The organism is Kocuria subflava (assembly GCF_012163155.1).
Lineage (GTDB): Bacteria > Actinomycetota > Actinomycetes > Actinomycetales > Micrococcaceae > Kocuria > Kocuria subflava.
Map to the genome: position 1 here is coordinate 1 of NZ_JAAVUN010000019.1, position 54,144 is coordinate 54,144.

Annotated in this window: 45 protein-coding genes and 1 pseudogene; 25 read left to right on the top strand and 21 right to left on the bottom strand. The window is 65.3% G+C overall.

Features of this window, described 5'->3' with window-relative positions; translation table 11 throughout:
* Positions 1–119 precede the first annotated feature (119 nt).
* Positions 120–413, top strand: coding sequence for a glutaredoxin family protein (locus GTW58_RS09790; RefSeq protein ID WP_119932885.1), 294 nt, complete (start codon positions 120–122; stop codon positions 411–413).
* Positions 414–471: 58 nt separating this feature from the next.
* Here the strand turns inward: GTW58_RS09790 and GTW58_RS09795 are convergent, their stop codons facing one another.
* Positions 472–936 (bottom strand): hotdog fold domain-containing protein, encoded by a 465-nt coding sequence (locus GTW58_RS09795; protein WP_119932886.1) that lies wholly within the window; start codon positions 934–936, stop codon positions 472–474.
* Between the two features lie 81 nt (positions 937–1,017).
* On the opposite strand from GTW58_RS09795, the gene GTW58_RS09800 reads away from it, so the two are divergent.
* The 5 genes from GTW58_RS09800 (at position 1,018) to ccsB (ending at position 6,425) form a co-directional block, all read left to right on the top strand.
* Entirely contained in the window at positions 1,018–1,707 is a 690-nt protein-coding gene (locus GTW58_RS09800) for a histidine phosphatase family protein (protein WP_047689200.1), read from the top strand.
* Between the two features lie 108 nt (positions 1,708–1,815).
* On the top strand, positions 1,816–2,451 hold the full coding sequence (locus GTW58_RS09805) for a TlpA family protein disulfide reductase (RefSeq protein WP_119932887.1): 636 nt from the start codon (positions 1,816–1,818) through the stop codon (positions 2,449–2,451).
* Between the two features lie 41 nt (positions 2,452–2,492).
* Entirely contained in the window at positions 2,493–3,209 is a 717-nt protein-coding gene (locus GTW58_RS09810; RefSeq protein ID WP_119932888.1) for a cytochrome c biogenesis CcdA family protein, read from the top strand.
* Positions 3,210–3,555: 346 nt separating this feature from the next.
* On the top strand, positions 3,556–5,205 hold the full coding sequence (gene resB / locus GTW58_RS09815; RefSeq protein WP_232818020.1) for a cytochrome c biogenesis protein ResB: 1,650 nt from the start codon (positions 3,556–3,558) through the stop codon (positions 5,203–5,205).
* 50 nt (positions 5,206–5,255) lie between these two features.
* Entirely contained in the window at positions 5,256–6,425 is a 1,170-nt protein-coding gene (gene ccsB / locus GTW58_RS09820) for a c-type cytochrome biogenesis protein CcsB (RefSeq protein ID WP_232818021.1), read from the top strand.
* A gap of 87 nt (positions 6,426–6,512) precedes the next feature.
* Here the strand turns inward: ccsB and GTW58_RS09825 are convergent, their stop codons facing one another.
* Together GTW58_RS09825 and GTW58_RS09830 are read right to left on the bottom strand one after the other, a co-directional pair.
* Complete coding sequence (locus tag GTW58_RS09825) at positions 6,513–7,016, bottom strand: PLD nuclease N-terminal domain-containing protein (protein WP_119932831.1); 504 nt, start codon at positions 7,014–7,016, stop codon at positions 6,513–6,515.
* A 16-nt stretch (positions 7,017–7,032) separates the two neighbouring features.
* Positions 7,033–7,998, bottom strand: coding sequence for a sulfite exporter TauE/SafE family protein (locus GTW58_RS09830; RefSeq protein ID WP_119932832.1), 966 nt, complete (start codon positions 7,996–7,998; stop codon positions 7,033–7,035).
* 135 nt (positions 7,999–8,133) lie between these two features.
* On the opposite strand from GTW58_RS09830, the gene GTW58_RS09835 reads away from it, so the two are divergent.
* Together GTW58_RS09835 and GTW58_RS09840 are read left to right on the top strand one after the other, a co-directional pair.
* Positions 8,134–8,622, top strand: coding sequence for an RrF2 family transcriptional regulator (locus GTW58_RS09835; protein ID WP_119932833.1), 489 nt, complete (start codon positions 8,134–8,136; stop codon positions 8,620–8,622).
* A gap of 154 nt (positions 8,623–8,776) precedes the next feature.
* Positions 8,777–9,091 carry a DUF4229 domain-containing protein gene (locus tag GTW58_RS09840; protein ID WP_047689208.1) on the top strand — a complete coding sequence of 105 codons (315 nt, stop codon included), beginning with the start codon at positions 8,777–8,779 and terminating at the stop codon, positions 9,089–9,091.
* A gap of 54 nt (positions 9,092–9,145) precedes the next feature.
* Here GTW58_RS09840 and GTW58_RS09845 read toward each other — a convergent pair whose 3' ends face one another.
* The 4 genes from GTW58_RS09845 to GTW58_RS15005 all read right to left on the bottom strand — a co-directional run bounded on the left by GTW58_RS09845 (position 9,146) and on the right by GTW58_RS15005 (position 13,628).
* On the bottom strand, positions 9,146–10,027 hold the full coding sequence (locus tag GTW58_RS09845; RefSeq protein WP_119932834.1) for a 1,4-dihydroxy-2-naphthoate polyprenyltransferase: 882 nt from the start codon (positions 10,025–10,027) through the stop codon (positions 9,146–9,148).
* Positions 10,028–10,137: 110 nt separating this feature from the next.
* Complete coding sequence (locus GTW58_RS09850) at positions 10,138–11,478, bottom strand: AMP-binding protein (protein ID WP_119932835.1); 1,341 nt, start codon at positions 11,476–11,478, stop codon at positions 10,138–10,140.
* Between the two features lies 1 nt (position 11,479).
* Entirely contained in the window at positions 11,480–12,475 is a 996-nt protein-coding gene (locus tag GTW58_RS09855) for a 1,4-dihydroxy-2-naphthoyl-CoA synthase (RefSeq protein ID WP_232818022.1), read from the bottom strand.
* Positions 12,476–12,896: 421 nt separating this feature from the next.
* On the bottom strand, positions 12,897–13,628 hold the full coding sequence (locus GTW58_RS15005) for an HNH endonuclease signature motif containing protein (RefSeq protein WP_342453307.1): 732 nt from the start codon (positions 13,626–13,628) through the stop codon (positions 12,897–12,899).
* Here GTW58_RS15005 and GTW58_RS14655 point away from each other — a divergent pair.
* Entirely contained in the window at positions 13,595–13,741 is a 147-nt protein-coding gene (locus GTW58_RS14655) for a hypothetical protein (RefSeq protein WP_232818024.1), read from the top strand. The genes GTW58_RS15005 and GTW58_RS14655 overlap by 34 nt on opposite strands.
* Before the next feature lie 40 nt (positions 13,742–13,781).
* Here the strand turns inward: GTW58_RS14655 and GTW58_RS15130 are convergent.
* Positions 13,782–15,167, bottom strand: a pseudogene (locus GTW58_RS15130) (DUF222 domain-containing protein); the annotation flags it as partial.
* A gap of 158 nt (positions 15,168–15,325) precedes the next feature.
* On the opposite strand from GTW58_RS15130, the gene GTW58_RS09865 reads away from it, so the two are divergent.
* The gene (locus tag GTW58_RS09865) at positions 15,326–16,117 is read left to right on the top strand and encodes a DEAD/DEAH box helicase (protein WP_119932838.1); all 792 of its coding nucleotides are present in this window, start codon (positions 15,326–15,328) and stop codon (positions 16,115–16,117) included.
* On the opposite strand, the gene GTW58_RS09870 is transcribed toward GTW58_RS09865, so the two are convergent.
* A complete protein-coding gene (locus GTW58_RS09870; protein WP_119932890.1) occupies positions 16,080–17,330 on the bottom strand; it encodes an IS256 family transposase in 1,251 nt (416 codons plus the stop codon). The genes GTW58_RS09865 and GTW58_RS09870 overlap by 38 nt on opposite strands.
* Positions 17,331–17,459: 129 nt before the next feature.
* Here GTW58_RS09870 and GTW58_RS09875 point away from each other — a divergent pair, with 129 nt between their 5' ends.
* The 3 genes from GTW58_RS09875 to GTW58_RS09885 all read left to right on the top strand — a co-directional run bounded on the left by GTW58_RS09875 (position 17,460) and on the right by GTW58_RS09885 (position 21,973).
* Positions 17,460–19,460 (top strand): ATP-dependent RNA helicase, encoded by a 2,001-nt coding sequence (locus GTW58_RS09875; RefSeq protein WP_232818025.1) that lies wholly within the window; start codon positions 17,460–17,462, stop codon positions 19,458–19,460.
* 374 nt (positions 19,461–19,834) lie between these two features.
* Positions 19,835–20,788 carry an HpcH/HpaI aldolase/citrate lyase family protein gene (locus GTW58_RS09880; protein ID WP_370448271.1) on the top strand — a complete coding sequence of 318 codons (954 nt, stop codon included), beginning with the start codon at positions 19,835–19,837 and terminating at the stop codon, positions 20,786–20,788.
* Positions 20,789–20,965: 177 nt separating this feature from the next.
* Positions 20,966–21,973, top strand: a complete 1,008-nt coding sequence (locus GTW58_RS09885) for an L-lactate dehydrogenase (RefSeq protein WP_081993571.1) — start codon at positions 20,966–20,968, stop codon at positions 21,971–21,973.
* Between the two features lie 189 nt (positions 21,974–22,162).
* On the opposite strand, the gene putP is transcribed toward GTW58_RS09885, so the two are convergent.
* Positions 22,163–23,860 carry a sodium/proline symporter PutP gene (putP, locus tag GTW58_RS09890; protein WP_119932840.1) on the bottom strand — a complete coding sequence of 566 codons (1,698 nt, stop codon included), beginning with the start codon at positions 23,858–23,860 and terminating at the stop codon, positions 22,163–22,165.
* Between the two features lie 54 nt (positions 23,861–23,914).
* Positions 23,915–24,862, bottom strand: coding sequence for a tRNA glutamyl-Q(34) synthetase GluQRS (gluQRS, locus tag GTW58_RS09895; protein ID WP_119932892.1), 948 nt, complete (start codon positions 24,860–24,862; stop codon positions 23,915–23,917).
* A gap of 184 nt (positions 24,863–25,046) precedes the next feature.
* Between gluQRS and GTW58_RS09900 the strand changes: the two genes are divergently transcribed.
* Positions 25,047–25,925 carry an MBL fold metallo-hydrolase gene (locus GTW58_RS09900; RefSeq protein WP_119932841.1) on the top strand — a complete coding sequence of 293 codons (879 nt, stop codon included), beginning with the start codon at positions 25,047–25,049 and terminating at the stop codon, positions 25,923–25,925.
* Here the strand turns inward: GTW58_RS09900 and GTW58_RS15010 are convergent.
* A complete protein-coding gene (locus GTW58_RS15010) occupies positions 25,864–27,195 on the bottom strand; it encodes a phosphatase PAP2 family protein (RefSeq protein ID WP_119932842.1) in 1,332 nt (443 codons plus the stop codon). The genes GTW58_RS09900 and GTW58_RS15010 overlap by 62 nt on opposite strands.
* Positions 27,196–27,359: 164 nt before the next feature.
* Here GTW58_RS15010 and GTW58_RS09910 point away from each other — a divergent pair, with 164 nt between their 5' ends.
* The 3 genes from GTW58_RS09910 (at position 27,360) to menD (ending at position 32,816) form a co-directional block, all read left to right on the top strand.
* Positions 27,360–28,388 (top strand): o-succinylbenzoate synthase, encoded by a 1,029-nt coding sequence (locus GTW58_RS09910; RefSeq protein WP_119932843.1) that lies wholly within the window; start codon positions 27,360–27,362, stop codon positions 28,386–28,388.
* A gap of 212 nt (positions 28,389–28,600) precedes the next feature.
* Positions 28,601–30,856, top strand: coding sequence for a PhoX family protein (locus GTW58_RS09915; RefSeq protein WP_119932844.1), 2,256 nt, complete (start codon positions 28,601–28,603; stop codon positions 30,854–30,856).
* A gap of 37 nt (positions 30,857–30,893) precedes the next feature.
* Complete coding sequence (gene menD, locus GTW58_RS09920; RefSeq protein WP_209436500.1) at positions 30,894–32,816, top strand: 2-succinyl-5-enolpyruvyl-6-hydroxy-3-cyclohexene-1-carboxylic-acid synthase; 1,923 nt, start codon at positions 30,894–30,896, stop codon at positions 32,814–32,816.
* 160 nt (positions 32,817–32,976) lie between these two features.
* Here menD and GTW58_RS09925 read toward each other — a convergent pair whose 3' ends face one another.
* The 6 genes from GTW58_RS09925 to GTW58_RS09950 all read right to left on the bottom strand — a co-directional run bounded on the left by GTW58_RS09925 (position 32,977) and on the right by GTW58_RS09950 (position 39,268).
* Positions 32,977–34,269, bottom strand: a complete 1,293-nt coding sequence (locus tag GTW58_RS09925) for an MFS transporter (protein WP_168023506.1) — start codon at positions 34,267–34,269, stop codon at positions 32,977–32,979.
* Between the two features lie 157 nt (positions 34,270–34,426).
* Positions 34,427–35,230 carry an amino acid ABC transporter ATP-binding protein gene (locus GTW58_RS09930; RefSeq protein WP_369792971.1) on the bottom strand — a complete coding sequence of 268 codons (804 nt, stop codon included), beginning with the start codon at positions 35,228–35,230 and terminating at the stop codon, positions 34,427–34,429.
* Positions 35,231–35,233: 3 nt separating this feature from the next.
* Complete coding sequence (locus GTW58_RS09935) at positions 35,234–36,031, bottom strand: amino acid ABC transporter permease (RefSeq protein WP_119932846.1); 798 nt, start codon at positions 36,029–36,031, stop codon at positions 35,234–35,236.
* Positions 36,032–36,085: 54 nt separating this feature from the next.
* Positions 36,086–36,883 (bottom strand): ABC transporter substrate-binding protein, encoded by a 798-nt coding sequence (locus tag GTW58_RS09940; RefSeq protein ID WP_119932847.1) that lies wholly within the window; start codon positions 36,881–36,883, stop codon positions 36,086–36,088.
* Entirely contained in the window at positions 36,880–37,659 is a 780-nt protein-coding gene (locus GTW58_RS09945) for an ABC transporter substrate-binding protein (protein ID WP_047690046.1), read from the bottom strand. The genes GTW58_RS09940 and GTW58_RS09945 overlap by 4 nt, the downstream gene beginning before the upstream one ends.
* Positions 37,660–37,855: 196 nt before the next feature.
* Entirely contained in the window at positions 37,856–39,268 is a 1,413-nt protein-coding gene (locus GTW58_RS09950; protein WP_119932848.1) for an isochorismate synthase, read from the bottom strand.
* A gap of 87 nt (positions 39,269–39,355) precedes the next feature.
* Between GTW58_RS09950 and GTW58_RS09955 the strand changes: the two genes are divergently transcribed.
* From GTW58_RS09955 to GTW58_RS09975, 5 genes are all read left to right on the top strand, one after another.
* Positions 39,356–40,087, top strand: coding sequence for a demethylmenaquinone methyltransferase (locus GTW58_RS09955; RefSeq protein WP_119932849.1), 732 nt, complete (start codon positions 39,356–39,358; stop codon positions 40,085–40,087).
* The gene (locus tag GTW58_RS09960) at positions 40,084–41,361 is read left to right on the top strand and encodes an NAD(P)/FAD-dependent oxidoreductase (RefSeq protein WP_119932850.1); all 1,278 of its coding nucleotides are present in this window, start codon (positions 40,084–40,086) and stop codon (positions 41,359–41,361) included. Before GTW58_RS09955 ends, GTW58_RS09960 begins: the two co-directional genes overlap by 4 nt.
* A gap of 11 nt (positions 41,362–41,372) precedes the next feature.
* The gene (locus tag GTW58_RS09965) at positions 41,373–42,476 is read left to right on the top strand and encodes a polyprenyl synthetase family protein (protein WP_370448272.1); all 1,104 of its coding nucleotides are present in this window, start codon (positions 41,373–41,375) and stop codon (positions 42,474–42,476) included.
* Between the two features lie 124 nt (positions 42,477–42,600).
* Complete coding sequence (locus GTW58_RS09970; RefSeq protein WP_168023507.1) at positions 42,601–44,328, top strand: sodium-dependent transporter; 1,728 nt, start codon at positions 42,601–42,603, stop codon at positions 44,326–44,328.
* Positions 44,325–44,438, top strand: a complete 114-nt coding sequence (locus GTW58_RS09975; protein ID WP_119932851.1) for a methionine/alanine import family NSS transporter small subunit — start codon at positions 44,325–44,327, stop codon at positions 44,436–44,438. Before GTW58_RS09970 ends, GTW58_RS09975 begins: the two co-directional genes overlap by 4 nt.
* A gap of 189 nt (positions 44,439–44,627) precedes the next feature.
* On the opposite strand, the gene GTW58_RS15015 is transcribed toward GTW58_RS09975, so the two are convergent.
* Positions 44,628–45,131 (bottom strand): EamA family transporter, encoded by a 504-nt coding sequence (locus GTW58_RS15015; protein WP_342453308.1) that lies wholly within the window; start codon positions 45,129–45,131, stop codon positions 44,628–44,630.
* 249 nt (positions 45,132–45,380) lie between these two features.
* Complete coding sequence (locus GTW58_RS09985) at positions 45,381–46,934, bottom strand: DUF6882 domain-containing protein (RefSeq protein ID WP_119932852.1); 1,554 nt, start codon at positions 46,932–46,934, stop codon at positions 45,381–45,383.
* A gap of 69 nt (positions 46,935–47,003) precedes the next feature.
* Here GTW58_RS09985 and GTW58_RS09990 point away from each other — a divergent pair, with 69 nt between their 5' ends.
* Complete coding sequence (locus tag GTW58_RS09990; protein ID WP_119932853.1) at positions 47,004–48,515, top strand: SseB family protein; 1,512 nt, start codon at positions 47,004–47,006, stop codon at positions 48,513–48,515.
* 112 nt (positions 48,516–48,627) lie between these two features.
* On the opposite strand, the gene GTW58_RS09995 is transcribed toward GTW58_RS09990, so the two are convergent.
* A complete protein-coding gene (locus GTW58_RS09995; RefSeq protein ID WP_119932854.1) occupies positions 48,628–50,166 on the bottom strand; it encodes a catalase in 1,539 nt (512 codons plus the stop codon).
* Positions 50,167–50,500: 334 nt separating this feature from the next.
* On the opposite strand from GTW58_RS09995, the gene GTW58_RS10000 reads away from it, so the two are divergent.
* Positions 50,501–52,936, top strand: coding sequence for a sigma-70 family RNA polymerase sigma factor (locus tag GTW58_RS10000; RefSeq protein ID WP_119932855.1), 2,436 nt, complete (start codon positions 50,501–50,503; stop codon positions 52,934–52,936).
* A 176-nt stretch (positions 52,937–53,112) separates the two neighbouring features.
* Complete coding sequence (gene htpX / locus GTW58_RS10005) at positions 53,113–54,003, top strand: zinc metalloprotease HtpX (protein WP_119932856.1); 891 nt, start codon at positions 53,113–53,115, stop codon at positions 54,001–54,003.
* Positions 54,004–54,144 lie beyond the last annotated feature (141 nt).

A 54,144-nucleotide genomic window follows, 5' to 3' on the forward strand; every position in this document is an offset into this window, starting at 1 on the left:
CGGCACCGCCAGCGAGATCCTCACCGCCACCGGCACCGAATGGCCAACACACTAAATTGGCACGACTCGGGTCAGATGGTGATCTCACGGGGGCGGGACCTCTGGTTAGGATGCTGGGCATGAACTTACCTGCGGATGCTGCGCCCTCATCCATTGGCTCGGTCCCCGTTGAGGTCATCACGACGCCGGGCTGTCACCTGTGCATTGACGGCTTGGCTGTGGTGGAACGTGTGGCGGGGGAGCACGGTGTGGACTGGGCGGAGCTGCCGCTGTCCAGCGTTCCGGAAGGCCCAGAGCGCGATCGCTGGTCCGTGGAAGTTCCCGTGCTGCTGATTGACGGTGTGCAACGGGATTTCTGGCAGATTGATCCGCGCAGGCTCACGCGGCTGCTGCGTGAACGCAACCAAGGCTGAAGCCACGGCGGCTCACACAACCACGGTTGCGTGAGCCGCCGGGCGTCCGCACACGGGATCACGCGCGCGGCTTGTCCGACACGTAGAGCGTGATGGTTCCCTCCACCACCACAACGCCATCGGTGCGCATGGCTTTGACCGTGACGGGTACGTCTCCGCCGGCTTCCCAGTGCGCGGGATCCGATTCGGCAACGCACAGCAGGTCCGTGTGGGCCTTGGCGGGGTAGGTCAGTTCCATACCCCGTGGAATCCAGCGTTTGGTCTCCGGCACGGTGGCCTCCGCCAGAAGACCCATGGCCGCCTCCAACCCGTTGGCCACTGCAATCACGTGAAACGTGCCGATGTGGTTCTGCACTGCCCGGCGTTTGCGGATGCTGAGCTCGGCATGGTTGGGCCGGACCTCACGCACCTGCGGACGCACCGTCCAGAAGTACGGGGCGAACTGGGCGAAAGCCACACTGAAGATCTTTGTGCCCAGGGGCTTGGAACTCAAGCGCTGATACTTCCTGTACGTCTCTGTCATGTGATCCACGATACGTCCCTGGAGGGGCCCGGCCCTGACGCGGATTCGGGCAGGGCGGCGAGGTCTGGGAGAATGACCCTCATGTCTTCACTCAACGCGCCGTCCTCGGCAACCGTGCACCTGTTGCGCCACGGACAGGTTCACAATCCGGATCGCATTGTCTACGGACGTCTGCCGGATTTTCACCTCTCCGATCTTGGGCACCAGATGGCTGAAGTTGCCGGTCAGGCCCTGGCGCAGCGGCGTGAGCAGGGTGCCAAGTTGGTGTATCTGGCGGCCTCACCCCTGACGCGGACGTTGGAAACTGCGGCTCCGGTCTCCCGTGAGCTGGAGTTGGAGATCCACCCGGATGAACGACTGATCGAGCCCAAGAACCACTTTGAGGGCTTGCACGTCAACGGCAGCCAGCTGGCCCGGGTGGCCCACTGGCCGTACATGGTCAACCCCCTGCGCCCTTCCTGGGGTGAGACCTACCGCAGCCAGGTGGCGCGCATGGCGGAAGTGGTGGTGGAAGCTGCCCGGCGTGCCGTGGAGATCGGCGGTGATGGCGCTGAGGCCGTTCTGGTGTCCCACCAGCTGCCCATCTGGATGGCGCGTCGCTCCGCAGAGGGCAAGTTCCTGCCGCATGATCCCCGCGCCCGCCAGTGCAATTTGGCATCTTTGACGTCCATGGTTTTTGACGACGTCCACGCCGGGCTGCCGCCGCGTGTGGTCTACAGCGAACCCGCTGCCCACCTTTACCCAGGAATCAACCAGCTTCCGGGTTCATGATGCCCTTGAAACCCCTCTGCCGATCTTTCAGGTGATGTTGCTGTGCCACGCACTTCCCCGCGTTCTGCGGGTGTTCCGTCCTCAACCGGTGTGCCTTCTTCCACAGGCGTGTCCGCTGACTCCGGCGACTCTCCCGCGGCGTCGTCGTCGTGGAGGCTGAGCCGACGCGCTGTTCTGACCACTGCGGGTGCGGGCCTGACCGCCGTGGTGCTGGCTGCGTGCACCCCTGAGGAGGAGAACCTCGCCGAGCAGGCAAATGCAGGTGGGGACACCGGCTACATTGCCGGGGACGGCTCCGTGACCGAGTACGCCGCTTCCGACCGTGGTGAGCCGGTGGAGTTCACGGGCACGCTGTTTGACGGCACGGAGGTCACTGCCCAGGAGCTGCGCGGAAAGCCTGCGTTGTTGAACTTCTGGTACGCGGGATGCGCCCCGTGCCGCGAGGAGGCCCCAGACCTGGTGGAAATGGCCCACTTACACGAGGGTGACATCACCTTCTACGGGGTCAACGTCCGTGATGAACAGGCCACGGCGGAGGCCTTTGAACGGACCTTTGAGATCCCGTACCCGTCTTTTGAGGACCGCGACGGTGGCGTCCTCCTGGCGCTGTCCACATTCGTCCCGCCGCAGGCTGTTCCCACCACGATCATCTTGGATGCCGAAGGGCGGGTGGCATCACGCGTGCTGGGCATTGCGGAGCCGTCCATCCTGAAGGCATTGCTGGATGACGTGGTGAACGCGTGACGGACGGCAATCAGTTCGCCTCCCTGATCCTTGACGGCTCCATGTGGGCCGCCTTCCCGGTGGCCGTTCTGGCCGGGTTGGTCTCCTTTGCCTCCCCGTGTGTGCTGCCTCTGGTGCCCGGCTACCTGGGCTACGTGACCGGGTTGACCGGAGTGGACCTGGAACAGCAGAAGCGCGGGCGCATGTTCGCAGGCGTAGCCCTGTTCATTGCAGGCTTCACCACGGTGTTCGTGTTGATGTCCGTGGTGTTGGCCCAGTTGGGTGCCTTGCCGTGGTTGCGCGGACAGAACTGGGTGATGGTTGTCCTGGGCGCTCTGGTGGTGCTCATGGGTGTGGTGTTCATGGGCGGGTTCGGTGTATTCCAGCGCGAGCGCAAGATTCACCGCAAGCCACCGCCCGGGCTGTGGGGTGCCCCGCTGTTGGGAGTGACCTTTGGTTTGGGCTGGGCGCCGTGCATCGGACCCACGTTTGCTGCCGTTCAGATGCTGGCCTACAGCGGGGGTGCCTCCGTGGGCAAAGCCACTGTGCTGACCCTGGCGTACTGTCTGGGGTTGGGAGTCCCGTTCCTGCTGATTGCCCTGGCATTCCGGCGTGGCATGGGTGCACTGACTTTCATGCGCAAACACCGGTTGCTGCTGCAGAGGATCGGTGGGGCCATGCTCATCCTGATCGGCATCTTGTTGATGACCGGTCTGTGGACGGCATTCGTCTCCTGGTTCCAGGCCGAGCTGGTTCAAGATTTTGTGCCGGTGATTTGATGCAGCATCCCAGCTTCCGCGGGCCCCGTGGCCTGCGCCCACACACAGATTCAGGAACGCGGTAATGGCCCGCAGGAGTGACGTGAGCCCAGCAGAGCAACCCGACGAGTCGCAGACCACTTCGGGGTCTTCCGCGCGCAGAAACTCCGATGCGCACAGAAACTCGTATGCGCGCGGAGACTCCAATGCACACGGAGACTCCCAGACGCACAGGGACTCGGGTGCACCCGGTGAGTCAGGCGCACCCAAGAGATGGGGCCGCCGCAAGGGATCCGGCACTGGACCGAAACAAGGCGGTGTTGCGGGGCAGGGCGATGGCCCGGGGTCGACGTCGGGCACCTCCGAGGTGGCTGTCCCCGCCCTGGGTGTGGTGGGCATGTTGCGGTGGGCCTGGTCCCAACTGACGCGCATGAACACTGCCCTGTTCCTGCTGTTGCTCTTGGCGGTGGCCGCGGTACCCGGCTCGATCTTCCCGCAGCGCGTGCAGGACGTGGCAGCGGTGAACTCCTACATCGAGGCCAACCCCACCACCGGACCCGTCCTGGACCGCCTGCAGTTCTTTGACGTGTTCTCCTCCGTCTGGTTCTCCGCCATCTACCTGCTGCTGTTCATCTCCCTGGTGGGTTGCGTGATCCCGCGTGCTCGCAAGCATTGGCAGGCGTGGCGCGCCAAGCCTCCGCGCACACCGGCACGCCTGCAGCGTCTGCCAGTGGCCCGTTCCCTGGAGCTGGGAGGCCGCGACGGCGCACCGGCACCGGAGGCCGACCACGTGATCGAGCAGGTGGCCGCCATCCTCAAGAAACGCCGCTACCGGGTGGACGTGCGGGACCTGGGTTCCCAAGCGCCGTCGGTGGGGGCGGAACGGGGAATGTGGAAAGAGGTGGGCAACATCCTGTTCCACCTGGCCATGGTGGGAATCCTGATCTTTGTGGCCTACGGATCCTTGTTCGGTTTCAAGGGGCAGAAGATTCTGACCGTGGGGGACACCTTTGCCAACTCGTTGATCAGCTACGACTCCTTCACACCGGGCTCAAACTTCAACGCCGACTGGCTGGATCCCTTCACCATCCGGGTGGATGACTTCCGGGTGGAATACAACCGGGACACCTCAGACCCTGCCTCCTACGGCATCCCGCTGCACTACGAATCGGATGTGACCATCACCGATGCACCTGGGGAAGAACCCCGCCAGGAGGTGCTGAGCGTGAACCGGCCGATCGACGTCGACGGCGTGAGTGCCTACCTGATCGGCAACGGTTACGCTCCGGTGGTCCGGGTGACGGACGGGGACGGCAACATTGCCTACGAGGGGCCTGTGGTGACGGTCCCGGAGGACACCTCCAACATTTCCTCCTTCACGCTCAAGGTCCCGGACTCCTCACCTGAGCAGCTGGGTCTGACCGGAACCTTTCTGCCGACCGCATGGACGGACGAGGCCACCGGTCAACTGACCTCTGCGGACCCCGATCTGGGCAACCCGGCCCTGGTGCTCTCCGTCTACAGCGGGGACCTGGGCCTGGATGACGGAACCCCGCAGAACGTGTACGTGCTGGATGTGAGCAACCTGAACGAGGTTGCATCCCCCATGGCCAGCAATGGCCCGATCATGCTCTCCGAGGCCAACCCGCGGGTGGAACTGCCCAATGGCCTGGGAACGGTGGAGTACCTGGAAACCCAGCGCTATGTGGGACTGGATCTGCACTACGACCCCGGAACCCGCGGCGTGTTCATCTCCTTCTGCCTGGCCTTCCTGGGGCTGATCATGTCTCTGTTCATCGTGCGTCGACGTGCGTGGGTGCGGGTGAACACCGTGGAGACTGAAGCAGGCCCCCGGGTTGTCCTGGAGTACGGCCTGCTGGCCCGCGGTGAGGACCCACGGCTGGAGGCCGAGGCCGAGAACCTGGTGGAGCTCTTCACCGCCGAATGGGAGGAAATCGGCGTCCGTGACTCCCAGCTGACCACCACTGCCGCACGGCAGAAGGCATCCGTGCAGTGACGTTGCCGAGCAGCACACGAAGCCCGGACCGAAAGTGAGAGAATGACCCCATGACTGACCCCATGACACCCGTAGACACCACACTCGGGACGTGGTCCGAGCTGTTCATGCTCATGGCCGCGGTGGTGTACATGTTCGTGTTCATCGCCTTTGCGTGGGACATGGCATCCCACTCCAAGACGTTGAAGGAGGCTGAGCGGCGCGAAGAGCGTGCCGAGCAGCGTTCCGAGGCGCTGGTGGGTGCCGGTGCCGGTGCTCGCACCGGATCCTCCGCCCTGACGGAATCCCCCGGTGAAGTTGACGGTGCCACGGAAGGCGCGGAGGGGCAGTGGTCAACCACGTCCCGGGATGAGCGCAACGATTCCGGGTCCGGATCCCGCGCAGGGTGGCGCGCACAGCGCTCCTCGGCGTTGGAGGGCCAGGTGGCTGATTCCAGCATGTCCTATGCGGACAACGATCACCGCCGACCGGCAGCACGTGTGGCCGTGGTGCTCATGGTCTTGGCCTTTGTGATCCACCTGGCCGCCGTGATCATGCGCGCCATTGCGGCCAACCGTGTGCCGTGGTCCAACATGTACGAGTTCTCCACCACGGGCGCCCTGCTGATCGTGGCGGTCTACCTGGTCATGTTGATCATCAAGGACCTGCGGTTCGTGGGCGTGCTGATCTCCGGGTTGGTCACCTTGATGCTCACGGCAGCCACCATCGCCTATCCCACCCCCGTGTCACCGCTGCAGCCGGCGCTGCAGTCCTACTGGCTGGTGATCCACGTGTCCATCGCGGTGGCGGCCATGGGCATTTTTGCCATCACCTTTGCCCTGGCCATCCTGCAGCTGATCCAGGATCGGCGGGAGAAGCGCATTCTGGAAGGTGGGCCCAGCGGTTGGGCCTTCCTGAAGATCGTGCCCTCCGCGCAGACCCTGGAGAACTTCTCCTACCGCCTCAACAGCGTGGGATTCGTCTTCTGGACCTTCACCCTGGCGGCCGGTGCCATCTGGGCCCGTGACGCATGGGGTCGATACTGGGGCTGGGACCCCAAGGAAGTCTGGACCTTTGTGATCTGGGTGGTCTACGCGGCCTACCTGCACGCGCGCGCCACACGCGGCTGGACGGGGCGGCGTTCGGCCTGGTTGTCCATCGTGGGCTTCCTGTGCATCCTGTTCAACTACTTTGTGGTCAACACTTTGTTTGACGGTCTGCACTCCTACTCAGGTCTGTGAGTTGAGGCTGCACAGCAACTTGGGCATGGAAAAGGGCCTCACCGATCAGCGGTGAGGCCCTTTTCGATGCCCAAGTTCTTGTTACGACTACCGTGGATCATCGGGGTGTTCGTCCCCGGGGAGATCATCAGGCTGATCGTGGCTGTCGTGCGGGGTGGTGGAGCTGGATCCGCCGGTTCCAGGGGAGTCCGTGGTCTCCGTGGCGGAGTCACCAGACCCACCGGAGGTGCCCGAGTCATCCGGGGCATCCTGGGCAGCCCCTCCTGCTCGACGACGCCGTTCCCATTCCTCGAGTTCAGCATCCGCCTGTTCGGAGCGCCGCTTCTCATCGAGTTGACGCAGAAAGTTGGGGTCGTCGTCGGGCCCCTTGGCACGGGCGGACTGTGAGCTGGCCGGTGCGTAGCGGGGGCGCCCCAGAGCCAGCCAGAGGATGCCGCCGATCACCGGAAGCAGCAGGATCACCGCGATCCACGGTCCGCGTCGGATGCCGCGGATGTCCCGGGGGTCGGAGCGCAGGCAGTCAAAGAACGAGTAAATGATCACGCCCACTGCCAGCGCGGCCACGCCGATGATTGCAATTGCTCGGATCATGCATCAATCATATTGCTTACCCAACGGGTGTCCTGCCGCGGCGGGGCTGGTCAGCCACCAGCGAATCGGTGGCCGGGGTGCTGGGATCAACGGCGCCGGCAGCCACGACGTCGGCCCGCACCAGGGCGCGATGCGCTCGGATGGCGTAGACGACCGCAGCCGCACCCATCACGGCAATGGCAAGGAGCACCATGCGGCTGGCCAGTGCCGGGGCGGCCAAGGCATCAGCGGAGAGCAGGGTGCGGGTGTTGGTCAACACGATCAACGCACCCACGGCCGGCCCCAGGACCCGGGCGGGGATGACCTTGACCAGGGCCGCGGCGATCGGGGCAGCGATCACGCCGCCGATCAGCAGTGCGCCCACCCAGTCAAAGTTGATGCCTTGCGAACCCAGGTGCAGCAGAAAGCCCAGGGACGCGGCCACGGTGACCATGAACTCCGCGGTGTTCACCGACCCCACCACCTTGCGGGGCTCCAGGCGGCCATCGGCCAGTAGGGCGGGAGTGCCCACGGGTCCCCATCCGCCGCCTCCGGTGGCGTCGATGAAACCGGCGAACAGCCCCAACGGAGACAGGAACTTGGCCGGGATCTTGCGCCCCAGCCGCTGCCTGCTCAAGCCCTTGAAGGTGAAGCGGTAGAGGATGTAGAGGCCCAACACCAGCAGGACGGTGCTCATCACGGGGCGGGCCACGGAGGCATCCAGAGTGGACAGCACGGTGGCGCCCAGAAATCCGCCGACGGCGCCGGGGAAACCGATCTTGGCCACCACCCGCCAGTCCACGTTGCCGAACTTCCAGTGGGAGAGCCCCGAGGCCAGCGTGGTGCCCACCTCAGCCAGGTGCACGGTGGCGGAAGCAGCTGCGGGGTTGGCGCCGATCATCAGCAGCAGCGTGGAGGTGGTGACGCCGTAGGCCATGCCCAGTCCACCGTCCACGAGTTGTGCGGCCAAGCCCACCAGGGCAATCAGGACCAGAGTGCGCACAGGGCACCTCCTTGAACGTTCGCCGGCGGTGCCGGGAGGGTTTTCCCACAATTCCCATCGAATGTGTGGGGTTTGAGTCAAGAGGAGCCAACCAGGCCGAGAACTCCTGGTCAAAGATCGTGAAACAATCGTCACATGGAGATTTCCGCGCGCTCCGAATACGCCGTTCGGGCCTTGCTCATGCTGGCTGAGGCGCATGCTGCAGGGGTGAACGGAGTGCCCGTGGCAACCCTGGCCGAACGACAGGACCTGCCGGCCAAGTTCTTGGAAGTGGTCATCAGTCAGTTGCGCCGCGGTGGCCTGGTGGTCAGCAAACGCGGTGCTTCCGGTGGCTATCGGTTGGCCGAGCCTGCAGATCAGATCACCATGGGGGCCGTGATCCGCACCGTGGACGGGCCTTTGACCGGGGTGCGCGGCATGAGACCCTCAGACACCGAATACACGGGGCCTGCCACTCATCTGCCCGTGGTGTGGGTGGCCGTGCGCGCTGCCCTGCGCAGTGTGCTGGATGAGGTCACCCTTGAGGATGTCCTGACGGGCCATTTTCCCGACGCCGTGGCGGCCTGGTCCCAAGCACCGGGTGCCTGGGATGATCGTTGGCCGTTGCAACAACCGTCTGGCTGAACACTCCCTTCTGGGCTTGTCGCGTTGAGTGGTCAGGATCCTGGTCCATCAGCGCTGACGAGCCAGAATCCTGACCACTCAACGCAGCAGCAGCCGGGCTCACACTTCCGGGCCCGTCCGGGGGATGTCCAGGGACCGGCACTAGACTGCTGGCGTGAACTTTTTGAAGTACTCCGCATTGCGTCTTGGTCTGTTGATTCTGGTGTTCGCCCTGGGGCTGTGGTTGCGCCTGGGCATCTTGTTTGCCGGTTTGGCGGCCATCATCATCGCGTTTGCCGTGTGCTACATCTTTTTCCCCAAGTTGCACATCGCCGCCAGCCGGGACCTGACGCGCTGGATTTCGCGTTCACCCAAGATCCGCAAGGACACCTTGGCGGATGAAGACGCGGACGTTGAGGACAGCTACGTGGATTCCACCGACCAGGTGCAGATCAACACGGGGGAGTCTGGCGAACGTCGTCGTTCCTGAAGGCGCTGTGAACTGGGCCGTGCGGCCTGTTCGGTGAGGTGGCTCAGGTGAGCCTCAGACCCACTGACGGGCCAGCACGGCCAGCAGGAAGAGCAGGGACCAGATCAAGTTCAGGATGCCGCATTCCTTGAGCACCGGGATCAGGGCCTTGCGGTCCTGTGTGAACAGCACGGTGCGGGCCGCCGTCACGGCTATGGGGACGGACAGGAACACCAGGAGCATGAAACCGTTGAACGGCACCAGGAACAGGTGCAGGGCAAAGGCCAGGCCCAGTTCGGCGGCGAACACCACTCGTGCACGGTGATCACCCAAGCGAACGGCCAGGGTGCGTTTGCCGACTTCGCGGTCACCGGGGATGTCCCGGATGTTGTTGACCATCAGCAGCGCGCAGGCGAACAGGCCGGTGGCGATGGCTGCAATCCAGGCGTCGATGTTGAGCCTGCCGGCTTGGGTGGTGGTGGTCCCCAAGACCGCCACCAGGCCGAAGTAGACGAACACTGCAACATCGCCCCAGCCGCGGTAGCCGTAGGGACGTTTGCCGCCGGTGTACCCCCAGGCCGCGAACACTGCAGAAATCCCGATCACGATGAACCACCACTGCCGGGAGAGCACAATCAACGCCAGGCCGGCGATGGCAGCCGCTGCAAAACACCCCAGGGCCGCGTAGAGCACCTGCTTGGGGGTGGCGGCCTTGGAACCGACCAGGCGAAGGGGGCCAACGCGGTTGTCGTCGGTGCCTTTGATGCCGTCGGAGTAGTCGTTGGCGTAGTTGACGCCCACCTGCAGGAACAACGCCACCAGGAACGCCAGGAAGGCCATGCCCAGGTTGGCCCCCCACGTGGACTGCGCCGCCGCGGTACCCGCGATGATGGGCGCAAACGCCATGGGCAGGGTGCGCAGCCGTGCGCCTTCAATCCATTGGGCAGCAGTTGCCACGGGCGACCTTCCTGAAACGAGGGTGCGGACCGGGGTGCTCGCCGGTGATGGGGGCGGATCCGCAGTCCCGTCAGCGGGTGGGCGGTGGTGGCCGCGCCGCAGGGACCGAGTCATTCTTCCACGAACAGCTCCGCCACCGCGGACCGGTCTGGTTTGCCCGTGGGCAGCAGGGGGATGTGGGAGACCAGGAGCATCTGTTTGGGGACAGCCGCACTGCCCAGGGCGTCTTTGACCATGCTGCGTAGCTCGTCCGGCAGTGTGCTGGATTCGGCAGCCGGCACCGAGGTTGCAGGCACCACGGTTGCCACGATCTTCTGCCCCCATTGGTCATCAGCCACCGGGACCACGACGGCGTCGCGCACCCCGGGGTGCTCCAGCATCCGTGAGCGGACGACGGCGGCGGAAACTTTGAGGCCGCCAGTGACGATGACGTCATCGGCGCGACCGATCACTCGAAGGCGTGGGGTGGTTGTGGCCTCTGTTGTTTCCAGGACACCCAGGTCATCCGTGCGGTACCAGCACATGGGGGTGGGGGATGGGGCCGTGCTCTTGGGTGAGGTGTTGGTGTTCGCGCGTATGGCGGCAGTGGCACTCAAGGTGTTGGCGGTGTCAGTTGCGTCCGGGAGGCTGGAGAACACATGACTATGAGTCTGCTGGGGGTCATCCAGGTAGCCGTCGGTCACCATGGGGCCTCCCAACCAGATGCGCCCGGGGGTGAGGTGCCCCTCAGGAACTGACGTCTGTTCGGGGTCCTGTGCTGTTCTCGGATCAGATGGCGGATTCCCAGAATTCGGGGTGCGTTCAAGGTGGACCTGCACCCCGGGGAGGGGGACGCCGTCGTAGACACAGCCGCCGGCGGTCTCGGACATGCCGTAGGTGGTGACCACACGGGCGCCCAGTGCCCGCGCTGCGTCCAGGAGCGCGGGCGGTGCGGCTGACCCGCCCAGCAGGATGGCGTGAAAGGAGCGCAACGCCGCCAGGACGCCAGGGGAGTCGGCGGCATCCACCAGACGCTGGAGTTGTGTGGGGACCAGGGACACGTAGCGGATGGGGTGATCCATGGCCGCTGCGGTGCGGGCAAAGGCCTGCGCGGTGAAGGGGCCCTCCTCCATGACCACCGGTGTGGTTCCCGCCAGGACTGAACGCACCAGAACCTGCACCCCAGCCACGTAGTGCGGCGGCAGGCACAGCAGCCACTGCCCGTGGCCACCGGTGCGTCCAGCTGTGGCCTCGGCGGAGGCGCGCAAGGCGCGGGTGCTCACCACAGTCTTCTTGGGCCGCCCCGTACTGCCTGACGTTGCGACGACGACGGCCGGCCCCTCCCTGCTCAGCACACCTTCCAGCGCAGTGACCAGGCCTGGGACACCGCCAAACTGACGGATCGAGTCCGGGCCGTCCAGCTTCACGGTGTCCGGTGGCAAGTCCTTGGTGAGTGGTGGGCGAATGCTCATCTCAGAAGTAGTACGGGAAGTTGGACCAATCGGGGTCGCGCTTGCCCAGGAAGGCGTCCCGGCCCTCAACTGCTTCATCGGTCATGTAGCCCATGCGGGTGGCTTCGCCGGCAAAAACCTGTTGGCCGACCATGCCGTCGTCGGGAAGGTTGAAGGCGTATTTGAGCATGCGCATGGCTTGGGGGGACTGGCGGCAGATCATCTTGGCCCACTCGATGCCAAGGTTCTCCAAGTCGGCGTGATCGGCCACCTCGTTGACGGCCCCCATGCGGAACATGTCTTCCGCTGAGTATTCGCGGGCCAAGAAGAAGATTTCGCGGGCGAACTTCTGCCCCACCTGGCGGGCAAGGAGGGCGGAGCCGTAGCCGGCGTCAAAGGACCCCACGGTGGCGTCCGTCTGCTTGAACTTGCCGTGTTCACGGGAGGCCAGGGTCAGGTCACAGACCACGTGGAGGGAGTGTCCACCACCGGCTGCCCAACCGTTGACCAGGGCGATCACGGGTTTGGGCATGGTGCGGATCAGACGCTGCACCTCCAGGATGTGAAGGCGACCAGCCCGGGCAGGGTCGATGGACTCGGCGGTCTCACCGTCTGCGTAGTGGTAACCGTCGCGACCGCGGATCCGCTGGTCACCGCCGGAGCAGAAGGCCCAGCCGCCGTCCTTGGCAGACGGACCGTTGCCGGTCAACAGCACGGCCCCGACGTCCGAGGACATGCGGGCCTGGTCCAAGGTGCGGTAGAGCTCGTCCACCGTCCCCGGGCGGAATGCGTTGCGCACCTTTGGACGGTGGAAGGCGATGCGTACCCAGGGGAGGTCCCTTGTCACCCGGCCTGCATGGTCACGTTCCACGGCACGGTGGTATGTGATGTCGGTCAGGTCCTCGAAACCGTCAACCACGCGCCACTGGGTGGGGTCGAAGGTTTCGGAGACCTGCTCCGGGAAATTGCTGCCGGTGGGGTCAGTGGGCTGGGTGGAGTTGGAGGCTGCATCAGTCACGTCCCCGATCCTACGTTGGGGATCCCGAGCATCCATGGGCGCTGGGGTGCCGGGGTGCAGCTGAGCAGTGGGGGTGTTCCTGGGGTGCCGGGGTATCCATGGCTGCTGGGGTGTGGCTGGGCAGCGGGACGTGACTGGGGCTCCGGGCCGACATGGGACTCTGGTGTGTAGCTGGGGGGTGTTGCTCGCCTGGGCGTCTCAGGACTACGCGGGCGCAGGAGGGTAACGGGGGCGCCGGAACTCACGCCGGTGCTGAGGCTGCGTGGGGTGCCGGAACAGAGACCGTCATGCCCTCTTACAGCCGTTAGCGTGGGCACCCGCCGGAGTGAACTCTTCTTCCGGGGCTGGGCTTTGTAACGGGTGACCCCCAGGCCAATGGGTTGGTGTCTCGTCCTGGCGTGGATTCTGGGGTAACTCTGCCTCAGAAAGGAGGTGGATCGTCGTCGGGTGGGGAAGGGACGGGGTCTGCCGTGCGCGAGTTGTCAGGACTCAGGGGTGTCCTCAGCGGAGGTTCTTTGGGTGAATCCAGGAACAGCGTGTGCTCGGGGCTGCTGGCGCGCCTTGTACCCAAGGGCGAAGTGAAGACCATGTCACCAGCACCAGCACCAGCACCAGCCCCGGCGTCGGCGCCATGAGGAACACCAGCACCAGCACCTGTGGCCGGCGTGGTCCGGTCTGGGGTCCCACTGTGCTCAACGGCCCAGCTCCCGAACGGACTACCTTGATGTTTGAGCCTGTGGTGGGTGCGGCACAGGTGGGAGAGGTTGTCGGCATCGGTGTGACCGCCGTCTTCCCAGGCCACTGTGTGGTCGATGTCGCAGCGCATGGCGGGTCGTCGACATCCAGGGAATCTACACGTGGCATCGCGTATCTGCAGCATGCGCCGCAAGCCAGCTGGAACCGTGTAGGTGTCCCGACTGTATTGGGTGATCTGGCCGGTGGCAGGGTCAGTGAGCAGCCTGGACCACGACGAACTGCCTGCGGCAATCTCAACCGCGGTGGACGGGCAAATGGCACCGTATCCAACCAACTCCGGAGCTGACGTCGACTCCGGTGGAGTCGACGGGGCCCCCGGTGGGGCTGACATGGATCCCGCAGCCGACTCTGACCCTCGTCGAGGTGACGTCGTCCCCGGTGGAGCCGGAGTCGGCATCGGGCTTGGCTGTGGTCCTGATGGAACTGGCTGTGACCCTGGTGGAGATGGCCTTGACCCTGGTGGCGCAGATCTTGGTTCCTGGGAATCCGGCGGGCGCGCTGCATGCCTAGAGTGCGATTCCTGCACGGCCTGCTTGAGTGTCTGACCAGCTGTCAACAGGTGCTCCACCGGTACGATCACGGACACTTGGCCCCGGACACCTCGTTGCAGTCCTGAGTCCACAGACGGTTCGGCCTCCAACAGCAGATCGGCAAGGACGTCCGCGCGACGCTCCGGCAAGGTCCGGGTGTCACGGGGAGCACCACGGTCTACATCGGGGGTGGCGGGCAATACCGAGTCCGTGCGTGATGGGTCTGAAGCTGCTGGCGCAGAGGGTGGGCATGACAGTGCTGCCGCAGATGATGCGCGTGGCACGGGCTGTACCGGCTGTACCGGCGACACGCGATGTGCCTGTGAGGCGTGAGCAGAAGGGCCGCTTGACTGCGCCAATTGGTCGATGCGGTCACACACCGCCATGGCCGTGGGCGCATCCAGCAGGGCATGGAGGTGAGCCATGCCGTCCTCCTCAGGTTCCACCCACACAGAGCGTTGCCGCCGGGCATTCGCATGAGCTCGTTCGCTGGCCGGCGCTCCCAACCCATGACGACGACGGTGCCCAAACGCCCTCAACTTGGATGCACCGCACTGCTGGGCACGTTCCAGCATCTCCTGGACCAACCGATCACCCGCCGCCTGAAGGGGGTCTGTTGAGGGCACTGGTGGGGCACTCTTTGGTTCGTCCTCTGTGCCGGTGTCCGGTGCATCAACTGTGTGGCCAGTTTCTGGTGACAGGCCTGCAGTAACGGATGGGAAATACGTGCTGGTCAGCGCCGACCACTGCTGAAGGATCACGCGAGCTTGCGTCCACAGGATTTCTCCTGATTCCAGCTGCGCCAGCACGTGGGGCAGGTGGTGGGCCAGGACCAGAGCTTGACGCAGAGTCTCCATGGCCGATCCCCGAGGAAGTTTCAAGGCCAATTCCAGCTCACCCGTAACCAAACGGCGAGTGTCCTCCTCCGCCCAGCGCTCCAGCTCTGCGGGTGTGGCCGTGTCCGTGGCGCGGGTGCTTTTGCCTTGACTGTGCTGCTCCAGGGCGGTGGCGTCATCCTGCGCGATCTGCCGTGTGGCTTGCAGGGCAACTGAGTGGAGAGATGCCACCCGGCGGAGCAGTCGACCGCGGGCAGAGGCCTCCCGACGAACATCCGCCGTGATGCCCGCAACCAACGCGGCGGCCTTCTGATGGTGATCTGTCTGCAGTGCTCCCAAGTCGAGAAGTCGATCTGCAATCTCAGCCGAGTCAGTATTCGACCCCATCCCAGTATTCGGTCCCATGCCCGTGGGGGCATCGCCCGCCCGGGTGAAAGCAGTGGTCGGGCTGTCACCAGCACCAGCACCAGCACCAGCACCAGTCACGGGATCCGGGAGCACCGCATCCAGTGACGGAAGAGGCATCTGACCTGGAGTCTTGTTCCTCTCAGGTCCTTGGTGGTGAGTCATGGTTCAAGTTTCCCGTGGGAGTCAGACAACACAAGCTCCAAATGACCTCAAACCGGAGAAAAAGCCACCAATGTGACCAAAACGTGAGCAAACGTCAGATGCGCAATCCCAGGGCTGAGAGCCCCAAGAGCAGTCAGCCACCCTGACACACTGGAGCCATGGCCCATTTCCCGTTCGACCTGACTCATATCGGCACCGGTTTGCCCGTGGCCGAGCTCGAATCAGAGACAGAACGGGCCCTCATTGGCGGCTCGGCAGTCGTCCAAGCCCCACCGGGCAGCGGCAAGACCACATTCCTCCCGCCACTGGTGGCGAACCTCCTGGCGCACTCACCCGATGACGTGGACAGCGTCATCACCGCCCCTGGCACAGCAACAGGCACAGCCACCACACCCGGCACAGTCACCACGCCTGCCACAACAAGAAACAGCGCACACCCACCCACCCCACGCGTCGTCGTCACCCAGCCCCGCCGTGTGGCGGCCCGTGCTGCAGCGTCCCGACTGGCCCAGCTCACCGGCACAAGGGTGGGGGAGTTGGCCGGCTTCACCGTCCGCGGTGAACGGGTGGTGAGCGCGCAGACAGCGGTGGAGTTCGTGACCCCGGGAATTCTGCTCAACCGCGTCCTCAGCAATCCCGAGCTGCCGGGGATCAACGCCGTGCTCCTGGATGAGGTCCATGAACGCAGCTTGGATTCTGATCTTCTGCTCGGCATGTTGGCGGAGGTCCGTCAATTGTGCCCGGACCTCAAACTTGTGGCCATGTCCGCCACCGTGGACACTCAGCGGTTTGCCAATCTGCTGCTCACGGATCATGGGGACCCCGCCCCTGTTCTCACGTCCCCCTCTGTGCTGCATCCTCTGGAGACACGGGTCTGTCCGTTAAACGGTGTGTGGGGTCCGGCGGTTCTCATTAGTGAGTGGTTCTTTCGAACCGTCCGGCGAAGGTGATCGCGAACGCGTTCAGCGCGGGCTTCCACCTCATCATCCAGCGTGCCCTCCCGCCGCCGGTGGGGTCAAGCGAGCGTGTCACCAGGTACAAGCACTTCAACGCCGCTTGCTCGTTCGGGAAGTGTCCGCGGGCTCGGACGGCCCGCCGGTATCTCGCGTTGATCGACTCGATCGCGTTGGTCGTGCAGATCACTTGACGGATCTCGACGTCGTATTCGAGGAACGGCACGAACTCCGCCCAGGAGTTGCGCCAGAGCTGCACGATCGCTGGATACCGCTCACCCCACTCGGCGGCGAACTCCTCGAACCTGTCCTTCGCCGCCTGCTCGGACGGGGCCGTGTAAACGGGCTTGAGCGAACGGACGATCGCATCCCGGTGCTGCCGGCCGGCATAACGGAACGAGTTGCGGATCAGGTGCACGATGCACTGCTGCACGACCGCCTGCTCCCAGGTGGTGTTGATCGCTTCCGGCAACCCCTTGAGGCCGTCGCACACCGCGATCAGCACGTCCTCGACCCCGCGGTTCTTCAGCTCGCTGAACACCTGCAGCCAGAACCTCGCCCCTTCCGCGCCGTCGCCGGCCCAGATACCCAGGATGTCGCGTTCCCCGTTCGTCGTGACGCCCATGACGACGTAGAACGCGGTGTTGCGGACCTGCCCGTCACGAACCTTCACCACGATCGCGTCGACGAAGATCACCGGATAGATCGCATCCAGCGGGCGGGAAGCCCACTCCGCGAGTTCCCCGGTGACCTTCTCGGTAATCTGGCTGATCGTGTCCTTGGAGACCTTCGCCCCATAGACCTCGTCGAAGTGAGCGGCGATCTCCCCGGTCCTCAGCCCGCGCGCGGTCAGCGACAGCACGATCTGATCGATCCCGTCCAGCCGGCGCTTGCGCTTGGGCACGATCACCGGCTCGAACGACCCGTCACGATCCCGAGGAACCTCGATCTCCACCGGCCCGATCTCGGTGAGCACCGTCTTTGTCCGGGTCCCATTGCCCATGTTCACCCCCATTGGGGTCTCGCCGTGCTCGTGACCGAGATGCTCGGTCAGCTCAACGTTCAGCGCGGTCTCAAGCACGTTTTTCGTGAGCTGGTTTAGCAGGCCTCCTGGCCCGACCAGGCTCACACCCTGCTCCTTCGCCTGCGCCAGTAAGCGCGCGGCGAGGTCTTTCTGATCGATGATCTCTCCCGTCACGGGATCAATCATCTCGTCGTCCAACAAATCGGTCGTGTCAGCCACGGCCGTCTCCTCTCGGATCAGGCCGGACCCTCACACACCGTTCTTCTAACAGTCCCACTGAATGACCGCGGAGTCACTCGCGATTTCTTGGACCATGTGGCCCAGACCTGCGCACGCGCTCTGGATGGCGCCTCAAACGCCCTGGTGTTCGTTCCGGGTGCCCGGGAGGTGGCGCAGGTGGCGGCTCGATTGCGGGAGATGACCACCGGCGTCGACATTGTGGAATTACACGGACGGATCGGCCCCCGCGAGCAGGACCGGGCCGTCTCTGGGCGGGGCGCACGGGAGCGGACCAGGGTGGTGGTCGCCACCTCCCTGGCCGAATCCTCTCTGACGGTCCCCGGCGTGCGGCTGGTGATTGACTCGGGACTTTCCCGCGAACCCCGCCGTGACACCGTGCGCGGCATGTCCGGGTTGGTCACGGTGGCCGCCTCCCGTGCCTCCGCGGACCAGAGGGCCGGACGCGCCGCACGGCTGGGTCCCGGCCGGGTGATCCGCTGTTACGACCAACGCACCTGGGCTGCCATGCCCGCCCACTCCACCCCGGAGATCGCCACCGCTGACCTGACGTCCGCAACCCTGATGTTGGCTGTGTGGGGCACCCCGCGCGGTGAGGGCCTGGCCTTGCCCGAACCTCCTCCCACCAACGCTGCGACCGAGGCGGAGACGGTTCTTCATCGTCTGGGTGCCCTTGACGACGCCGGCCGGGCCACCGATCTTGGGCGTCGCCTCTGCGCGGTCCCCACCGATCCCCGGTTGGCCCGTGGGTTGATGGAAGGTGCATCCCTGGTGGGTGTGGTCACTGCAGCTCAGGTGGTTGCGTTACTGGGTGCTGATGCCGCGCCGGCCGGCGGTGATCTTGCCCAGCACCTCCAGGACATGCGCTCGCGGTCCGCAGCCGACGCCGAGCGCCAGGGTCAGCGTCAGCGCCACGGCCACAGTCATGCAGCGTGGCAGCGGGAAGCAAACCTTTTGGAGCGCATGGCACACAAACTCACGGCTACCGCGGACGGGGCCTCCCAGGTGGATCCGGACCGTGTCGGAGGCAAACCCACCTCTCCCGTGCCCTCCCATCTCCACGCAGGTGCGGTGATTGCCCTGGCCCGACCCGAATGGGTGGCCCACCGGCAGGGGGACAGCTACCTGTTCGCCGGTGGCACACGCGCAGGTCTGCCGCCCGGGTCCTCGCTCAACGGCCACGAATGGCTGGCCGTTGCCGATGTCACCCGGGCACAGGAGAGCGGCGCCCAAGGCACCGGTGCCGTGATTCGCGCGGCCGCACCTCTGGATCAGGACACCGCCCAGATGGTGGCCGCATCATTGCTGACCAACACCGTGGCGGCAGAGTTCACGGACGGTCGTGTCACGGCGCGTCGTCGTCATGCACTGGGCGCCATCACGCTGAACTCCACACCCGTCAAACCCACACACGAGCAGGCGGAGGCGGCGGTCCGGTCAGGCCTCACACGGGACGGGCTCGATACTCTGCACTGGTCAGAGACTGCCACCCAACTGCGGGCCCGCATGGCCGCCGTTCACGCTCACCTGGGACCTCCCTGGCCTGCGGTGGACGACGACGCCCTCCTGAACACCTTGGATCTCTGGCTGGGTGCGGAGATGGACGAACTGGCGCGGGGGACGCGGGTGAAGGACCTGGATCTCACGAGTGCATTGCGCAGGCTGCTGCCGTGGCCCGATGCAGCGCGTTTTGACGAGCTGGCGCCCACCGCGCTGACAGTGCCCTCTGGGTCCGCCCCGCGCATCCGCTGGGATGCGGATCAGCCGGTGGTGCGGGTGAAACTCCAGGAATGTTTTGGCCTGGCTGAATCCCCGCGGGTTCTCAATGGCGCAGTGCCGGTGGTTTTCCACCTGCTCTCGCCTGCCGGACGCGAACTTGCCATCACGGCGGACCTGGCCTCCTTCTGGTCCGGTCCCTACGCCCAGGTCCGAGCTGAGATGCGCGGCCGGTACCCCAAACATCCCTGGCCGGAGAACCCCTGGGTAGCCCAGGCCACGGCACGCACCAAGACTCACGCACAGCGCACCTCAGCTGGGGAACACCCACCGCAACGGCGGACACGTCCACAAAAATCGTGACCATATTGTGGCCAGGATCGCTACATTGTGGCCAGGATCACTACCGTCGGGTAGTGTCGAGGTCATCGTTCAGCAGTCCCAGCGCGTGAACCCCCAACAGACGGGTTCCCGCACCGGATCCACCCGCACACTCGCGGTGGTGGAGATCCCAAAGGACTCAGGCCGCCGCCGCGATCCACCATTCGCGGTGACCCACAGGTGCGGGTCAGATTGTTCTGTTGACCCGCAAACGCATCAGGGGCGGTGGCCGTTCTCTCCAGCCTGGTGTTGTGGCGCAGCCGCATGCAATCACGCATGTGAACAGCGCTGCATTCATCAGGTGGAGCATCCCACGGGCTCATGGACTCGAGCCCCTCAACAAGAAGGAAACCGCAATGACCATCATCACCGAAACCGCTCACCCCGCCACCCAGGCCATGGCTGCTCCGTCAGCACCTGCAGCGCCCATCATCGGCCCCGAATTGGCTCGCTCCTGGCTGCTGGTCAACGCCGGTCAGCCGGAACGCTTTGCACCAGCTGCAGCCAGTGCCGCCGACGTCGTGGTGTACGACATCGAAGATTCCGTGGCCCCGGCGGGCAAAGCTGCCGCCAGGAAAGCCGTGGTGGATTGGCTCTCCGGCCTGGATGAGAACGGTCACCGCCGCCGCGGCTGGGTTCGTGTCAACGGTTTCGGAACGCCCTGGTGGGCGGAGGATCTGGCTGCATTGGCCGGTGTTCCCGGGCTGGACGGCGTCATGCTGGCCATGGTGGAGAGCCCCGAGCACGTGACCCGAACCGCTGAGGCCTTGCAGGACGTCCGGATCGTGGCCCTGGTGGAAACGGCTCGTGGCGTGCAGGCACTGCCTGCCATCGCAGGTGCTCGGTCCACCTACCGGCTCGGATTTGGCGTGGGAGATTTTCGACGAGACACCGGATTCGGTGACAGTCCGCTGACGTTGGCCTACACGCGCTCGCAGTTCACCATTGCATCCCGTGCAGCCAACCTGCCCGGCCCCATCGACGGGCCTTCCGTGGGGGCACTGGGGGCCAAGCTGGCAGAAGCCGCAGCCGTGACGGCCGAGTTCGGCATGACCGGCAAGCTGTGTCTGATGCCGGAACAGACCGCCACGGTCAATGAGGGTCTCTCGCCGTCACTGCAGGAGATGACCTGGGCCAGTGAGTTCCTCACGGAATTCGAGTCGGCAGGCGGTGAAATCCGCAACGGATCAGACCTGCCACGCCTGGCCCGGGCCAACAAGATCCTGGGGTTGGCCTCTGCTTTCGGACTCAGCGTGCCCCAGGGTTACGACGTCCACTTCGAGGCACCCACGGACACCTACCACTGCTGAATCACAACGAATCCAACACAAACCCACGGTGAACACCTGGAAAATATCGGCAACGGGCGGCAATTCCTTGCCGCCCGTTGCGTTGTTGTTGGAAGCTAGACCTCGTGGGGCACAGAAGTCCCACACCGTCGTTGAGACCCACTGCCGACGCCCCTGACCCGATCCGAAGGGACTCTGATGTCCGAGCCGAACGCCGCCGCAACCGCACCGTCCAGCTGGTCCACCGGTACCCGATCCGACCGCCGCTCCAAGATCGGCATTGTCGGCGCAGGTGCCGTTGGCTCCTCGCTGGCTTACTTCTGCCAGATCCGGGGCATCGCCCGTGAAATCGCCATTTTCGACGTCGCCGGGGACAAGGTTCGTGCAGAAGCCGCTGACCTCTCACACGGCGCCATGTTCTCCCCGTCCACTGTGGTGACCGGCTCTGATGACGTTTCCGTGCTGGCCGGTGCGGACATTGTGGTCATCACCGCTGGTGCCAAGCAGAAGCCTGGTCAGCCGCGTCTGGAACTGGCCGAAGCCAACGTGAACATCTTGCGCTCCCTGACGCCCAAGCTGCTGGAAGTGGCACCGGATGCCGTTTACGTGCTGGTCACCAACCCGTGTGACGTGCTGACCAGCGTGTTCCGTGAGCTCTCCGGGTTGCCCAAGGAACGGGTCATGTCCTCCGGCACCGTGTTGGACACCTCCCGCTTGCGCCTGCGCCTGGCTGAGGAAGCCGGTATCTCACCCAGCTCTGTGCACGCCATGATCGTGGGCGAACACGGAGACACGGAATTCCCGCTGTGGTCCATCGCCAACATCGGCACCGTGCCGCTGGTGGACTGGAAGAACGACGCCGGTCAACTGGCTTTCCCGGAAGACGTCCGGGAGAAGATCGCTGATGAAGTCATGCACGCCGCCTACACGGTGATCGCAGGCAAGGGCGCCACCAACTACGCGATCGGCATGGCCGGAGGCGCAATCTGCCAGGCCATCCTCTCCGATCAGCACGCCGTCATGCCGGTCTCCACCATCCTGGATGACTACCAGGGCATCAGCGGCGTGGCACTGTCCGTCCCGTCCGTGGTGGGTCGCGCCGGTGTGCTCCAGCAGCTGCCCGTGCCCATGTCTGACGGCGAGATCCAGCAGTTGCACGCCTCGGCGGAGGCCCTCAAGCAGTCCCTGGCCTCACTGGGGTTCTGATTGCCGAGCAACGGATTCTGATTGGCGAACATGCGGTTCTGATCCCTTGCGGAGCGCGTGAATCGTGACGCCAACGGCGTGTGGCCCGGACCGATTGGTCCGGGCCACACGCCGTTGGCGTTGCCTCCCGATGGTGGATGCGGTCTTGGCACAGCCCCCACCGGGAGGTCACATCACTGTGTCCTCACATCAGGAACTGGACTCCCACGGTGCTTTCCGTCCGCCAGCAGGGCTCGCCCCGCTGGAACCGGCCGGGTTGCCTTGAGGCGGGTTGCCCTGCGCTTGGCCAGTCTCCCCGGAGTGGGCTGCGGTGGCGGTGGCGGCGTCGTCGGCCTCCGGCTGGGTGGGCAGACCGCGGTGGGAGAGGGCAACGGCCTCGTCAAAGCGCTGCTCCACACCTGCATCCGGGGTGTACGTGATCAGGGAGACCACCACGGCCACAAGGGTGGCGGCAATGAATCCGGGGATGATCTCGTAGATGTCAGCCCACGGGGTGCGCGGCCACAGGAACACCACAATGGCGCCCGTGGCCATGGCTGCGGTGGCCCCGATACCGGTGAGCTTGCGCCAGTAGAGGGACAGCAGCACGATGGGGCCAAAGGCGGCACCAAAACCGGCCCAGGCAAAGCCCACCAGAGCCAGGATGGACTCGGCCGGGTCCAGGGCCATGACGGCGGCCACCACGGCCACGATCAACACACCGGCGCGGCTGATCCACAGCGCAGTCTTGGCGGCCAGCGGCTTGCGGCGGAACAACAGGGCCAGGTCCTCCACCATGGCGGAGGTGGTGACCACCAGCTGGGAGGAAATGGTGGACATGATGGCTGCCAGGACGGCCGCCAGCACCAGACCGGCAAGGAATGCCGGGAACAGCCCGATTGCGGCGTCCAGGAACACGGTTTCCGCGGTCTCCGAGTTGGTCAGGGCGATCCGTCCGCGATCCACCAGCGGGATGGCGAACAGTGCGGTCAGGATGGCTCCGAGCACGCACAGGGCCATCCAGGCCACGCCGATTCGGCGGCCGGCCACGGCGTCCTCGTGGCTGCGCAGGGCCATGAAGCGCACCAGGATGTGCGGCTGACCGAAGTAGCCCAGGCCCCATGCAGCCAAGGAGATCACGCCGATCACACCGCCGGCAGCGCCGACATCGAACAGGTTCCAGGCCCCGGGGTGGACCTCGTCCACGCGCTGGATGATGTGCCCGGGATCGCCCACCATGAACAGCACCACGATCGGCACCAGAAGCAGCGCCAGGAACATCAGAGTGCCCTGGAAGAAGTCCGTGTAACTGGCCCCCAGGAAACCGCCGATCAGGGTGTAGGCAATGGTCACACCGGCAATCACCAGCATGCCCACCACGTAGGTCTCCTCGTGGCCCCAGCCAAAGCTTTCGGACAGGGCGCCACCGAATGCGGAGGAGGTGAAGTTGCCGCCGGCCACCATGCCGGAGGAGATGTAAAAGGTGAAGAACACCAGGATCACCAGGCCGGCCACAATGCGCAGCATGCGCCCACCACGGACCAGACGATTGCCCAGGAAGGAGGGCAGGGTGATCGCGTTGTTGTACTTCTCCGTGAACATGCGCAGACGCGGTGCAACAACCTTCCAGTTGATCCACGCGCCAATGGTCAGACCAATGGCGATCCACGCCTGAACCATGCCACCCATGTAGAGGGCGCCCGGGAGGCCCATCAGCAGCCAGCCGGACATGTCAGAGGCGCCTGCGGACAGTGCCGCCACGGTGGGCGGAAGGTCACGCCCACCAATCATGTAGTCGTCTTTGTCCCGGGTGCGGGTGGAGGCCCACACGCCCACGGCCAGCATTGCCACGAAATACAGGCCAATGGCGGCCATCATCCACGAAAAGCCTGATCCGAAGTCAACCATGTGATTCCTTTCTTGAAGCCGACTGCCCGAAGCCAGGGAAGTCAGCAGTTGGTCCTACGGGCCCGTGGGCTGCGTTGAACTCGTTGACGGGGGAGTGAAGGTCCAAGGGCCGTCCGTGAGACGGAGGTGCGTGTGCTGATCCAGGACGTCTTGTGCGCAGGCCACCTGGGAGGGCAGTCCCAGCGAGCGCCCCATCCATTCCATGACCTCCGCGGTGGTGTGTCCCGCAGCACGCAGGTCACCAAGAGTTACAGCTCCGTCACGCTTTGCCAAACGTTGGCCGCTCGTGTTGAGCACCAGGGGTACATGGATGTACTTAACCTGTACCAGGCCCAGCAGGTGCGCCAGATGGGCCTGGCGTGGGGCGGAGCTCAGGAGGTCATCGGCGCGCACCACCTGATCCACCCCTTGAAACGTGTCGTCCAGAACCACCGCCAGGTTGTAGGCGGGGCGGCCGTCATTGCGCAGCAGCACCATGTCGTCCACCGCCTCCGTGACCTCACCGGCCAGGCGGTCGGTGACCGTGGCGGTTTCCGCCTGGGCCCTGAGCCGGATGGCGGGCGGGCGGTCCCGGCGTCGTTGTTCGCGTTGCTGTGCCGTCAAATTGCGGCAGGTACCCGGATAGGCGCCCGGGGCACCGTGGGGTGCACCCCCTGCGGCGGCGATCTCCGCCTGGATCTCCCGGCGGGTGCAGTAACACTCGTAGGTCAGCCCGCGTTCACTCAAGTCCACGACGGCGGCCCGGTGAACCTCCTGGCGCTCTGACTGCAGGAGCACGGGCGGATCCCAGTCCAACCCGATCTGGGCCAGGTCAGTCAACTGCCGTTGAGCAGCACCCTCTTTGACCCGGTCCAGGTCCTCGACTCGCAGCACAAACCGTTTGCCCTCGGCGCGGGCGAACACCCACGCCAGGACCGCGGTGCGCAGATTTCCGATGTGCAGATCCCCCGAAGGCGAGGGTGCGTAGCGGCCGGCGCCGACTCCCTGGGTGATCTCGGTCATGGCCGCCACGCTACGTGAGCCCTGTGGTTTTTTAGGCATTGACCGACTGCGGTGATCCCGGGTGCGGTGGCTGTGCTGCGGGTGGGCAACGGCGTCCGTGGCCACACAACCCAGGAAGGGTGCGGAGGTTCATGCAATCGGTGGCAAGTCGCCGTCAACTGCCCATGGGCCGTACGCTGACTGCGTGATCACCATCAACGAGGTCGGAGCGGACGTCCACGTCATCACCACAGAGAACTGGAGACTCAACTCCGGTCTGGTGGTGGGGGCCGGGCGCGCCCTGGTGATCGACACCGGTGCGGGACCCCGCCAGGGTCGGGCGATTCTGGAAGCCGTGCGCAAGGTGACCCAATTGCCGCTGGTGGTGCTCAACACCCACGCACACTTTGACCACTACATGGGCAATGCCGTGTTCCAACGCGCCGGCGCCACGGATTTCTGGTCTCACCGCCTTGCCGCTCACGCCATCGAGAAGTACGGGGACTACCAGCGCTCCTACGTGGGTGTGGCCGAACCGGAAATGGGGGAAGGCAAGGGCCTGGACACCAAGATCGTGGTGCCCACCCGCCACCTGCCCGGCACTGGCCGCAGACCGGCCCTGACCAGAATTGACCTGGGTGACCGTCAGGCCTTGGTGTTCTCCCTGGGCCGCGGCCACACGGACAACGACGTCTTGGTGGGCGTTGACGACGTCGTTTTCGCCGGGGACGTGGTGGAGCAAGGTGCCGATCCCTCGTTTGAGGATTCCTTCCCGCACGACTGGGTTTGCGCGTTGGAACAGCTGGCCGATCTTGAGCGCTACCGCGTGGTGGTGCCGGGTCACGGTCTGCCCGTGGACCACGGGGACGTCCGCGGGATGGCAGCCACCATGGCTGCGGCCATCGAGCGCATCACGGCCATGAACGCTCAACAGGCCGAGGGCCAGAACCCCCAGCCGGTCACGGCCAGCATGTTTCGGCTTCCCTACGGTGCGGGATCCTCCCGCATTCTGCTGGACCGCCTCACACAAATTGCTGGTGAGGCCGCAGCGCCCGCACCGTCTGGTGAGCAGCCAACAGGCTGAAGCCCACGATGCCGGCCGCACCGGCGGCCAACGGCAACCCGGTGATGGTCACGGTCTGCATGGCCGCCAGCCCACCGGCCGCTGCCAGAACCAGCAGGATGCCCAACACCAACGTGGTCACGGACAGGTTGGACGTATAGCGCTCCGGGCGGATCAGGCACCGCAGCAACAGCGCACCCACCACGGCCCAGCAAGCCACCACCAGCACGGAGACCATGGCGTCCATGGGACGGTGCCAGCCGTTGAGAACCGTGGAAATCCCGGCCGCAGCAGTGGTCAGGGCACCAAAGAACGCGACGGCGCCGCGCCACCTGGCCGGGGCCGTCATCACGGCGATCATGGCCGCGGTGGCGGCCGCTGCGGTGTGACCGGAGGGCAGCGAGTTCATGGTGGTCTCATGGATGCCATAGGGCGCCTTGACCAGGAACTCACGCTTGAGCAGTTGCACGGAGACCACCGCACCCAGCCCGCTGACCACGCCCACCAGCAGAGGCACCCAACGGCGGGAGCCCACGGCAAACAGCAAAGCCACTGCACCCCAGAGCACGCACACCAGAACCGGGACCAGATCGATCCACGGCACCCAGGCAGTGGGCAACTGGTTGAGCGCCTGGTCGCCTTCCTGCAGCGCCAGTTCATCCGCCCACTGGCCACCCACCGTGCGCAGAGCGTAGAAGGCAAGGCTGCCTGCAGCCGCAAACAGCAAGACGGCGCGCAACAACAGCCCCATCACAATGCCGAAACTCAGGTCCCGCGCCGGGGTGCGTGCAGCAGCCGGGTGGGCAGTGGCACCGTAACCGGCGGGCGCCTGCCCCACCGGCTGCTGCTGAGGCTGGCGGAATTGCTGTGACTGGCCGTGCTGCTGCCCCGGCCCACCCCGGTAATCCCCGGGTTGCTGTAGCGGCTGCTGTACCGGGTGCTGCCGTGTGTCCTGCCAGGGTGCCGGAGCACCGCTGTCGCCTGGCCCGGTGGTGGTCTCCAGGGCAGTGGTCTCGGGATCCGCGGAGAGCTGATACCGGCCAGAGCTTGACGCGCCACTCACCGAGGGCATGGGGCGGGTCACGGTGGGGTCGGATGATGCGCTGATGGACTCGGTGCCCGGGCCGCTCTGGTGGTCCTGCACGGAGTCAGCACGGGAGGCGGAGGACCCGCCGTTGCCTCGGGTGCCGGGCGGGGTGGTGATGGCCTCCGTGGGCGTCTCCTCCGCACTGCTGCCGGACCCGGACCGTCGATTCTGGTGGGGGTCGTTCTCCGCGGGGATGTACGTCACTGCTGTCCTCTTTCGCAATTCGCCGGTCCACGGGGACGCGTACCTGGCGCTGTTCGCAGAACAGTGTGACAGCCCAGCCTTCACGACTCCTGAAATTTCTTGAGGTCCCGGCGCCGTTGTCTGGGGATCTCCTGGACGCCCCGCAACCCCTTTACAGTGAACCCATGTCCGAACACCCAGTCTCCGCCAACCCGTTGGACCTTGACCTGGAGGAGGTCCTGGCCCGCGTCGTCGTGGTTGAACTGCCACTGACGGTCAAGTTCCGTGGGGTCACCACCCGGGAGGCTGTGCTGGTGGAGGGGGAGCGCGGGTGGGGCGAGTTTGCGCCGTTTCCGGAGTACGACGACGCCGAAGCGCTCGCGTGGTGGCGTTCGTGTCTGGAGGCCGCCCGGTGTGGTTTCCCTGAACCGGTCCGCAGCCATGTGCCGGTCAATGCCACGGTGCCGGCCGTGGCAGCCAACGCGGTACCTGACGTGTTGGACCGCTACGGGGAGGGGATCACAGCAGTCAAGGTCAAAGTGGCTGAGGCCGGTCAGGACCTGGAGCAGGATCTGGCCCGGGTGGCAGCCGTGCGTGCCCACTGGCCGCAGGTGGCCATCCGGGTGGATGCCAACCAGGGCTGGGATCATGGGCAGGCCGTGCGGGCCCTGAGCGCCCTGGCGCAATACGACCTGGAATATGCCGAGCAACCGGTGGCGGGCGTGGACGGGCTGTACGCGCTCAAGGAGGAGTTGGCCAGGCGCGGCGTGGAGGTGCCGATTGCTGCCGATGAATCCGTGCGCAAGGCCGAGGACCCCCTGGCCGTGGCCCGTGCTGGTGCTGCGGATCTGATCGTGGTCAAGGTGGCACCTCTGGGCGGGGTACGCCGTGCGCTGGGAATCGTGCAACAGGCTGGGCTGCCAGCTGTTGTCAGCTCAGCCCTGGACACTTCTGTGGGTCTCAGCGCCGGGGTGGCGCTTGCCGCCAGCCTCCCGGAGCTGCCCTATGCCTGCGGACTGGGAACGGGGTCCCTGCTGGGCCAGGACGTCCTGGCCCACGGACTCAAGCCTTCCAACGGTCAGCTTCCCGTGGGTGCAGTGTCCCCGGAGCCCAACAACCTGCGCGCTGTGGAGCTGCACGGGCCACGGCAGCAGTGGTGGGTGGAACGGATCCGCCGGGTTCACCGGTTGGGACAATCCGGCCCCAACCGCTGAGCACATCCACCGCCGATTGCGCGGTTCACGTCAACGTGAGGCGAGCCCCGCACGCGGGCTCGCCTCACTGCGTATATTTACATGCTGAGTAGGGGATTTGGTCGCCCACGCTTCATCAGTTGTTGGCAATAAACTCCCCAGTTCTCAACTCTGCGGGTGTCTGATGGTCGCCGTCGTTAAACAGCGCGGCCGTGCTGCGCGGAGAGGTAGTGATGGCTCGGATTCTTCTGCCCATGCTGGGGCACACAAATGGCAAACGCAGCCCGTTGACCTGTGAACTCAAGTGCGGCTCCCAGTGCACCAAGCCGGTGTGCAACACCTCCCACAACGCCACGTTCCATGACGTTGCCTCCACCGCTCTCTCTCGCCGCTCAGCCCTGGGTCTGGGCACGGCAGCAGCCGTGACGGTGGGGGTGGCTGTGACCGGTACCCGCACCGAGGCTCAGGCCACGTTCGCGCACTGGGGTGCCAACAACGGCACCTTGGAGTTCGAGCCGATTGCTCCTGTGGCTGCCACGGTGGATGACCTCAACGTTCCCAAGAACTACGACTGGTCGCCGATCATCCGCTGGGGTGATCCGCTCTTCCACGACTCTCCCGAGTTCGATCCCCGAAACCAGACCGCTGAAGCCCAGGCCAAGCAGTTCGGCTTCAACAACGACTACCTGGACATCATGCCGGATGCCGGCGGCACCGCGGGTGTGTTGGTCTGCAATCACGAATACACCAACGAGAACACCATGTTCCCGGCGGATCAGAGTGAGGACCTGCAGCGCACCGCCAGCGTGGGCATTGCTGCCCACGGCATGGCCGTGGTGGAAATCGTGCGTGAGGCACCGGGCAAGCCGTGGACCTACGTCCGTGGTGGCGCGCGCAACCGACGCATCACGGCAGACACCCCGTTCCGGGTGGATGGTCCTGCAGCGGGTTCGGATCTGCTCAAGACCGTGGCAGACCCTGAGGGCAAGACCGTGCTGGGAACCCAGAACAACTGCTCCGGTGGCGTGACCCCGTGGGGCACCATCCTCTCCGGTGAGGAGAACATCCAGAACGTTCTCTCCGGGCCGGACACCCCGGAGAACAAGCGTTACGGGATTCCCGTGGAGCCTCCCAAGCGGCGCTGGGACCTGGTCGATCCGCGCTGGAACGGCAACAACGCCGGATATGAGAACGAGGTCAACCGCTTTGGTTACATCGTGGAGATCGATCCGTCCGATCCCAACTCCACTCCGGTCAAGCACACCTCCATGGGCCGCTTCAAGCACGAGGGCGCGAACGTCTACGTGGCATCCGATGGCACGGTGGTGGCCTACTCCGGGGATGACGAGCGTTTCGACTACCTCTACAAGTTCGTCTCCGAGAAGAAGTACGTCGCAGGCGACCGCGCCCACAACATGACGCTGCTGTCCTTCGGTGATCTCTACGTGGCCAAGTTCACCGGCAACTCGGAAGGCGAGATCGACGGTTCGAGTCGGCTCCCATCAGACGGTGCTTTCGACGGCGCCGGTGAGTGGTTGCCCCTGGTGGTCGATGGCGAATCCAAGGTGGAGGGCATGGACGTGGACGAGGTCCTGGTCTTCACCCGTCTGGCCGCGGACAAGGCCGGTGCCACCAAGATGGACCGTCCGGAGGACGTGGAACCCAACCCGCACACGGGCAAGATCTACGTGGCTTGTACCAACAACACTCTCCGCGGTGAACCCGGTCTTGCCGGGGCCGATGAGGCCAACCCGCGCAACAACAACCGCGACGGTCACGTCATCGAGATCACGGAGGACGCCGCCAACTCGGCCGGGACCACCTTCCACTGGGACATCCTGCTGGTGTGTGGGGATCCGGCCAAAAATGGTTCGGCGTACTTCTCCGGATTCCCCACGGACAAGGTCTCCCCGATTTCCTGCCCGGACAACGTGGCATTCGACTCCCAGGGGTACCTGTGGATCGCAACCGACGGCGCGCCCACCGCCATCGGCTACAACGACGGTTTGTTCCGTGTTGATCTGACCGGTCCCAAGCGCGGGCGCACCCAGCAGTTCCTCTCCGTTCCCCAGGATGCGGAGACCTGTGGCCCTGTGATTCACGATCGCGAGAACATGGCCTACGTGGCGGTGCAGCATCCGGGTGAGGACGGGACCTTTGAGACCCCGCGCTCCTACTTCCCCGACTACGTGCTGCCAACCCGTGAGGGTGAAGGCCAGTTCGCCATGCCCCGTCCCTCAGTGATCCAGATCTTCTCCACCACCGAGGGAGAACCTCCGTTCGTGGACGAGGACGGCCGCCCCGGCAAGGGCGAGGGCAAGGGCCGTGGCCACAAGAACAGGGGCCCGGGCAACAACAACGGGCGGGGCAAGGGCCGTGGCCCCAAACGCGAAGGCTACCGAGGCCGCTCCACGGAAGAACTGCGCAACAAGGCACGCAACGCTCCGCGGTCCTACGACGACGGCCGATCGCACCGGTTTGGCTGGTGAGTGAACCGTGAACTCTGGGGGCGGTCAGTAGGGTGAGATGGTGACCATCGAATCCCTGCTGACCGCTTCTGCCGTTCTGGACCGTCTGGTGAATGCCGGTGCGCGCGAAGTCTTCTTCTGCCCCGGTTCCCGGTCCGCACCCTTTGTGTACGCGGCTGCGGCTGTGGATGGCACTGACCTGCGGACCCACGTGCGTCTGGACGAACGATCCGCTGCCTTCCACGCACTCGGTGCGGCCAAGGCCACGGGCCGTCCAGCGGTGGTGGTCACCACCTCCGGCACGGCCGTGGGCAATCTGATGCCTGCCGCCATGGAAGCCGATCACGCGGAGGTGCCCCTGATCCTGCTGACCGCGGACCGTCCACCGGAACTGCGTGGCACCGGTGCCAACCAGACCACCCGCCAGGACGGGATCTTTGGCAGCCACGTACGGGCCGTCGTGGACGTGGTGATTGACCCAGCGCTTGACCCCCACCAGATCACCGCCCAGGTCCACAGGGCCATGGAGCCGGTTCTGGCAGCTCTCAACGACGACGGCGCTCGCGTCCCCGGCCCCGTTCACATCAACGTGGCGCTGCGTGAACCCCTGCAACCGGCCCTGGATGACGCGCAGGCCGGTGACACGCAGGACAGTGACATGCAGGACAGTGACATGCAGGCCGCCGGACGCAACCAGGCCACAACTACTGCAGTATGGGCACCGGTGCCCGTGAACCCGAGTGCTGCCGTGCCCGTGGCAGCAACCGACCTGGCGCAGACGCAGCTCTCCCAGAACAGGCAGTTCTCCCAGAACGGTGAGGGCCACCGTGACCCCGGCACGTACCGCACCGTGATTCTGGCCGGGGACGGCGCCGGAGAGGCGGCCAGGCACCTGGCTGAAACCCTGGGCCTGCCTCTGATGGCTGAGCCGTCCTCCAACGCTCGCTGCGGGACTCACGCCATCGGTCCGTATCGGCTGTTGTTGGACACCCCGCTGGGGGTGCAGATCGAGCGAGTCCTGCTGATGGGCCGCCCCACGCTCTCCCGCCCCGTGGGTGCTCTTCTGGCCCGGCCACATGTGCAGACCGCGGCGTGGCAACCGCGTGCGGTGGCCTGGTATGACGAAGGTCGTCGTCGGGAAACCGTGGTGCGAACCCTCTCCGAGGTCCTGGATTTCACGGGCCGTCCTCCCCAGGACTGGTTGGACGCCTGGCAGCGTCTGGGAGCAGTGGCACAAACTGCGATCAACCAGGAACTGGACCCCCACCTGCAGGAACACGAACACGCAGTACCGGCCGGTGCTGCAGCATCTGCACGGGAGGTGATCCCTGTGTCGAATGTGATCCCGGGGCCAGTAGTGGCTCGGGAGGTGTGGGCAGCTTGCCGTCGGGATGGCTCGCCACTGGTGGCAGGTTCCTCCAACCCCATTCGGGACCTGGACCTGTGTGCCGATCCCGGACCCGCACCGGGGCGCGCCGGTCAAGACCACCAGGTGACCGTCATGGCCAACCGAGGGTTGGCGGGAATTGACGGCACCGTGGCCACCGCGGCCGGTGCCGCCCTGGCCACGGGGCAGCCCATGCGCGCCCTGATGGGGGACGTGACATTCCTGCACGACGCCGGATCCCTGACGCACCTGGTGCACGAAACCCAACCCGATCTTCAGATCGTGGTGCTCGATGACCGCGGCGGCGGGATCTTCAACACCCTGGAACACGGCTCCCTGGGCGAACAAGCACAGTGGGCGCACACCGTGGAACGGTTCTTCGGAACGGAACCCGCCGTGCAGATCCCCACGCTGTGTGCCGCCTACGGCGTACCGGTGCAGGCAGTCACCACCGTGGAAGATCTGCACCGTGCGTTGGAGCAGCCGCCAGCCGGGGTGTCGGTCGTCGTCGTTGCTGCCAGCCGTGCGGGCCTACGGTTCACGAATGCCAGGATCAAGCAGGCCGTCACACGAGCAGCTGCTGACCTGCCCTGAGCGGATGGAGCCGGCCAGGATGGAGGCAGCCGGCCAGGATGGATGGAACTGGCCAGGATGAATGGAACTGGCCAGGATGCAGACACGGCGCCGGGGTTGGTTCGTCGACGGTGACGAACCAACCCCGGCGCTGTGGTGATCGGTGGGATCCGGTCTGGGATCAGGCCACGGGCTGGCGGTCCCGCTCAGCAGCCAGCTGGGCCTTGGGCCGCCGCACGGCTTCACGTTCGATCAGGTACGTGTTGTGCTTGCGCGGAACAATGAACGTCACGATCGCGCCCACCAGGGCCACGGCGGCGAAGGCGTGGAACTGCTGGGTTGCACCCAGGCCTGCGGCCACCAACCAGCCGCCGATCAACGGGCCGAACACGCCGCCGGCGCGGCCGATGGTGGCACAAGCGGCCACACCCGCAGCGCGGGAATCAGAGGTGTAGTAGTTGGACTGGAAGCCGTAGATCAACACCTGGGTGCCCAGGATGCCGATGCCGGCCACACCGATGAAGGTGAACAGCAGGGCCAACGGGAACTGGAAGGTCATGAGCACCAGTGCGATGGCCGCCAGCAAGAAGGTGCTGGCAATGATGTTCTGCGGCTTGCCCTGGCGGTTGGAGACACGGGCCGCAATCAAACCGCCGATCACGGCGGCACCGTTGAGCACGAACGGGAACCAGAGCTTCTGCTTCGCGTAGCCGTAAGACTCCATGATGCGCGGCAACCAGGTGTTCATGCCGTAGGTCAGGAACAGGCCGGCAAAGGACATGGTGGCCATCAGCAGGGTTGCCAGCCCGAACTCGCGGGTGAACAGGGCTGCGTAGCCGGTGCGCTTGGGCACGGTGGTGGCGCGGCGGACAGCCAGCTCCTCCTCCAGGGGCACGCCGGTCTGGCGGGCGATCTCAAAGGCGCGGGCCTCGTGACCGCGGGAGAGCAGCCACCGCGGGGACTCGGGCAGCTTCATGGCGGCCAGGGGCACCAGGAACAGGATGGGGGTGGCCCCAATCAGGAACAGGCCGCGCTTGTCCTTGGGCGCGAACTCCGCGATGGTGGGGCCCGCGGTGGCGATCACCAGACCCAGGCCCAGACCGGTGATGAAGCGCATGAGGCCAAAGGTGAACACGGTGCCGGTGGCGGCAGTGATGGCCATGCCGATGGAGAACCAGGCAATGCCGATCATCATCATCATCTTCTTGCGTCCCAGGATGTCTCCGATGAAACCGGAGGCAAAGGAACCCAGGAGCACGCCGATCAGGGCCAGGGACCCCACGGTGCCGGCGGTGGAGGCATCCAGCACGCCGATCTGGCTGGGATCGTTCATCAAGGTGGGCATGACGGTGCCGTAGACCACAAGGTCATAGCCGTCAAAGATCAGGGCCGTACAGGCGATGGCTGCCACCCAGATGGCAGTTTTCATCTCCAACCGCTTGTCAGCGGTCACGAGGGCGTTGGTGGTTGACATCTCTGCGGATCCTTTCGATCAACCAAAGGGTTGACCAAGATCGTGACAGGGATGTGATTCGGGCATATTGGGGGAACACCCTGGAAACCACAAGGGCCCTATTAATAAGGATAAAGCTATCAATAGGGCCCTACTGCTATGTGCAGCGTTGGTTATCTCATGACTCCGGCGTGTGCACCTGCGTGGGGTTCAGCACGCGGGACAGGAAGGTCTGGGTGCGCTGGTGCTGCGGAGCCCCGATCACATCACGTGCCAGGCCTTCCTCCACCACCACGCCGCCGTCCATGAACACCACGCGGTCTGCGACGTCGCGGGCAAAGGCCATCTCATGGGTGACCACCAGCATGGTCATGCCCTCCTTGGCAAGGTCGCGCATGATGGACAGGACATCGCCCACGGTCTCCGGATCCAGTGCCGAGGTGGGCTCGTCAAAGAGCATCAACTCAGGGTCCATGGACAGGGCGCGGGCAATGGCCACACGCTGCTGCTGGCCGCCGGAGAGCTGCGCGGGAGCGCTGTCCGCCTTGTCCGCAAGGCCCACGCGTTCCAGGTTGTGCAGGGCCGTCTGCCGGGCTGCCGACTCCGAGCGCCCCAACACCTTGCGCTGGGCCACCGTCAGGTTCTTCAGCACGGACATGTTGGGGAACAGGTTGAACTGCTGGAACACCATCCCCACACGGCGGCGTACGGCGTCGATGTCGACGTCGGGATCGGTCACCTCCACGTCCCCGATCTGGATGCGGCCCCGCTGCGGGGTTTCCAGGAGGTTGACGCAGCGCAGCAGGGTGGACTTGCCGGAGCCGGAGGGCCCGATCAGGCACACCACCTCCCCGGGCTGGACGTCCAGGGAAATGCCCTTGAGCACGTCCAGGGATCCGTAGGACTTGTGCAGGCCGTCAATGGTGACCGACGCCGGGTGGGCTGCCGTTGCCGTGGCGGTTGACTTCTTCACTGTGAACAACTCCTACTTGCGGGCCGAGCGGGCATCCGCGCGGGTCTCGAAGTACCGGGCCAGAAGCCCCAGCGGGACGGTGATGATCAGGTAGCACACGCCGGCCAGCACCAAGGGGGTCAGCCCGGCTCCGGTTCCGGAAATGGCCTCCCGACCGAACTTTGTCAGCTCGTACTGCGCCACGGTCATGCCCAACAGGTAGACCAGGGAGGAGTCCTTGGCCAGCAGGATGACCTCGTTGGTCAGCGGCGGAAGCACAATGCGCAAGGCCTGCGGAATGATGATGGTCACCATGGCCCGTGCGTGGCTCATGCCCAGGGATCGTGCCGCCTCGTACTGGCCCTTGGGCACTGCCTGCAGGCCCGCGCGCAAGGACTCGGCGATGTAGGCCGCGGAGACCAGGCCCAGGGCCAGCATGACGGTGACCAGGTTGTTGAATCGCACCTGGAAGGCCAGGGGTACGCCGAAGCCCAGGGCCAGGAACACCAACACGGCCGGCACGCCGCGGAACAGCTCGATGTAGAGCGTGGCGATCCAGCGGTACGGCGCCACGGAGGACAACCGCATCAGCGCCAGCAGGATGCCGCCGGACATGCCGGCCACAAAGCCCAGTGCCGTGTAGATCAGGGTGTTCTTCAACGCCACGGTGATGATCTGCGGGAACTGCTGCGCCATGACCGACGGGTTCAGGGCCCGGGAGATCAAGGTGTTCCAGTCCGCAATGAACACCAGGGCCACCACGATCACCACAAGGAGTCCGTACTGGACTCCCCGGGAAATTCTGGCTCGCTGGCGGGCGGTCATAGCCATGTCGGGTTAATTCCTTCTCTTCACGTCACTACTGGGGGAGGTGGCCGGAACCGATCACTGTTCGGTGATCGGAACCCACTTCTCGGTGATCTCATCCAGGGTGCCATCGGACTTGATGCGCTCCAGGGTGGAGTTGACGGCTTCCAGCATGGCGGTGTCACCCTTGCGGACGCCCACGCCGAACTGGTCATCAGCTTCAACTTCTTCCACCACCACAAAATCGGGGTAGTCCTCCGAGTGCTGGGCAATCGGCACCAGGTCATCCAGGACGGCATCAACACCACCGGATTCCAGGTCCTGGAACATCAGGACGTCTTCGAACTGCACCGAGTTCAGTCCCAGTTCCTTGGCCTTTGCATCCCCTGTGGTCTGCTGCATGACTCCCACGCGGGCGTTGGAGTCGATGGCGTCTTGGACAGAGCCGATCTCCGAACCGTCCTTGACCACCAGGCCCAGCTGGTTGTCAAAGTAGGGGTCGGAGAAGTCCATCACGGAGGCGCGTTCCTCGGTCATGGTCAAGGCAGAGGTGATGATGTCGCACTGGCGGGTGTCCAGCGCAGCACCGGAGACCATGGTTTCAAACGGCAAGGTCACGTTGTGGACCTCAAGATCGTTGTCCTTGGCGATCTCCGCGGCCAGGTCCATGTCCAGGCCCACCATCTCCCCGTCCTGTTCCATCTCGAACGGCGGGTAGTTGGATTCGGAGCACACGGTCAGCTGGCCGTCGTTGATGGTTTCCAGGGAGTCCCCGGAGCCTTCGCCGTCGGATCCGGTGGTGGAGGTGCAGGCGCTCAGGGCCAGCAGCCCCACCGCGCTCAGGCTGATCAGGGCTGATGTCTTACGCGTGTTCACAGGCCCATCCACTCCTCGCGCATGGTCTCCATGGTGCCGTCGTCGTTGATGCGCTCAATGGTGGAGTTCACGGCATCCAACATCTCCGTGTTCTCCGAGTTCACGGCCACACCCAGCTGCTCGCCGTTGGACTCCTGGTCGATCAGTTCCAGGTCCGGGTTCTCTGCAGCACGGTTGCCCAGCACGGACACGTTGCCGATCACAGCCTCCACGCCACCGGTCTCCAGGGACTGCAGCATCAGGGCGGTGTCCTCCTGCTGCTCAAAGTTCAAGCCGTTGTCCTCGGCGTAGGTCTGACCGGTGGTGGCCTGCTGAACGGCCACGCGGGCATCACCGATCTGGTCAAAGCTCTGGATCTCGGATCCAGCCGGGACCAGCAGGCCGAGTTCGTCGTCGAAGTAGGGTTCGGAGAAAGCCATGACGGACTGGCGGGCCTCCGTGATGGTGATTCCGGAAATGGCGATGTCGCACTTGTTGGTGGACAGATCTGCGCCGGACTCGATGCCCTCGAACCCGGTCTGGATGACGTTCTTCTCCAGGTCCAGATCGGCAGCGATTTCATCGGCCAGGTCCATGTCAAAGCCCACCACTTCACCATCGCGTTCGAACTCGAACGGGGTGTACGGGGTGTTGCTGCACACGGTCAGCTTGCCGTCCTCCACCAGAGGAACACCGGATTCGGACTGGTTCTCCCCGGAGGTGGAAGTGCAGCCGGCCAGGACCAGGGCGGTTGCGCTGGTGGCGGCCAAGAGGGTGGGGAGGTGACGGGTTTTCATGATTTACCTCAACGTCAAGTGGTGTGGGCAGGGACCGAGCTCGCACTGGTGAGCGCCGGTGGTGGCGCTGACCTGACGGTGTCCCAGCGGCGGTGGATCCGCGGCGTGATTCAGCCGCACATGCCGCGCTGTGACCGCTTCATGGTACGCGTCCTGCTGTGACTGCCGGGTTACAGGGGTCTGTGCCAGGCCTTGTTCACGCGGGTGTGACGCCGAGTGCCCCCAGAACAGGGCGCAATTTGGCACGGGTTTCGGCCAGTTCCTCAGCAGGCACGGAAGCCTCCACGACGCCGCAGCCTGCGTAGAGCTCAGCCCTGTGGGCATCGCGCTGCACGCCTCCGCGCAGGGCGATCCCAAAGTCTCCGTTGTGCCGGGAATCCAGCCAGCCCACGGGGCCCGCATACAACCCACGGTCCATGCCCTCCAATTGGGTGATGGCCTCAGCAGCGGCATGAGTGGGGGTTCCGCACACGGCGGCCGTGGGGTGGATGGCCTCCACCAACTCCAGTGCCGAGGGCACGGTGCCGTCCGGGCCAGGTGTCAGCTCAGCCGTGACGTCAGAGGCCAGGTGCCACACATTGGGCAGTTCCAACACGAATGGATCAGGGGAGGAGACCACCTGGTTGGTGTAGGCGGACACGGAATCCAGCAGGGAGTCGATGGCGAATTCGTGTTCAGCCCGCTGTTTGGGGTCATCCAGCAGCTTCTGCTGCGCCCACCGTTGTGGATCGATTCCGGGGGGAACGGAAGCACGGTCCAGGGTCCCTGCCAGTACGCGGGCATGCAGTTTGCCGTCCAACACCCGCACCAGGCGTTCCGGGGTGGCCCCGAACAGGCGGTTCACGGAAGGATCCGCATGGTCCTCAACGGACACGGAGTAGGTCCAGCACGTGCTGTAGTCGGCGGCCAGATTGCGCAGGGCGCCCGGCACGTCCAGGGGCTGCGCATCGGAGCGAACCTCCACGGCGCGGGCCAGCACCAGCTTCTCCAGCTTGCCTTCAGAAATGAGTCCCACGCCATCGGCCACTGCCGAGCACCAGGACCGGTCCGCTGCTGGATCCGCAACGGCAACGGGGGCAGTGGCGGGATCGGGGTGCCGGGAGCCCACCGGTTGCAGCTGAGGAACCAGGCGCGTCCAGGCGGCCATGACGTCCTGCATCTGCACCTCGGGTTGGGTGGAGACCAGGGTGACCCAGGTGCCGTCGTCGTCGTGACCCACCACCAGTTCGGGCAACACCAGGCCGGATGAGGTGGTGGAGGCTCGGGCAAAGGTGAGGGCGCCAAAAGCCACCGGTCCGGTGGCCGAGCGGTTCAGCGGGTCCGTGATGTGCAGCTGAGTCGTGAGGCGGTCCCACCAGTCCCGGGCCGCGGTGAAACGATCCTCGCCGGTGACCACCACGTGGGCTGCCCGTCCGAATCCCACCAGCCCCAGGCCGCCGATGGTCCAGCAGCTGGTGCGCTGCCCGTCCAGGATCTGACGCAGATCCGGATCCGCTGCAAACGCTTGCGGCACGGGGGAGTGGGCAGCGGCGGCCAGGTCCCGGAGGTCAACGGTCAGGGCGGAGACGGGAGGCTGATCGTTACAGGACGGCAGATCGGAGGCGGACATCTGGATCAGTGTAGGCCCAGGGTGTGGCCGGGCACTGCCCGCCACCGTCCAGGCCGGGGCATGCTGCGGAGATGTCACAATGACAGGGTGAATCGTGCAGACCTGAACAAGCGCAAAGACGCCGTGACCGCCATGTTTGACCAGGTGGCCCCGCGTTATGACATCACCAATGACATCCTCTCCCTGGGGCAGACCCGCGGATGGCGCAAGGCCGTGACCCAAGCGGTGGGAGCGGTGCCGGGTGAATTCGTGCTGGATCTGGCGGCCGGAACCGGCAAGTCCTCCGAGCCGTTTGCTGATGCCGGGGTTCAGGTGGTGGCAGCGGATCTGTCCTTGGGAATGCTTCAGGTGGGGCGCAGCAGGCGCCCGGACATCGAGTTCGTGCAGGCTGATGCCACCATGCTGCCGTTTGCGGATGATTCTTTTGACGCCGTGACCATCTCCTACGGTCTGCGCAACGTGGAGGGCTACCACCGTGCCCTCCATGAGATGTACCGCGTGGCCAGGCCGGGCGGCAGGTTGGTGATCGCGGAGTTCTCCACTCCCACCAACAAGGCTTTCCGCAAGGTCTACGGCGAATACCTGGTCAAGGCTCTGCCCGGTGTGGCCAAGAAGGTTTCCTCCAACCCGGAGGCCTACGAATACCTGGCGGAGTCCATTGCCGCCTGGCCGGATCAAGAGGGCTTGGCGCGGGACATTGCCAGTGCTGGCTGGGAGCAGGTGCGCTACCGCAACCTCTCCGGGGGCATTGTGGCCATTCACCACGCCGTCAAGGGTGAGAACCCGGGCTACGGTGCACCGGAGATCAAGCTCGCGTGAAGGTTCTGATCTCAGGCGGTGGGCCGGCCGGAGCCACCGCCGCCTATTGGCTTGCCTCCCAGGGTGTGGAGGTCACGGTCCTGGAGAAGACCTCCTACCCACGGGAGAAGGTGTGTGGTGACGGTCTGACACCGCGTGCCGTGCGGGAAATGCAACTCATGGGCCTGCCACACGGGCCGGAGTTGGGTTACAAACGCAACCAGGGTTTGCGCATCAGAGCCCGTGGCAGGGCGATTGAGCTGGCCTGGCCCGAGCTGACGGACTTCCCCAATTACGGTTTGGTCCGCTCCCGGGCGGGATTCGACCAGCACTTGGCCGACCATGCCCGTGCGGCCGGGGCCACCATCATCGAACACCGGTCGGTCACTGAGGTCCTCCGAGATGACCAGGACCGTGTGGTGGGCCTGCGCGCCAACGTGCTGGATGACCGCGGCCGCCGCAGTGGTGAGACCGAGGACCACCGCGCCGACCTGGTGCTGGCCTGTGACGGTGTCTCATCCCGCACGGCCGTGTCCGCTGGTCTGCATCGGCGCCACGACCGCCCCATGGGGGTTGCCGTCCGCGCCTATTTCCAATCTCCACGCAGCGAGCTGGACTGGATGGAGGGCTGGCTGGAACTGACGGACGGCACCGATCCCAAGGGGTCTCTGCTGCCCGGCTACGGGTGGGTGTTCGGTGCCGGGGACGGCACGGCCAACGTTGGCCTGGGCATCCTGGACACCTCACCGGCCTTTGGCAACATCGACTACAAGCAGGTGCTGGCCGACTGGACCGCCTCCATGCCTGCCGAGTGGACTTTCGACCCTGCACACCGTCAGGGCCGCGTTCTCTCAGCTGCCCTGCCCATGGCCTTCAACCGGACACCACACTGGATTCCCGGGATGTTGTTGCTGGGGGACTCCGCCGGTCTGGTCTCTGCCTTCAACGGTGAGGGCATCTCCAATGCCATGGAATCCGCCCGTTACGCCGCGGAGCACATCCTGGAGGCCAGGCGTGCCAACGGCCCGGCGCAACGGGACGCGGTTCTTGCGCGCTACCCGCAGCGTCTGCGCACCGAATGGGGGGCACACTTCACCCAAGGGCGACTCCTGGCCGAGGCCATCGGACACCCGCGCATCATGAAGGCCGCCCTGGCCACCGGAATGGCTCTTCCACCCCTGATGCGCTTTGTGGTGCAGACCATGACCGAACTCACGGATCACCCGGCCCGCACCTGGCAGGACCGCACCGTGGCACTGCTGGACGCCCTCACTCCGCCCACCGGAAACCAGTAGAGTGGTGCCCCGTGACTGACTCCTCCTCCATCTCCCAACGGCCCGGTGACACCCACGCCTCCACGGGTGGGTCCGGTCATGCCGCCAGGGAGTTGAACGGTGCCCAGGTGGCACTGCCGGCGGGCATGGAGGTGCTCACCACCGATCCGGAGTTCGCGCGCCGGATCCTGGCCGGACTCGAACAGATTGAAACCCGTCTGGCGCAGCAGGTGGAGAGCTCGGATCCCCTGATCCAGGTCACCGCCTCACACCTGCTCAACGCCGGTGGCAAGCGGGTGCGCCCGGTCCTCACACTCCTGGCCGGTGAAATCGGTGGGGGCATCAACGACGACGTCATCAACGCCGCCGTCGTGGTTGAACTCACCCACCTGGCCTCCCTGTATCACGACGACGTCATGGATTCCGCCCCGGTCCGGCGCGGTGTGGACACCGCGCACACCGTGTGGGGCAACAACGTGGCCATCCTGACGGGGGACCTCATTTTTGCCCGGGCATCCTCCCTGGTGTCCACCATCTCCCGGCGGGCCTATCAGATCCAGGCCCAGGCCTTTGAACGCCTTGTGGTGGGCCAGCTCCAGGAGACCTCTGGCCCGCCGGAAGGTGCCGACGCCCTGGAGCACTATCTGCAGGTGTTGGCCGGCAAGACCGGTTCACTGATTGCCGCTTGCGGGCTCTTCGGCTCCATGTTGGCTGGTGCCTCACCTGAGGTGGAGCAGATCATGGAGACCTACGGGGAGAAGCTCGGCGTGGCCTTCCAACTGGCCGATGACGTGATTGACATCACCTCCACCTCGGAGACCTCGGGCAAGACCCGCGGCACGGACCTGCGGGAAGGCATCCCCACCCTGCCGGTTCTGGTGTTGCGCCGCATGGCCGCCCAGGGGGACTCTTCTGCTGTGAAGGTCCTGGAGCTGGTGGACGGGGATCTCAGCTCGGATGAGGCCCTGGCACAAGCTGTGACCGCGCTGTCCCACCACGCTGCCATCCAGCAGTCCTGGGCTGTGGCCGAATCATGGGTGGCGGAGGCGGAAGCAGCGCTGGAACCCCTGCCGGAATCCACCGCAAAATCCGCTCTGCACAGCTTTGCCCGCGGCATGGTGCATCGCCGGGCGTGACCCCGGGGTAACCTGAACGCTCAAACCGTCCGTCCGGCCACCCTCACCGGATTCACGGGAGCATCTGGAATTGCGCCGATCAGCCCGCCCGACTGACGGCACCTGAGCACCACGAGGTGGACTAGTGTCCTCAACCAAATCCGCACCTCCCGCTGCCCAGCAGCGCGAGGTCTTCTCCAATCGATCCGTCTTCATCCTGGCCGCCATGGGTTCTGCCGTCGGCCTGGGAAACATCTGGCGGTTCCCCTACGTCGCTTACGAGAACGGTGGCGGCGCCTTCATGGTTCCGTACCTGATCGCCCTGCTGAGCGCGGGTCTGCCGCTGCTCATGCTGGACTACGCGGTGGGTCACCGTTACCGGGCCTCCGCCCCGTTGTCCTACCGGCGCCTGCACCCTAAGGCCGAGTTCCTGGGCTGGTGGCAGTTGTGCATCTGTTTTGTGATTGCCGCCTACTACGCCGTGATCATCGCCTGGGCTGGCTCCTACACCATCTTCTCCGTGACCCAGGCCTGGGGGGATGACCCCGAGGGCTTCTTCATGGGCCAGTACCTCCAGGTTGCTGACGAGGTCGGCCCCGCCCTGGACTTTGTTCCCCAGGTTCTGATCGGTCTGGCCATTGTGTGGCTGGCGCTGCTGGTGGTCATGGCACTGGGTGTGCAGAAGGGCATCGGCCGCTTCAACGTGATCTTCATTCCGCTGTTGTTGGTCATGTTCGCCGCCATGGTGATCATGGCCCTGACCCTGGACGGTGCAGCCGCCGGTCTGGATGCCCTGTTCACCCCGGACTGGTCTGCACTGGGCAACAGTGCTGTGTGGATGGCCGCCTACGGTCAGATCTTCTTCTCCCTGTCCGTGGGCTTCGGCATCATGGTCACCTACGCCTCCTACCTCAAGCGGCGTTCGGATCTGACCAGCACCGCTCTGGTGGTCGGCTTCGCCAACTCCAGCTTTGAGATCCTGGCCGGTATCGGCGTGTTCGCCGCCCTGGGCTTCATGGCTACTGCCTCCGGCGTCGGTGTGAGCGAGGTGGTCTCCGGTGGTATCGGCCTGGCCTTCATCGCCTTCCCCACCATCGTCTCGCAAGCTCCGTTCGGGGGCCTTCTGGGTGTCCTGTTCTTCGGCGCCCTGACCTTTGCCGGTTTCACCTCCCTGATCTCGATCGTGGAAGTGATCATTGCCGGTGTTCAGGACAAGCTGGGCCTGAACCGCATTGCCGGCACCGTGGCCGTGATCGTCCCGCTGGCGGCAGCCTCCCTGCTGCTGTTCCCCACCACCACAGGCCTGAACCTGCTGGACATCACGGACGCCTTCGTGAACAACTTCGGCATTGTGGCAGCCTCCCTGGTGGCAGTGATCCTGTTGTCCTCGGGTCTGTCCGCCCTGCCCGGTTTGCGCGATCACCTCAACGCGGTCTCTGCCTTCAAGGTGGGCCGGACGTGGATGATCTTCATCGGCGGTGTGGCGGTTGTGGTCTTGGGCTACACCATCATCGGTCAGCTGACCACCGTGCTCACCGAGGGTTACGGCGACTTCCCGGGTTGGTACGTGGCCACCTTCGGTTGGGGCATGGCCATCAGCCTGGTTGTCATCTCCCTGATCCTGGCCAGGGTGCCGTGGTCCCAACGCTCGCGTGGCGCACAGCCGTCGCCGTCGTTGCCGGTGCTGGATCCCGGAGTGGATCAGAAGTACCTGACCACCGGTTCCCTGGCCACCATCACCAGCAGTGCCGTGCGCAACGGCACCCCCTGGAACGACGACGCCGCCGCAACCACCCCGGAGCCCTGGGCCACCCAGCCGGCGGAAGCGACTGCATCTGATACGACCAACACGGGAGAGGAGGCCACCCGATGAGCGCATCAGCCATTGTCATGTTGGTAGTGGCAGGTGTGACGGTGTGGGGCGGCTTGGTCGCCTCCATCGTGAACCTGCGCCGCAACCCGGATCAGGGCGGGGACGCGTGAGTCCCACCCGCAGCATCTGAGTGTTGGCACTCCAGGACTGTGGCCACCGAACCGTCTGGTTCGGTGGCCACAGTCATTGTCCGCTCCATCAGGTGCTCAGGGCGGATCAGGTGAGGATGATGCCGCCCGGGTGAGGCGCCGGCGTCGTCGTTGCCGGGTGGCATCCAGGATCAGCACTGCAACCGCTGCTCACACAACGCTGAAGCCCAGCCAACGTTCCCGCGGCATGGCCTCCTGCAGGATCACCACGGCAATCAGGAACTGCATGATGGGGGCGATGTACTGCAGCATGCCGACGGTGCTCAACGGCAGCCGCGCTGCTGCAAGACCGAACAGCAGCAACGGGACCACTGTGACCACGCCGGTTGAGGCCAACAGAAGCGTGTGCGCCCAACTGTGACCCCACAGCGTCAGATCCCCGTTCACGGCCTGGCGGGCGATGATCACAACGGCAACGGGCATGATGGCCAGCGTTTCAACCGTCATGGCCACCAGGGCAGGCCAGTTGGCGCCCAGCATGGATTTGGTCAGGCCGTACAGGCCAAAGGTGAAAGCCAGGCCCAGGGAGAGCCACGGGACCTGGCCGTAGAACACGGACATCACGGCCACTGCCGCCGCCCCCAGGCCCACCGCCGCCCACTGCAGGCGCCGCAACCGCTCCCGTAGGACCAACACACCCAGGCTGATGGCCACAATGGGGTTGGGTGAACACCGCCAGGAAACGGCCGAACTGGCCGAAAACTGCCAGCAGCACCAGGCACAACAGCAAGGCGAAAATCACCCGCAGGGAGACGATCTCCCATGCACCGGCAGGTGCGAGCGCCACGAAGTACAGGGCAACAACCCCCACAGCCCGTAAGCGCTCGCACCAAAGAGCAGTCCGCGGCGTCCTTCAGCGGCCGGGCGGACAGCTGTCCGTTTGCTCAAACAGTCACTGACCTGTCACAGGCCGAAGAAGCGGCTGAAGAAGCCCTTCTTGCGGGGCTGATCGTCCTGTTCGGTGGTCTCTGCCGGGGCGTCCTGAACCTCGACGGTGTCCTGAGTGTCGTCGGTGCGCTGGGCATCCAGTGCAAGGCCGGGCTCTTCCTGAACAGGACGCGCGGTGGCGGGTTCCTCCACACGGGGCTGCACCACGGCAGGCTGCTCACCGGCGGATTCACGCTGCTGATCGGCATCCTCCGTGCCGGTGTGCTCTGTGCCGGTGTGCTTCTGGGACTCGCCCTCCACGGCTGCATCCAGCTCCGCAGCAAAGTCCTCGTCCTGGGACTCGACCCGATCTGTGGCCTCTGCGGGTTCGGTGCCCTGGGCTGGGTCAGTGGACCCGGCTGCCTCCGTGGACTCGGCCGGCTCGATGACCTGGGGAGCCTGCTCCGAGGGCTGCTGTGCATCGCGGTCCTCGGCCAAGGACGGCACCGTGGTGGTGGTGACTTCCCCGGGAGCGACGTCGCGGCGCGGCTCTTGATCGTAGGGCAGGTCCTGATCCGGTTCCGTGGAGGCACCGGGGACCGGTGCTTCCAGGTCCTCCTGGGACAGCTCAGCAGGCAGGGGCTGCTGGTCCTCGGCCTGGGTGCTGGTCTCGGCAGAAGCCTGGGTGGCGGCGTCGTCGGTGTCGATCTCGGCGTGAGTGTCAACATCCATGCCCGCGGTACCGGCACCGGCTGCGGCAGCAGTGGCCTCACGGCGGGAGGCTTCCTGTTCCTCTCGGGCGGCGGTGTCCCGGGCGGCTTGCTCATCGGCAACCCGGCGAGCATCAGCGCGGTCTGCTGCCAGGGCCTCGCGGCGGGTGCGTGCCTCCTGCTCCAGACGGGTCAGTTCCTCCGGGCCGACCGAAGGCTCTGCCGGTTCCACACCGGAGATCTGGTGCTCCTCCAGCCAGAACCGCTGAGCGCCGTCGCGAGTGGTGATGACACACATGGCATCCGTGTCCCATTCGATGTGGGCACCACGCAACGTGGCGTAAGAGTCCAGGGCGCGGTTGTGATCCACTGCGGTGCCCGTCTGCAAGGCTTCGGCAATGACCCGCATCATGGTCTCAAGGCTCACGGGCTCCAGATCCAGCTCCGGACCCTCCAGCAGCAGCCACGCTGTGACGTTCTTGCCCACTCGGGCGGGGTAGTGGGCCCACACCCCGGTTAAGGCCTTGGATGCCAAGGTGACCTGGCGGGCGAAACCGTCCTGGGTGGGCAGTTCATCCGTGATGAGTTCGGAAACGTCAGAGCGTGCAGCGGACTCACGGGTCTGGACGGCTGCAGCCACCACCTCAGAGGGAAAATGGCCCAGCTCCTGCCAGGACCACACCCAGGTGCCACGTTCCGCGGAGTCCGTTCCCAGCAGGTGCGGGGTCAGCACCACGGGGGGATCCGACTGCAGAGTGAAGGACGGGACGGAGAAGTCAACATCCCATTCCACGCCCTGGCTCAGCTCAGCCAGCCGGGCCTGATGCTCGGTCGAAATGAAGATCGAGTCATCGATCAGTTCCTGCAGTGAAGTCGTCATGCCATCAGGCTAGCAACGCAGACCGACGCACCGGAACTGGCCAGGAGGTGGCCCCGATAAGCTGAGCGCATGACGCAGGACCAACCACAGCCCAGCCGACGCTCGCGTGATCGCGCGGGCAGCCACGCCGCCAGCAAACTCACCGACGAACAGGTTGCCCAAAGTCTGAGGGACGAGCTGCGTGCCGTGGGCGACTGGATTCTGGGTGTGCTCAACGCGCAACCGGGGTGGGAGAGCATGGACGTGGATCTCAAGCCGCAAGGTGGCCGCATGTGGTTGCGGATCACCGAATACCGCGGCGGCCGGGAGTTGCCTGGCACCGTGGGGCCCATCAAGCCCGGAAGCTCTGTTCTGCGCCGTATCAACCGTTTGCAGTCCCTGTCCTACCGTCCAGGGCGCGGGACGTGGCTCTCCACCGTGGTCACAGTCACCGCACAAGGGTGGCCCAGCCCCCAGTACTCGTTTGCCACCCGCCACAACTTTGATGAACGCCCTCCCCAGCTGGGAGAGGAAGGCGCATATCAACTGGAGGACGGACTGGAGCATCTGGAGAGTTTCCCGCGCACGGAGGCTCGCGTGCCGGACTGGTTGGGGGCGTTGGCTGCCGAAGCAGGCCACACCATTCAGGTGCTGGCCCCGGAAGCTGAAGCAGAGGCCGACCCTGAGGGCACGGTCAACCCCCGATTGCGTGAAGCCATCGCCGGATTCGCCGCAGCGCCATCGGACGCCGCACTGATCGAGGTCATGCGCAATTGCACTGCAGGGGACCTGCTGGTGGATGCCACGGGTTCGGATCTGATTCGCACCCAGACCGGTGAGCTGAGCCCGGAGTCCCAGATCCAGCTCCAGAGTTTTGCCGAACCAGACGGCACCCGCACCTTGGCTGCCTACACGGCCCAAACAGACGCCCAGGCCATGTTTCATGCCGCCGGGCAGGACGGTGAACCGGTGCTGCTGCGCCAGCCGGCAGCCGCGGTCCTGGAACTGGTGGCAGCTGACCAGCAGTACCACCACCTGATCTTGGACGCAGGTGCTGCTTCCTGCCGGATTCCGCGCAGGCAGATTGAATGGCTGCTGTCCTCACCGCGCAATGACGTGGCCAAGAACGGTCTGCTCATGGACAGTGTGCCCCAGGTGCTCTCCGGGCTGATGGCAGCCAACGGGGTGCTGCTGTTGGGTGTGCGCCCGCTGGAGAACGCCCAGGGACCGGAAGACGTTGAACCCGTCTGGGCCAAGCCAGAGGAAGGACAGGATGCAGACACCCTGCTGCTGTTCACCTCCGCGGCAGAAGTGGCTGCCCTGGACCCTACCTTGGAGATCCGCTCGGCGGCAGGTCGGGATGTTCTGCGCTATGCGCTGGGAACCGGCGCCTCCCAGGTGTGCGTCAACGCGCGTCCACCGGTGGCCACGTTCGCCATGGACGACATCAGAAGCATTCTGGACTCTGTTGCCGACTCACCCGCGGATTCAGACGACTCCTCTGAGATCTCCACTCCGGTGGTGAGCCTGGAAGATCACCCGGAGGACGTCGTCGTGGAGGAAGACCCCGGATCAGCCACCGGCATCAACCTCAAGGACTGAAAGAACGGCCGAGTGTCCGAGTGGGGTCGTTATCAATGATTCGAAACAACCCAACTCGGACACTCGGCAGTCGGCGTTGGGGGCCCAGGGCTGGGCCTCAGCGAGGAACGGGTCAGACGTTCTTGGCGTCTGCTCCGCGGTTCTCCTCCACGGCCTTGCGCACGCGCTGGCCCAGCTCCGGGTGCACGTTGTCCCAGTACTGCAGGGCGCGCTCCAAGATGGTGTTGTCCTGAACATCACCCACGTGCCCGGCAATGTTGTCCACCAGAACCTGCTGCTGCTCGGCGTTCATGACCTCCGAGTAGAGGATCCCCGGCTGGCCGAAGTCGTCATCGGCAGAGTGCAGGGTGGCCGCTGCGCGAACCATCTCACCATCCGTCTCCCAGCGCATCTCATCCGCAGGCTTGATCCCCTGACCCGCAACCGGTCCGCCCATGGTGTTGGGTGCATAGTTCGGCTGGCTGGGTGCCTTGAACGAGTACCGCATGGGCCCGTCCTGGGAGTAGGAGTTCTGCTCGGCGTAGTGCGGGAAGTTCACCGGCAGATCCGCAAAGTTGGCACCCAGGCGGTGACGGTGCGTGTCCGGGTAGGAGAACACACGGGTCATCAGCATCTTGTCCGGGGAGATCTCATGTCCCGGAACAGTGTTGCCGGGGGAGAAGGCCGCCTGCTCGATCTGAGCAAAGAAGTTCAGCGGGTTCTGGTTCAGTGTGAACCGACCAATCTTCATGCGGGGGTAGTCACCCTTGGGCACGGTCTTGGTGACGTCAAAGATGTTGTACTTGTACGTCTTGGCGTCCTCGTAAGGAATGACCTGGACTTCCACGGACCAGGACGGGAACTCGCCGCGCTCAATGGAGTCGTGGAGGTCACGGCGGTGCGCATCAGCGTCCTCACCGGCGATCCGGGCTGCTTCCTCACCGGAAAGACCTTCCACACCCTGCTCGGAGATGAAGTGGTACTTGACCCAGAACCGCTCACCGGAGTCATTGACCCACTGGAAGGTGTGGGAACCGTAGCCGTTCATGTGTCGCCAGGACTTGGGGATGCCACGTTCACCCATCAAGTACGTCACCTGGTGTGCGGACTCCGGGGACTGGGTCCAGAAATCCCACTGCATGGTGTTGTCCCGCAAGCCGGAACCCGGAAGGCGCTTCTGAGAGTGGATGAAATCGGGGAACTTGATGCCGTCACGGACAAAGAAGATCGGGGTGTTGTTGCCCACGATGTCCAGGTTGCCCTCAGTGGTGTAGAACTTCAGCGAGAAACCACGGGGGTCACGCCAGGTGTCAGGCGAGCCCTGCTCACCGGCCACCGTGGAGAACCGCGCCAGCATGGGAGTCTTGGTGCCCTTCTGGAACACCGCAGCGCGGGTGTACTGGGAGACGTCTTCCGTGATCTCCAGTTCGCCGAAAGCGCCACCACCCTTGGCATGGACCACACGCTCCGGGATGCGCTCGCGGTCAAAGGCCGCCAGCTTCTCCACCACGTAAGAATCGTGCAGGGCGATCACGCCGTCGGGGCCGCCGCTGGTCAGTGAATGGGCGTCCGAGGCAACCGGCTTGGCGTTCTGGTCCGTGGTGAATTCACCGGTGGGACGCAATCCGACTTCATGGACGTTCTGGGGGGAATTCTGTGCATTGTCAGACATGATGAGCCTCCTGCGGTCATGGCGGTCCGTTGCTTCTTCACCGTAACCCAGGCCACCGACATCCCACCCGGTACCGCGTGGAAAGTTCGCTGATGGTTGACTGGAAGCCGCCGTCGCCACGTGTTGGCGCAGGTCAGGACTCTTGGACGGCCTCTTGCCTGCGCGTAGAATCGTGTGGTTCGCGGGCACAGCCGCCCGTCCCAGGAACATTCCGTCCGTTCCGCGTACGTTTCGTCCGCTGAGGACCATCTGACCAGGAGGAGGCCGCACCATCGTTGCCCCACGTGACCCCAACTCTGCATCCGAGCATCAGTCGGAGCTTGCGGATGAACTCTTGGCCCCCGCCCAGGACTCTGCGAACCAGGCCGAGTATGACGTCCAGTACGGCGGTGCCGCGGAATCGGGCACCCCGGGTGAAGCTGCAGGCGCCGGGGACAAGGGCTACCAGCGGAATGGGGACTCGGAGGCCAAGGCCGCACAGGAAGCGGCGTTGGAGGATGAGGAGCTCCTCCAGGCGGTACGAGCCGGTGACGAGGCCTCGTACGGCCTGCTCTACGAACGGCACCGCTCCACTGCCTTGAACGTGGCACGGATGCACACCCGCAACGTGCACGACGCCGAAGATCTGGTCTCGGAGGCTTTTGCCAAGGTCCTCTCCGTGATCCGCAAGGGTGGTGGGCCGCAGAAGTTCATGCGCAGTTACCTGGTCACCACCATCGGACGCCTGGCTGTTGACCATGCCATCGCAACCGGCAAGGTGCAGCCCGTTGCAGAAGACGCCGATCTGGACCAGCCGCAGGAATTCAACGACGTCCTGGTCAAGCAATGCGACTCCGTGGCGGTGGCCACGGCCTACGCCTCCTTGCCTGAGCGGTGGCAGGCGGTGCTGTGGCACACCGAGGTCGAGGAGATGAAGCCGCAGGCCGTGGCTGGTGTTCTGGGGATGACCCCCAATGCTGTTTCGGCCTTGGCCAAGCGCGCCCGGGAAGGGTTACAGGCGGCTTATCTGCAGGCGCAGGTTTCCCATGCAGCAACTGATGCCTGTCCTGAGATGGCAGGGGATCTTGGTGCGTTCGTCCGCGGCAGTTTGGGCTCACGTGCCCGGCGTGCGGTCCAGCAGCACCTGGACGAGTGCCCCCGCTGCACTGCTGAATATCTTCAGCTGCAGGACACCGGTGTGGGGATGCGGACCTGGATTCTTCCTGCTCTGGCTGCCTTGCCGTTGTGGGGCACCGAGTCCAAGGTTCTGGCCGCTCTCATGGTTTCCGGTGCCGGTGGAGGCGCTGCTGGGGGCTCGGCAGCAGCTCAGGCGGCAGGTGCGGCCTCCGCGGATGCCGCCACCACGGGGGCGGGTACGTCTGAGTCTTCCGTTGGTGCAGGCAGTGACCTGACCGGCTCGTCCGCCCAGGCGGCAGCGGCAGGCTCAGCCGTGTCCAGCAACGGACCGTCCTCCGGTGGCAGCGGCTCCGGTGCCGGTGGCATTGTGGCCGGCGCCGGTGCGGGCATCGGACTGAAGATCGCCGTGGGTGCAGTGGCTGCATCAGCAGCTGTGGCACTGGTGGGGGTGGGGGTTTCCACCCTGGTCCAGGATGACGGCACCAACAACGCCACCACCTTGGGCGGTTTGCCGTTCCCCGCCAATGGCGAGGCCCCTACCGACCAACAGGCAGGTGCTCCGGCGGGGGAGTCGGCATCGCCTGCCTCCGGCGCCGGGTCCGCCGAGGACCGGTCCGGGCCCTCGGATGCGCAGGTGCGCGCCGTGGATGACGAAACCTCCGGTCAACCACGCTTCATCACGGCCTTTGACCGCATGCAGAACGACCTCGCGCGTTCGCAGGCCCGGAACGACGACGGCGCTGCCAACGGTTCGGTGACGGCAGGATCTGCGGATTCCGGCCGTTTTCCGGCCCCCAATCAGCGCGGCCCCTGGGCGCCACCGGTTCAGGAGACGTATCAGGGCCAGCAGTCTTGGCAGTCGGGCCAGTATTCACAGTCGAGCCAATCATCGCAGTCCGGCCAATCGTCACAGTCCGGCCAATCGTCACAGCCTGGTCGATACTCGCAGTCCCGTCCGTCTGCCCAGCAGCCCGGTGGGAGTTGGAGCACACCGTTGGCACCCGTGGCCCCAGCCCAGCCGCAGGCGCCATCGCAGCCGCAGGCACCTGCTCAACCCCAGGTGCCGGCTCAGCCACAGGTTCCGGTGGCGCCGGTGTCTCCGCCGGCCACCACCCCGACGTCGCCGGGAACCACCACTCCGGTGGCGCCCACCGCTCCGGCCACGGATGGAACAGTGGACCCGGGCGACAACCAGGGATCGGTCCTGGGCACACCGGCTGACTCCACTGAAGACAACCAGAACTCCAGTGGGGCTCCGCTCTACGCACCCGCCAACTCGCCGGTCACAGCACCGCTGCCCATGGACGGGAGCACGGATTCAGCTCCTGCCCCGCAACCGGAGCCGGCCAACACAACCGAGCCAACCACTGCACCAGAACCAACCACCGCACCAGAACCGGCCACCACGCCAAGTTCAGAGCCGGATCCCACTGCAGATCCCGGCACCACCACGGACACCGGCACCGCGCCGGAAAACACAGGTGACCCCCAACCCACGGACGGCACCACAACCGAACCCGTGGACCAGGCCACCGGCCCTCGGGATGCCCCGGCCGTGGATCCGGGCCAGTGGGAGAACACCACCCCCGGACAGGGTGTCGGACCTGGCGGTCTGTGGATCTGGACGGAGCGCGGTTGGGTGCGCCTGGCATGACCGCCGTGGCCCGGGGCCCATGTGGCGGGCAGAACCAGCACACGCAGTTTGCTGAGAGAATCATCCATGTTCCCTTCAACTCCGCCCAGCAAGCGGGCCGGTCCGGAACACAACCCCGCCTCAGATGGTTGCTGATCACAGAAGGTTCGGCACAACCCCAAGGATGACTCCACACCATGCATCGACATTTCAACGGTCTGAAAACCGTGACCCTGCTGGGCGGCATGTGGCTGCTGTTGTTGGCCATCGGTTACGGCGTGGCCGTTGCTGCCAACAACTCGGTGTTCATCTTCCTGTTCGCCCTGATCGGGCTGGGCACCACGGCCTACAGCTACTGGAACAGCGACAAAATTGCGTTGAAGTCGATGCGCGCCGTCCCCGTTTCCGAGCAGCAGGCACCCGATCTGTACCGGATCGTCCGGGAGCTCTCCAACCAGGCCGGGCAGCCCATGCCGCGGCTCTACATCTCACCCACCATGAGCCCCAATGCCTTTGCCACAGGCCGCAACCCGGACAATGCTGCAGTGTGTTGCACGGAGGGGATCATGCAGCTGCTGGACGAGCGTGAACTGCGCGGTGTCCTGGGCCATGAACTGATGCACGTCTACAACCGGGACATCCTGACCTCCTCCGTGGCGGCGGCCATTGCCGGGGTGATCACCTCGGTGGCGCAGATGTTGCAGTTCGCTGCGATTTTTGGTGGCCGCGGCGGAGACAGCCGTAACAACCCCATTGCGGGGTTGGCCATTGCCTTCCTGGCACCGGTGGCGGCCACGGTCATTCAGCTGGCCATTTCCCGGACCCGCGAGTACGACGCCGATGAAGACGGTGCCAAGCTCACCGGTGACCCGCTGGCCCTGGCCAGCGCGCTGAACAAGATCGAGAACGGTGTCAACGCCCGTCCCTTGAGCCCCAATGACCAGAAGGTGGTCAACACGTCTTCCATGATGATCGCCAACCCGTTCGCCGGGCGCGGGATGTCCAACCTGTTCCGTACGCACCCGCCCACGGCGGACCGCATCGCCCGTCTGCAGAACATGGCCCGCGGGGGTCACACCGAGCGCTGAGCCGTACCCCCCCGGGACGCCGCACCGCAGCTACGTCACCTTGAACGACGACGACGGGGGGGGGGCCCCCGGCACGTGGGCCCCCCCCCCCGCCCGCGGGCGGGGGGGGGGGGGCGCTGACAACCCCGCAGGGGGGGCCGA

Excerpts from the sequence above, each read along its gene's own strand:
- GTW58_RS09790 (WP_119932885.1), top strand. The coding sequence starts at position 120 with ATGAACTTACCTGCGGATGCTGCGCCCTCATCCATTGGCTCGGTCCCC.
- GTW58_RS09795 (WP_119932886.1), bottom strand. The coding sequence starts at position 936 with ATGACAGAGACGTACAGGAAGTATCAGCGCTTGAGTTCCAAGCCCCTG.
- GTW58_RS09800 (WP_047689200.1), top strand. The coding sequence starts at position 1,018 with ATGTCTTCACTCAACGCGCCGTCCTCGGCAACCGTGCACCTGTTGCGC.
- GTW58_RS09810 (WP_119932888.1), top strand. The coding sequence starts at position 2,493 with ATGTGGGCCGCCTTCCCGGTGGCCGTTCTGGCCGGGTTGGTCTCCTTT.
- ccsB (WP_232818021.1), top strand. The coding sequence starts at position 5,256 with ATGACTGACCCCATGACACCCGTAGACACCACACTCGGGACGTGGTCC.
- GTW58_RS09825 (WP_119932831.1), bottom strand. The coding sequence starts at position 7,016 with ATGATCCGAGCAATTGCAATCATCGGCGTGGCCGCGCTGGCAGTGGGC.
- GTW58_RS09835 (WP_119932833.1), top strand. The coding sequence starts at position 8,134 with ATGGAGATTTCCGCGCGCTCCGAATACGCCGTTCGGGCCTTGCTCATG.
- GTW58_RS09850 (WP_119932835.1), bottom strand. The coding sequence starts at position 11,478 with ATGAGCATTCGCCCACCACTCACCAAGGACTTGCCACCGGACACCGTG.
- GTW58_RS15005 (WP_342453307.1), bottom strand. The coding sequence starts at position 13,628 with ATGCCGACTCCGGCTCCACCGGGGACGACGTCACCTCGACGAGGGTCA.
- GTW58_RS09865 (WP_119932838.1), top strand. The coding sequence starts at position 15,326 with ATGGCCCATTTCCCGTTCGACCTGACTCATATCGGCACCGGTTTGCCC.
- GTW58_RS09870 (WP_119932890.1), bottom strand. The coding sequence starts at position 17,330 with ATGATTGATCCCGTGACGGGAGAGATCATCGATCAGAAAGACCTCGCC.
- GTW58_RS09880 (WP_370448271.1), top strand. The coding sequence starts at position 19,835 with ATGACCATCATCACCGAAACCGCTCACCCCGCCACCCAGGCCATGGCT.
- GTW58_RS09885 (WP_081993571.1), top strand. The coding sequence starts at position 20,966 with ATGTCCGAGCCGAACGCCGCCGCAACCGCACCGTCCAGCTGGTCCACC.
- putP (WP_119932840.1), bottom strand. The coding sequence starts at position 23,860 with ATGGTTGACTTCGGATCAGGCTTTTCGTGGATGATGGCCGCCATTGGC.
- gluQRS (WP_119932892.1), bottom strand. The coding sequence starts at position 24,862 with ATGACCGAGATCACCCAGGGAGTCGGCGCCGGCCGCTACGCACCCTCG.
- GTW58_RS09910 (WP_119932843.1), top strand. The coding sequence starts at position 27,360 with ATGTCCGAACACCCAGTCTCCGCCAACCCGTTGGACCTTGACCTGGAG.
- GTW58_RS09915 (WP_119932844.1), top strand. The coding sequence starts at position 28,601 with ATGGCTCGGATTCTTCTGCCCATGCTGGGGCACACAAATGGCAAACGC.
- menD (WP_209436500.1), top strand. The coding sequence starts at position 30,894 with ATGGTGACCATCGAATCCCTGCTGACCGCTTCTGCCGTTCTGGACCGT.
- GTW58_RS09925 (WP_168023506.1), bottom strand. The coding sequence starts at position 34,269 with ATGTCAACCACCAACGCCCTCGTGACCGCTGACAAGCGGTTGGAGATG.
- GTW58_RS09935 (WP_119932846.1), bottom strand. The coding sequence starts at position 36,031 with ATGGCTATGACCGCCCGCCAGCGAGCCAGAATTTCCCGGGGAGTCCAG.
- GTW58_RS09945 (WP_047690046.1), bottom strand. The coding sequence starts at position 37,659 with ATGAAAACCCGTCACCTCCCCACCCTCTTGGCCGCCACCAGCGCAACC.
- GTW58_RS09950 (WP_119932848.1), bottom strand. The coding sequence starts at position 39,268 with ATGTCCGCCTCCGATCTGCCGTCCTGTAACGATCAGCCTCCCGTCTCC.
- GTW58_RS09975 (WP_119932851.1), top strand. The coding sequence starts at position 44,325 with ATGAGCGCATCAGCCATTGTCATGTTGGTAGTGGCAGGTGTGACGGTG.
- GTW58_RS09985 (WP_119932852.1), bottom strand. The coding sequence starts at position 46,934 with ATGACGACTTCACTGCAGGAACTGATCGATGACTCGATCTTCATTTCG.
- GTW58_RS09990 (WP_119932853.1), top strand. The coding sequence starts at position 47,004 with ATGACGCAGGACCAACCACAGCCCAGCCGACGCTCGCGTGATCGCGCG.
- GTW58_RS09995 (WP_119932854.1), bottom strand. The coding sequence starts at position 50,166 with ATGTCTGACAATGCACAGAATTCCCCCCAGAACGTCCATGAAGTCGGA.
- htpX (WP_119932856.1), top strand. The coding sequence starts at position 53,113 with ATGCATCGACATTTCAACGGTCTGAAAACCGTGACCCTGCTGGGCGGC.